At 73.2% G+C, this 56,994-nt stretch carries 49 protein-coding genes and 1 pseudogene (1 of these 50 only partly in view); 22 read left to right on the top strand and 28 right to left on the bottom strand.

The annotated features are described in order from the left end of the window. The 10 genes from ACZ4IF_RS22500 to fabG all read right to left on the bottom strand — a co-directional run. Window positions 1-3,207: amino acid adenylation domain-containing protein (locus ACZ4IF_RS22500; protein ID WP_467565356.1), on the bottom strand; the 3,207-nt coding region annotated here is incomplete at its 3' end. Between the two features lie 145 nt (window positions 3,208-3,352). After that, the gene (gene sbnB / locus ACZ4IF_RS22505; protein ID WP_467565358.1) at window positions 3,353-4,369 is read right to left on the bottom strand and encodes a 2,3-diaminopropionate biosynthesis protein SbnB; all 1,017 of its coding nucleotides are present in this window, start codon (window positions 4,367-4,369) and stop codon (window positions 3,353-3,355) included. Beyond that, on the bottom strand, window positions 4,363-5,379 hold the full coding sequence (gene sbnA, locus ACZ4IF_RS22510; RefSeq protein ID WP_467565360.1) for a 2,3-diaminopropionate biosynthesis protein SbnA: 1,017 nt from the start codon (window positions 5,377-5,379) through the stop codon (window positions 4,363-4,365). The genes sbnB and sbnA overlap by 7 nt, the downstream gene beginning before the upstream one ends. Window positions 5,380-5,575: 196 nt before the next feature. Then, window positions 5,576-7,000, bottom strand: coding sequence for a condensation domain-containing protein (locus ACZ4IF_RS22515; protein WP_467565362.1), 1,425 nt, complete (start codon window positions 6,998-7,000; stop codon window positions 5,576-5,578). Window positions 7,001-7,002: 2 nt separating this feature from the next. Next, window positions 7,003-7,263 carry an acyl carrier protein gene (locus ACZ4IF_RS22520; RefSeq protein WP_467565364.1) on the bottom strand — a complete coding sequence of 87 codons (261 nt, stop codon included), beginning with the start codon at window positions 7,261-7,263 and terminating at the stop codon, window positions 7,003-7,005. A 51-nt stretch (window positions 7,264-7,314) separates the two neighbouring features. Then, window positions 7,315-8,316: a beta-ketoacyl-ACP synthase III gene (locus ACZ4IF_RS22525; protein WP_095932635.1), complete on the bottom strand. Its 1,002-nt coding sequence runs from the start codon at window positions 8,314-8,316 to the stop codon at window positions 7,315-7,317. A gap of 7 nt (window positions 8,317-8,323) precedes the next feature. Further along, window positions 8,324-9,334, bottom strand: coding sequence for a TauD/TfdA family dioxygenase (locus ACZ4IF_RS22530; protein ID WP_467565366.1), 1,011 nt, complete (start codon window positions 9,332-9,334; stop codon window positions 8,324-8,326). A 16-nt stretch (window positions 9,335-9,350) separates the two neighbouring features. Next, on the bottom strand, window positions 9,351-10,286 hold the full coding sequence (locus tag ACZ4IF_RS22535) for a TauD/TfdA family dioxygenase (RefSeq protein WP_467565368.1): 936 nt from the start codon (window positions 10,284-10,286) through the stop codon (window positions 9,351-9,353). Next, window positions 10,283-11,092: a thioesterase II family protein gene (locus tag ACZ4IF_RS22540; protein WP_467565370.1), complete on the bottom strand. Its 810-nt coding sequence runs from the start codon at window positions 11,090-11,092 to the stop codon at window positions 10,283-10,285. The genes ACZ4IF_RS22535 and ACZ4IF_RS22540 overlap by 4 nt, the downstream gene beginning before the upstream one ends. Further along, window positions 11,089-11,841 (bottom strand): 3-oxoacyl-[acyl-carrier-protein] reductase, encoded by a 753-nt coding sequence (gene fabG, locus ACZ4IF_RS22545; protein ID WP_467565372.1) that lies wholly within the window; start codon window positions 11,839-11,841, stop codon window positions 11,089-11,091. The genes ACZ4IF_RS22540 and fabG overlap by 4 nt, the downstream gene beginning before the upstream one ends. 200 nt (window positions 11,842-12,041) lie before the next feature. Between fabG and ACZ4IF_RS22550 the strand changes: the two genes are divergently transcribed. Then, the gene (locus ACZ4IF_RS22550; protein WP_467565374.1) at window positions 12,042-12,806 is read left to right on the top strand and encodes a VOC family protein; all 765 of its coding nucleotides are present in this window, start codon (window positions 12,042-12,044) and stop codon (window positions 12,804-12,806) included. 285 nt (window positions 12,807-13,091) lie between these two features. Here ACZ4IF_RS22550 and ACZ4IF_RS22555 read toward each other — a convergent pair whose 3' ends face one another. Both ACZ4IF_RS22555 and ACZ4IF_RS22560 read right to left on the bottom strand, forming a co-directional pair. Then, complete coding sequence (locus tag ACZ4IF_RS22555; RefSeq protein WP_467566011.1) at window positions 13,092-13,829, bottom strand: MarR family winged helix-turn-helix transcriptional regulator; 738 nt, start codon at window positions 13,827-13,829, stop codon at window positions 13,092-13,094. A gap of 92 nt (window positions 13,830-13,921) precedes the next feature. Then, window positions 13,922-15,577 (bottom strand): FUSC family protein, encoded by a 1,656-nt coding sequence (locus tag ACZ4IF_RS22560; protein ID WP_467565376.1) that lies wholly within the window; start codon window positions 15,575-15,577, stop codon window positions 13,922-13,924. Window positions 15,578-15,755: 178 nt separating this feature from the next. On the opposite strand from ACZ4IF_RS22560, the gene ACZ4IF_RS22565 reads away from it, so the two are divergent. The 5 genes from ACZ4IF_RS22565 (at window position 15,756) to ACZ4IF_RS22585 (ending at window position 19,918) form a co-directional block, all read left to right on the top strand. Further along, on the top strand, window positions 15,756-16,307 hold the full coding sequence (locus tag ACZ4IF_RS22565) for a DUF5134 domain-containing protein (RefSeq protein WP_467565378.1): 552 nt from the start codon (window positions 15,756-15,758) through the stop codon (window positions 16,305-16,307). 150 nt (window positions 16,308-16,457) lie between these two features. Further along, on the top strand, window positions 16,458-17,393 hold the full coding sequence (locus tag ACZ4IF_RS22570) for a M56 family metallopeptidase (RefSeq protein ID WP_467565380.1): 936 nt from the start codon (window positions 16,458-16,460) through the stop codon (window positions 17,391-17,393). Between the two features lie 149 nt (window positions 17,394-17,542). Further along, the gene (locus ACZ4IF_RS22575) at window positions 17,543-18,292 is read left to right on the top strand and encodes a phosphatase PAP2 family protein (protein ID WP_467565382.1); all 750 of its coding nucleotides are present in this window, start codon (window positions 17,543-17,545) and stop codon (window positions 18,290-18,292) included. Between the two features lie 2 nt (window positions 18,293-18,294). Then, entirely contained in the window at window positions 18,295-18,984 is a 690-nt protein-coding gene (locus ACZ4IF_RS22580; protein ID WP_467566014.1) for an HAD family hydrolase, read from the top strand. Between the two features lie 151 nt (window positions 18,985-19,135). After that, window positions 19,136-19,918, top strand: a complete 783-nt coding sequence (locus tag ACZ4IF_RS22585) for a TetR/AcrR family transcriptional regulator (protein WP_467565384.1) — start codon at window positions 19,136-19,138, stop codon at window positions 19,916-19,918. Here the strand turns inward: ACZ4IF_RS22585 and ACZ4IF_RS22590 are convergent. Continuing rightward, window positions 19,906-21,408: an LVIVD repeat-containing protein gene (locus ACZ4IF_RS22590; RefSeq protein WP_467565386.1), complete on the bottom strand. Its 1,503-nt coding sequence runs from the start codon at window positions 21,406-21,408 to the stop codon at window positions 19,906-19,908. The two genes, ACZ4IF_RS22585 and ACZ4IF_RS22590, sit on opposite strands and share 13 nt — an antisense overlap. Window positions 21,409-21,580: 172 nt before the next feature. Between ACZ4IF_RS22590 and ACZ4IF_RS22595 the strand changes: the two genes are divergently transcribed. Next, window positions 21,581-22,285 carry a DUF305 domain-containing protein gene (locus tag ACZ4IF_RS22595; protein ID WP_467565388.1) on the top strand — a complete coding sequence of 235 codons (705 nt, stop codon included), beginning with the start codon at window positions 21,581-21,583 and terminating at the stop codon, window positions 22,283-22,285. Between the two features lie 34 nt (window positions 22,286-22,319). Here ACZ4IF_RS22595 and ACZ4IF_RS22600 read toward each other — a convergent pair whose 3' ends face one another. Further along, a complete protein-coding gene (locus ACZ4IF_RS22600) occupies window positions 22,320-22,895 on the bottom strand; it encodes a DUF6214 family protein (protein ID WP_467565390.1) in 576 nt (191 codons plus the stop codon). 159 nt (window positions 22,896-23,054) lie between these two features. Between ACZ4IF_RS22600 and ACZ4IF_RS22605 the strand changes: the two genes are divergently transcribed. Next, a complete protein-coding gene (locus ACZ4IF_RS22605) occupies window positions 23,055-24,404 on the top strand; it encodes an FAD-dependent oxidoreductase (RefSeq protein WP_467565392.1) in 1,350 nt (449 codons plus the stop codon). Window positions 24,405-24,573: 169 nt separating this feature from the next. Further along, window positions 24,574-25,938: a nucleobase:cation symporter-2 family protein gene (locus ACZ4IF_RS22610; protein ID WP_467565394.1), complete on the top strand. Its 1,365-nt coding sequence runs from the start codon at window positions 24,574-24,576 to the stop codon at window positions 25,936-25,938. Window positions 25,939-26,065: 127 nt separating this feature from the next. Here the strand turns inward: ACZ4IF_RS22610 and ACZ4IF_RS22615 are convergent, their stop codons facing one another. Next, complete coding sequence (locus ACZ4IF_RS22615; RefSeq protein ID WP_359490145.1) at window positions 26,066-26,422, bottom strand: ArsR/SmtB family transcription factor; 357 nt, start codon at window positions 26,420-26,422, stop codon at window positions 26,066-26,068. Between the two features lie 143 nt (window positions 26,423-26,565). Between ACZ4IF_RS22615 and ACZ4IF_RS22620 the strand changes: the two genes are divergently transcribed. The 3 genes from ACZ4IF_RS22620 (at window position 26,566) to ACZ4IF_RS22630 (ending at window position 30,309) form a co-directional block, all read left to right on the top strand. After that, window positions 26,566-27,645: an NADH:flavin oxidoreductase/NADH oxidase gene (locus ACZ4IF_RS22620; RefSeq protein WP_467565396.1), complete on the top strand. Its 1,080-nt coding sequence runs from the start codon at window positions 26,566-26,568 to the stop codon at window positions 27,643-27,645. 208 nt (window positions 27,646-27,853) lie between these two features. Then, the gene (locus tag ACZ4IF_RS22625; RefSeq protein WP_467565398.1) at window positions 27,854-28,195 is read left to right on the top strand and encodes a hypothetical protein; all 342 of its coding nucleotides are present in this window, start codon (window positions 27,854-27,856) and stop codon (window positions 28,193-28,195) included. Between the two features lie 302 nt (window positions 28,196-28,497). Then, window positions 28,498-30,309, top strand: a complete 1,812-nt coding sequence (locus ACZ4IF_RS22630; RefSeq protein WP_467565400.1) for a phosphatidylglycerol lysyltransferase domain-containing protein — start codon at window positions 28,498-28,500, stop codon at window positions 30,307-30,309. Window positions 30,310-30,351: 42 nt separating this feature from the next. On the opposite strand, the pseudogene ACZ4IF_RS22635 reads toward ACZ4IF_RS22630, so the two are convergent. The 3 genes and pseudogenes from ACZ4IF_RS22635 to ACZ4IF_RS22645 all read right to left on the bottom strand — a co-directional run. After that, window positions 30,352-30,905: pseudogene (locus ACZ4IF_RS22635) on the bottom strand (hypothetical protein); the annotation flags it as partial. A gap of 39 nt (window positions 30,906-30,944) precedes the next feature. Beyond that, window positions 30,945-31,124, bottom strand: a complete 180-nt coding sequence (locus ACZ4IF_RS22640) for a cation-transporting P-type ATPase (RefSeq protein WP_467565402.1) — start codon at window positions 31,122-31,124, stop codon at window positions 30,945-30,947. 61 nt (window positions 31,125-31,185) lie between these two features. Continuing rightward, window positions 31,186-31,578 (bottom strand): ArsR/SmtB family transcription factor, encoded by a 393-nt coding sequence (locus tag ACZ4IF_RS22645; protein ID WP_467565404.1) that lies wholly within the window; start codon window positions 31,576-31,578, stop codon window positions 31,186-31,188. 167 nt (window positions 31,579-31,745) lie between these two features. On the opposite strand from ACZ4IF_RS22645, the gene ACZ4IF_RS22650 reads away from it, so the two are divergent. Further along, on the top strand, window positions 31,746-33,836 hold the full coding sequence (locus ACZ4IF_RS22650) for a HEAT repeat domain-containing protein (RefSeq protein WP_467565406.1): 2,091 nt from the start codon (window positions 31,746-31,748) through the stop codon (window positions 33,834-33,836). A gap of 293 nt (window positions 33,837-34,129) precedes the next feature. Here ACZ4IF_RS22650 and ACZ4IF_RS22655 read toward each other — a convergent pair whose 3' ends face one another. Beyond that, the gene (locus tag ACZ4IF_RS22655) at window positions 34,130-34,708 is read right to left on the bottom strand and encodes an Rv1733c family protein (protein ID WP_467565408.1); all 579 of its coding nucleotides are present in this window, start codon (window positions 34,706-34,708) and stop codon (window positions 34,130-34,132) included. 215 nt (window positions 34,709-34,923) lie between these two features. Between ACZ4IF_RS22655 and ACZ4IF_RS22660 the strand changes: the two genes are divergently transcribed. The 4 genes from ACZ4IF_RS22660 to ACZ4IF_RS22675 all read left to right on the top strand — a co-directional run bounded on the left by ACZ4IF_RS22660 (window position 34,924) and on the right by ACZ4IF_RS22675 (window position 39,431). After that, window positions 34,924-36,066, top strand: a complete 1,143-nt coding sequence (locus ACZ4IF_RS22660; RefSeq protein WP_467565410.1) for a WD40/YVTN/BNR-like repeat-containing protein — start codon at window positions 34,924-34,926, stop codon at window positions 36,064-36,066. A 246-nt stretch (window positions 36,067-36,312) separates the two neighbouring features. Next, window positions 36,313-36,990, top strand: a complete 678-nt coding sequence (locus ACZ4IF_RS22665; RefSeq protein ID WP_359490127.1) for a uracil-DNA glycosylase — start codon at window positions 36,313-36,315, stop codon at window positions 36,988-36,990. Beyond that, window positions 36,987-37,997 carry an N-acetylglucosamine kinase gene (locus ACZ4IF_RS22670; protein WP_467565412.1) on the top strand — a complete coding sequence of 337 codons (1,011 nt, stop codon included), beginning with the start codon at window positions 36,987-36,989 and terminating at the stop codon, window positions 37,995-37,997. The genes ACZ4IF_RS22665 and ACZ4IF_RS22670 overlap by 4 nt, the downstream gene beginning before the upstream one ends. Before the next feature lie 513 nt (window positions 37,998-38,510). After that, the gene (locus ACZ4IF_RS22675) at window positions 38,511-39,431 is read left to right on the top strand and encodes a sirohydrochlorin chelatase (protein ID WP_467565414.1); all 921 of its coding nucleotides are present in this window, start codon (window positions 38,511-38,513) and stop codon (window positions 39,429-39,431) included. 239 nt (window positions 39,432-39,670) lie between these two features. Here the strand turns inward: ACZ4IF_RS22675 and ACZ4IF_RS22680 are convergent, their stop codons facing one another. The 3 genes from ACZ4IF_RS22680 to ACZ4IF_RS22690 form a co-directional block, all read right to left on the bottom strand. Beyond that, entirely contained in the window at window positions 39,671-40,717 is a 1,047-nt protein-coding gene (locus ACZ4IF_RS22680) for a lactonase family protein (protein WP_467565416.1), read from the bottom strand. Window positions 40,718-40,777: 60 nt separating this feature from the next. Then, the gene (locus tag ACZ4IF_RS22685; protein ID WP_467566017.1) at window positions 40,778-41,983 is read right to left on the bottom strand and encodes a nitric oxide synthase oxygenase; all 1,206 of its coding nucleotides are present in this window, start codon (window positions 41,981-41,983) and stop codon (window positions 40,778-40,780) included. An 836-nt stretch (window positions 41,984-42,819) separates the two neighbouring features. Further along, complete coding sequence (locus ACZ4IF_RS22690; protein WP_467566020.1) at window positions 42,820-44,307, bottom strand: FUSC family protein; 1,488 nt, start codon at window positions 44,305-44,307, stop codon at window positions 42,820-42,822. 256 nt (window positions 44,308-44,563) lie between these two features. Here ACZ4IF_RS22690 and ACZ4IF_RS22695 point away from each other — a divergent pair, with 256 nt between their 5' ends. Then, on the top strand, window positions 44,564-45,040 hold the full coding sequence (locus tag ACZ4IF_RS22695) for an Lrp/AsnC family transcriptional regulator (RefSeq protein ID WP_467565418.1): 477 nt from the start codon (window positions 44,564-44,566) through the stop codon (window positions 45,038-45,040). A gap of 121 nt (window positions 45,041-45,161) precedes the next feature. Further along, a complete protein-coding gene (locus ACZ4IF_RS22700) occupies window positions 45,162-45,854 on the top strand; it encodes an HAD family hydrolase (RefSeq protein ID WP_467565420.1) in 693 nt (230 codons plus the stop codon). 140 nt (window positions 45,855-45,994) lie between these two features. Here ACZ4IF_RS22700 and ACZ4IF_RS22705 read toward each other — a convergent pair whose 3' ends face one another. Genes ACZ4IF_RS22705 through ACZ4IF_RS22720 form a run of 4 tightly spaced genes read right to left on the bottom strand, consistent with a single transcriptional unit; the run spans window position 45,995 to window position 51,093 of the window. Continuing rightward, window positions 45,995-47,377 carry an XdhC family protein gene (locus ACZ4IF_RS22705; protein ID WP_467565422.1) on the bottom strand — a complete coding sequence of 461 codons (1,383 nt, stop codon included), beginning with the start codon at window positions 47,375-47,377 and terminating at the stop codon, window positions 45,995-45,997. Beyond that, window positions 47,370-49,493, bottom strand: coding sequence for a xanthine dehydrogenase family protein molybdopterin-binding subunit (locus ACZ4IF_RS22710; protein WP_467565424.1), 2,124 nt, complete (start codon window positions 49,491-49,493; stop codon window positions 47,370-47,372). The genes ACZ4IF_RS22705 and ACZ4IF_RS22710 overlap by 8 nt, the downstream gene beginning before the upstream one ends. Continuing rightward, a complete protein-coding gene (locus ACZ4IF_RS22715; RefSeq protein WP_467565426.1) occupies window positions 49,490-50,482 on the bottom strand; it encodes an FAD binding domain-containing protein in 993 nt (330 codons plus the stop codon). Before ACZ4IF_RS22715 ends, ACZ4IF_RS22710 begins: the two co-directional genes overlap by 4 nt. Then, a complete protein-coding gene (locus ACZ4IF_RS22720) occupies window positions 50,479-51,093 on the bottom strand; it encodes a (2Fe-2S)-binding protein (protein WP_359490110.1) in 615 nt (204 codons plus the stop codon). Before ACZ4IF_RS22720 ends, ACZ4IF_RS22715 begins: the two co-directional genes overlap by 4 nt. Window positions 51,094-51,439: 346 nt before the next feature. Between ACZ4IF_RS22720 and ACZ4IF_RS22725 the strand changes: the two genes are divergently transcribed. After that, complete coding sequence (locus ACZ4IF_RS22725) at window positions 51,440-52,126, top strand: TetR/AcrR family transcriptional regulator (RefSeq protein ID WP_467565428.1); 687 nt, start codon at window positions 51,440-51,442, stop codon at window positions 52,124-52,126. 141 nt (window positions 52,127-52,267) lie between these two features. Here the strand turns inward: ACZ4IF_RS22725 and ACZ4IF_RS22730 are convergent, their stop codons facing one another. Next, window positions 52,268-52,897 (bottom strand): dihydrofolate reductase family protein, encoded by a 630-nt coding sequence (locus ACZ4IF_RS22730; protein ID WP_467565430.1) that lies wholly within the window; start codon window positions 52,895-52,897, stop codon window positions 52,268-52,270. A 145-nt stretch (window positions 52,898-53,042) separates the two neighbouring features. Continuing rightward, window positions 53,043-54,008 carry an aldo/keto reductase gene (locus ACZ4IF_RS22735; RefSeq protein WP_467565432.1) on the bottom strand — a complete coding sequence of 322 codons (966 nt, stop codon included), beginning with the start codon at window positions 54,006-54,008 and terminating at the stop codon, window positions 53,043-53,045. 290 nt (window positions 54,009-54,298) lie between these two features. Here ACZ4IF_RS22735 and ACZ4IF_RS22740 point away from each other — a divergent pair, with 290 nt between their 5' ends. Then, window positions 54,299-54,979, top strand: a complete 681-nt coding sequence (locus tag ACZ4IF_RS22740) for a class I SAM-dependent DNA methyltransferase (protein ID WP_467565434.1) — start codon at window positions 54,299-54,301, stop codon at window positions 54,977-54,979. 64 nt (window positions 54,980-55,043) lie between these two features. Then, window positions 55,044-56,994, top strand: the 5' portion of a protein-coding gene (locus tag ACZ4IF_RS22745; RefSeq protein WP_467565436.1) for a SpoIIE family protein phosphatase. Its footprint extends 104 nt past the window's final position; the window shows 1,951 of its 2,055 coding nt (coding positions 1-1,951); the start codon lies at window positions 55,044-55,046; its stop codon lies beyond the right edge, outside the window.

The raw sequence follows: 56,994 nt of genomic DNA on the forward strand, positions 1-56,994 counted from the left end.
CTCCACCGCCACCACACCCGGCGACTCCACCGCACGCACAGCAACCAACTCCGGCACCGACACCCCCGGCACCACAACCCCCGTGTCATTCCACGCCTTCAGCAGTCGGCGTTCCTGGACGGAGGTGATGTCGACGGCGGACAGGGCGGTGTCCGCGTCGGCGGCCACGGCTTCGAGGAGCTGGATGAAGTGGTGGGCCAGACGCTCGACCGTCTCGCGGTCGAAGAGCGAGGTGGCGTATTCGAAGGCGCCGATGAGAGAGCCGTCGTGCTGTCGCCAGACGAAGAGGGTGAGGTCGGTCTTGGCGACCCGCCAGGCGCCCTGGAAGGCGTCCAACAGGACGTCGTCGGCGGCGACCGAGGTCGCTCCTTCGTCCTGGAGGTCGAAGGCGACCTGGTAGAGCGGGGTGCGTGAGAGGTCGCGGGTGGGCTGGAGCTCGTCCACGAGGCGTTCGAAGGGCAGCTCCTGATGGGCGAATCCGGCCATCACGGTGGTCCGGACCCGCTGGAGCAGCTCGGCGAACGTGGGGTCGCCGGTCAGGTCGCAGCGCATCACGAGCGAGTTGAGGAAGAAGCCGACCGTGTCCTGGGTCTCCGGACGGGTCCGGCCGGTGACTGGGCTGCCGATGCCGAAGTCGTCCTGCCCGCTGTAGCGGCCGAGCAGCGCGCCGAAGGCCGCGAGCAGCGTGACGTACGGAGTCGCGCCGTGCCGGCGTCCGATGCCGGTGAGGGTGTCGGCGAGGGAGGCCGGCACGGAGAACCTGACGCCGGAGCCGTGCGCGTCGCGCCGGGCGGGCCGGGGCCGGTCGGTGGGGAGCCTGAGTTCGGGCAGCCCCGCGAGGGCCTGCTTCCAGTGGTCGAGTTCGCGCGACGAGGACACCTCCGTGGCGTGGGACGCCTGCCAGGCCGCGAAGTCGGCGTACTGCACCTGGAGTTCACCGAGCTCGGGAGTACGGCCCTCGGTCGCCGCCGCGCACAGTTCGCGCAGTTCGCGGTCGAGCAGTACGGTCGACCAGCCGTCGGTGGCGATGTGGTGGGCCGTCACCAGCAGGACCGGGCCGCCCTTCGGCACGCGGACCATCAGGGCGCGCCACAACGGACCCTCCGCGAGGTCGAAGCCGCGAGCGAACTGCTCCGCGAACAGGCCCTCCAGGTGGGCCTCCGAGGCGTCCTCGACGCGCAGTTCGACGGTGCCCGGAGCGGCGATCACCTGGCGGGGCTCCTCGCCCCGGACCACGTACCGGGTGCGCAGGGACTCGTGGCGGGCCTCCAGCGCGTCGAGGGCGGACTGCGCGACGTCACGCGTGGTGCCGGCGGGCAGCCGCAGGAAGAACGGGGCCACCCATTCGGGGCTGCCCGGGTGCATGCGGTCCAGGAACCACAGCCGGTGCTGGCCGAAGGAGAGCGGCAGCGGCTCGTCGCGGCCGACGGGCGTCACACCGGGGACGGCGGGTCGCGCGTCCTCCAGCAGCCTCGCCTGCGCCTCGACGGTGAACGCGCCGAAGAGGCCGCGTAGTTGGATGTCGTCGCCGGATGCCCTGCGCAGCGCGTCGGCCAGCCGGGTCAGGACCAGGGAGGATCCGCCGAGCGAGAAGAAGTCGTCGTGGGCGCCGACCCGTTCGACCTGGAGGAGCTGTTCCCACACCTGCGCCACGAGGCGTTCGGCGGGGGTACGGGGGGCGACGCGCTCGGCGGAGTCCTTCGCCGGCTCCAGGGCCGGGTCGGGCAGGGCGGCACGGTCCACCTTGCCGCTGCTGGTGAGCGGGAAGGCGTCCAGCGGCACGAACAGCGAGGGGATCATCGGTTCGGGCAGCCTGCCGCGCAGGAGGGTGCGCAGTTCGTCGCGCGGGATGCGGCGGGCCGTGGTCAGGTAGGCGACGAGCCGCTTGCCGTCGCCCAGGGTGCGGGCGTCGACGACGGCTCCGCGGACGTCGGGGTGGGCGTTCAGCGCGGCCTCGACCTCGGCGGGTTCGATGCGGACGCCGTTGACCTTGACCTGGTGGTCGGCGCGGCCGAGGAAGTCGAGGGCGCCGTCGGCTCGCCAGCGCACCAGGTCGCCGGTGCGGTACATGCGGCCGCCGGCGGGGCCGTGCGGGTCGGGCAGGAAACGCTCGGCGGTCTGCGCGGGCCGGCCCGTGTAGCCGCGCGCCGTGCCGTCGCCGGCGGCGTACAGCTCGCCCACCACCCCGACGGGTACCGGATCGAACTCGACGTCGAGGACGTACACCCGCATGTGGTCCAGGGGCCGCCCGATGGGGACGGCCTCGCCGTGCCGCTCCGGGTCGTAGAGCTGGGCGGTGACGTCAATGGAGCACTCGGTGGGGCCGTAGGTGTTCCAGACGCGGGCGGCGCCCGGTTCGGCGAGCGCCCGGCACAGTTCGCCGTCGAGGGGTTCACCCGCAGAGCACACCAGCCGCAGGTCGGCGCAGTCCGTCCAGCGTGGCTCGGCGACGAGCAGCCGCAGCACGGACGGCACGCCCTGGAGGACGGTGATGTGCTCGTCGGCGACCGTCGCCACGAGCAGGGCGGGGTCGGCCTCGGCGCCGGGCGGTGCCATGACCACGGTGGCGCCGGCGGCGAGCGGGGTGAACAGTTCCCAGCCGGCGGCGTCGAAGGTGAGGACGGTCTTCTGGAGCACGCGGTCCGTGCTGGTCACTCCCTGGTGGTCGAGCGACCAGGCGACCCGGCCGGCGATGCCTCCGTGCTGCACGAGGACGCCTTTGGGACGTCCGGTCGAGCCCGAGGTGTAGGTGAGGTAGGCGGCGTGGTCGACGGAGACCTCGGTCTCGGGTGCCGTGTCGGGCAGTGCGGCCAGGGCGTCGGACTCCCGGTCGAGGTCCACGACTCCGCCGGGCAGGAGTTCCGCGAAGGTGTCGGCGTCGGTCCCGCTCGTCAGCACCGTGCGCGCACCGCTGTCCGCGACGACCCAGGCCGTGCGCTCCTGCGGGTGCCCCGTGTCCAGCGGCACGTAGGCGGCGCCCGCCTTCCACACGCCGAGCAGGGCGGCGACGAGGTCGTGGCCGCGCGGCAGGCAGACGACGACCCGGTCCTCGGCGCCGACGCCGCGGGACGCGAGGAGCCGCGCGATCCGGTTGGCGCGCCGGTCGAGCGCTTCGTAGCCCAGTGGCCCCTGGGCGCCGTCGACCGCGACGGCGAGGGGGGTCGACACGGCCTGGTGGGCGATGAGTCGGTGCAGCGGGACTGTCATCTCTTCTCTTCTCCAGGGAAGTGAGCGCGTGCGGCGGTGCGACGGCCCTCGGCGGCGCCGCCGGTGGTCCGGCGGACCCGGCCGCCCCGGTGGTGGTCCGGCGGTTCGCGGCGGCGTGGCCGGCGGTGTGCGGGAGGGCGGGTGGCTACGCGGCGGGCGGCGGCAGGAAGTCCGTGACGTCGGTGCCGAGGCCGCCGGCGCGGGCCCGGTCGCGTACGAAGCGGGCGAGCGCGAGGTCGAGGACACCGAGCCCGAACGGCGAGTACACGAGCCGTCTGCCGGGCCGCGGGTCGAGCGTCGCGGTGCCGCGCAGCAGAGCGCCGATGCTCGCGTCGATGAAGTCCCGCCCGCCGGACGCGATTTCGGCGAGGTGGACCGAGGTGTTCTCGCGGCACACGTGGTCGGGGTCGTCGACTACGTTGTGGGAGTCGAGGACGGCCGGGACGGTGATGTCGCGCAGCGAGAGGTGCAGCACCACCGTGCCGGGCGGGCAGGCGTCGAGGGAGGTGTGCGGGGTCGCGGCGGTGGTGGCGACGGACACCAGGTCGTGGGCGGCCAGGGCCTCGTCGAGGGTGTCGCAGTGGCGGACGGCGGCCGACGGCAGCAGCCGCGCGTTGTCCAGGGTGAACCGCCTGGCGCGCTCGGGGTCGGTGTCGTACACGGTGAGCCGGTCGAGGCCCGGGTGTTCGGCGGCGAGGAAGCGGAGCACCTCGCGGTTGATGACGCCGCAGCCGACGAGCGTGATCCCGGAGGGCCTGCGGCCGGCGAGCAGTGCGCGCGCGCCCACCGCGGCGGACGCGGCGGTGCGCCGGGCGGAGATCAGGGAGCCCTCGATGAGTGCCTCGGGCTGTCCGTTGCGCAACGAGTTGAGCAGGATCGCCGCGCTGGCGCGTTGCGCCCCGGAGGCGATGTTGCCGGGGAAGGACGCGATCCACTTCATTCCGGCGATGTCGTCGTCGCCGGTTTCGGTGCTGCCGCCGAGATAGGCGGGCAGTCCGATGATGCGGTCCCGGGGGCGGTCGGGGAAGCGGAGGAAGACGGAGTGCGGCAGGCTGGTGCGGCCCTCGTCGTGGCGCCGGTAGGCCTCGGCGACGAGGTCGACGACCTCCTTCTCGCGGCCTTCGAGGAGGCCCGCGACCGTCTGGTGGCCGATGATCAGCATGTTCCCACCGCCATGGTGTGCTCCGGTTCCTTCCACAGGTGGCTCACTTCGCCGAAGTGGCGGCGCACCCATTCGTCGTCGTAGATCGTGTCGAGGTAGCGGTCGCCGCGGTCCGGGAAGACCAGCACGCAGGTGCTGCCGGCGGGGATGCGGTCGGCGTACCGGCCCAGGGCCGCGGTGACGGCGCCGGACGAGCCGCCCGCGAGGATGGCCTCGCGCTGGGTCAGGGTCCGGCAGCCGACCACGCAGTCGAGGTCCGAGACGAGCACCACTTCGTCGGCTCGTTCCGGATCGAAGAGGGCCGGGCGGACGGCCGCGCCGTGCCCGGGGAGCAGCCTGGGCCCGGCCGGGCCGCCGAACAGCACGCTGCCGAGCGCGTCGACGCCGACCAGCGTCGTGGACAGACCGTGGTCACTGATGTAGTCCGCGCAGCCGGTGAGGGTGCCGCCGGTTCCGGTGGCGCAGAACAGGTAGTCGACCCGGCCGTCCAGCGCCTCGGCGATCTCCCGCATGGTCCGGGTGTGGGCCCGCGGGTTGAGCGGGTTGGCGTACTGGTTGGGCCAGTACGCGCCGGGCAGGGAGGCCACCAGTTCGCGCACCCGGGCGAGCCGGGCGGGGAGGTAGGCGCCGGTGTCGGGGTCGGGTTCGGTGACCATGTCGACCGTGACCTGGTAGGCCCGAAGGATCTTCAGGTTCTGCCGGGTGGTCTTGGGGTCGACGACGCAGATGAAGTCGATCCCGTAGTAGCGGCAGATCTGGGCGATGCCGATGGCCAGGTTGCCGGAGCTGGATTCCACGACCGTGGAGCGGCCGGGGATGAGTTCGCCGCCTCTGATCCGGCCCAGCAGCATGGACAGCGCGGACCTGTCCTTGACGCTGCCTCCGGGGTTGAACCCTTCGAGCTTGGCGAGGACCCGGGAGGGGAAACGGGGCAGAAGGCCGCCCAGTTCCACCAGATGTGTGTCGCCGACGGCGTCGAGGATGCCGTCGAGCACCGGTCGTGGCGTCATGGACGCGGACTCCTGCCGGATTCGTGGGCGGTCACGGGATGTGCCGGCGCGGCGGTCGCGGGGCGCGGCGCCGTGACCGCCGCGAGCCGCCCGGCCATGGCGGTCGCGGGGCGCGGGGACACGACGGTCACGCCGGTCGCGGCGGGCCGCGGGGACACGACGGTCACGGCGGTCGTGGGGCGTCGGGCCATGACGGTCACGGCGTGCCGCCGGAGCCCGCGCCGCCCAGGGCGAGCAGGGCCCGGCGCTCGGCGTCGTCGGTCAGCGGGATGCGGGAGACGCGCTGGTCGGGATCGTCCGCGGCCGCCTCGACGAACCGCAGGAAGACGTCGAACAGCCGCTCCACCGTGGCCCGTTCGAAGAGGTCCGTGTCGTAGCGCAGGGCCATCGTCAGCCCGTACACATCACGGGTGATCTCCAGCGAGAGGTCGCACTGGCCTTCCAGGTGCGGGATCTCCAGATACGTCGTCTCGATGCCCGCGACGGTCATCGGCTCGCCGGAGGCGGCGCCGCCCATGCCCGGTCCGAACCGGTCGGTGGCGACCATCGTCACCGAGATCCGGTAGAGCGGGCCCGTGGTGCCGGCGTCGCGGGCGACGAGCGGGTACGGGTAGGAGACGCGTGCGGTGGCCTGCCGGACCCGGTCGGCGGCCTGGGTCATGGCGTCCGCGAGGGTGGTGTCGCGGCCGAAACGGCCCCGGATGAGGACCGGGTTGACGAAGTAGCCGACGACCTGGGCCGCGGAGGAGCGGCGGGTCGACGCCGGGCAGGCGAGGAGGAAGTCCCGCTGGCCGCCCCAGCGGTGGAGCAGCGACTGGAAGGCGCCGAGCGTGAGGGCGAACGGGGAGACTCCGCGCTGCGCCGCGGTGCGCAGCACCTTGTCGGAGAGCCGGTCGGGCAGCCGGCGCAGCAGGCTCGCGCCGGTCTGTGAGGACACGGCGGGGCGGGGCCGGTCGGTGGGCAGTTCGGCGGCCTGCGCGCCGGCCGCCTCCTCCTGCCAGAACTCGGCCTGCCGCTTGCCCCGCGAGGAGTCGAGGAGCATCTGCTCGCGCTCGACGAAGTCGTCGTAGGCGACGGGCAGCGGTTCCCAGCCGGGATCGTCGCGGCCGGTCGCGAACGCCTCGTAGGCCTGGAGGAGGTCGCGCCACAGCAGCCACTGGGAGAAGGCGTCGGTGGCGATGTGGTGGGTGACGACGAGGGCGACGGCGTCGTCGCGGCGGCGCAGCAGGACGGCCCGGAAGGGGCCCTCGGCGCCGAGGCGGAAGGGGCGGCGGACCTCCGCCCGCACCAGTGCGTCGAGCTCCTCGTCCGTCGCGTCCGGTAGCTCACGGACCGTCAGTTCAGCGAGCGTACCGACCGCTTCGACGATGCGGCAGGGCTGTCCGTCGGTCTCGGCGTAGCGCGAGCGGAGCATCGGGTGACGGTCCGTCAGGGCGCGTACGGCGCGGGCGAGGATCTCCGGGTCCGGCGCGGGCGTCATGCGGGCCCCGCCGGCGAGGTTGTACGTCGCGCTGTCGGGGGCCAGGCGCTGGAGGAGCCACAGCCCCTCCTGGCCCACCGACAGCGGCAGCGGTGTGTCGAGGACGGTGTCCACCGTCGGCCCCCCGTGGTGGCGTTCCACCGTCAGACCTCGGCCTTCGCGGTCGCGAGGAAGACGACGACGTCTCGCACGCGCAGTAGTTCGGCGACCGTCTCGTCGGGCACGGACAGGCGGTAGGTCTTCTCCACGGCGGCCAGCAGGTCGACCCGGGTGAGCGAGTCCATGCCGAGCTCCTCGAAGCTGGAGTCCGCGTCGATGTCGCCCTCCAGGTCGGGGGCGGTGCGCTGGACCAGGGCGATGACCTCGGCGGTCAGGGCGTCGGTGGTCGTCTCGTGCGTCGTCATGTGTGGATCCGTCTCTTGAGTGGTGGGCTGGGAAGGATGGCGGTGCCCTGGTCAGGGCATGCGGACGACCTGTCCGGCGTAGGTGAGGCCGGCGCCGAAGCCGAGCAGCAGCACGTGGTCGCCGGGCGTGGAGCGGCCGCTGTCGTGGAGGCGGCTGAGTGCGAGGGGCACCGAGGCGGCGGAGGTGTTGCCGGTGTCGACGACGTCGTTGACGACGCGCTCGGGCGGCAGTTCCAGCTCCCGGGTGAGGGTCTTGATGATGCGGTTGTTGGCCTGGTGCGGTACGAACCAGTCGATGTCCCGCATGGTGATTCCGGCGGCGGCGCAGGCCCGGTGCGCGACGTCCGGCATGGTGGCCGTGGACCACTTGTAGACGAGCGGGCCGTTCATGGCGACGTACTCGCGTCCGTCGGGCCTCTCGGTGAGGCCGAGGACGTTGTGCCGGGCGCCGTCGCTGCCCCATACGGCGGGGCCGATCCCGGTGTGCTCGGAGCGCGAGACCACGGCGGCGCCGGCTCCGTCGCCGAAGATCACGAAGGTGTCGGGGTCGTCCGGGTCGATCCAGTCGCTGGTGCGCTCGGCGCCGACCACCAGGACGTGCCGTGCCTCGCCGAGCCGTACGGCGCCGGAGGCCATGGCCATCGAGTAGGTGAAGCCCGCGCACACCGCGTTGAGGTCGTAAGCGCCCGAGTTGGGCAGGCCGATGCGGCTGGCGACCTCCGGCGCGATGCCCGGCATGCGGCGCTTGCGGGTCGCGGTGGCCACGATGGTGAGGTCCACCTCGGTGGGGTCGATGTCGGCCATCACCAGAGCCTTCTCGCCGGCGGCGACGGACATGGTGACCAGGTCCTCGGCCTCGCTCGCGTGGTGCCGGGTCCTGATGCCGGTGCGCTGTTCGATCCACTGCGGGGAGACGGTGGTGCGCGGGGACAGCTCCTCGTTGGACAACAGCTTCGCGGGCCGGTAGGCGGCGATGCCGGTGATGCGGGATCCGTGGGTCGGCGGGGTCAGATAGGTCTCCAACGGAGCTCCCGCTGCCTCGGGTTGTGCCATGACGTCCTCAACTCCTCCCGTCCGACGGGGCGTCGGACGGCTCGGCCATGGCCACGGCGATCCGCCGGGGCCCGGTGAACGGCTCGCGCGCGTGCGCGGTGAGCATGTTGTCGACGATCAGCACGTCGTCGCGCTGCCAGTCGAAGCGGACGGAGTTGGCCCGGTAGACGGAGCGCAGATGGTCCGTCACGGCGTCCGGGATGGCTCCGCCGTCGCCGTAGTACGTGTTGGTGGGCAGGTCCTCGTCGGGGAAGATCGCCCGCAGGCCCGCTCCGACCTCCTCGGCCACGGTGGTGACGTGGAAGAAGGTGGCGTGGTTGAACCAGACACGCTCACCGGTGACGGGGTGGCGGTGCACGGCCGCACGGGCGGCGGTGGTGCGCAGTCCCCCGTCGGGCCGCCATTCGGCGACGATGTCGCGCTCCGCGCAGTAGGCGGTCACCGTGTCCCGGTCCGCGGTGGCGAACGCCTCCTGCCAGGGCACTCCGAAGCCGGTGTGGAAGTTGCGCACCACCTGCCAGCCGCGCCGCTCGAACTCGTCGCGCACATCGGGGTCGAGGGCGGCGAGCACGCGCCGTGTGTCGGCGAGCGGGGTGGCGCCCTGGGTGGTGGGCGGCTCGGCGCAGTGGAAGTAGAGGGTGCCGGGCCACACGGCCTGGTAGGAGTTCTCGTTGTGCAGGAAGATCTCCTCGGCCGCCGGGTAGTCGGTCGAGGTGTAGACCTGGCCCTTGATGGTGGAGCGGGGTGAGGAGCGCTCCGCGTAGGCCAGTGGCGGTGTGCCGGAGAAGGCACGGACCACGGCGTCGAAGCCGTCGACCCCGCCGACGGCGTAGCCGCGCAGCAGGACGGCTCCCTGTCGTGCGAGGCAGCGGCGCAGCTCGTCGCGGTGCGTGTCGATGTCGGCGAGGACGGCGGCGTCCTCGGAGCGGGCCCGGTACAGGTGGGGCGCCGTGCCGGTGCCGGCCCAGCCGGGCAGTACGCCGGTTGAGGCGCGGGTCACGTCGTGGGTGCTGGTCATGTCGTCCGTTCCCGGTTCAGTCGGACATCGCGACGAGGACGCGGCGGTCACCGGTGAACGGCCGTCGCCCGTGGGCCAGCAGCACGTTGTCGATGAGGAGCAGGTCGCCGCGGATCCAGTCGACGTCGACGGCGGCCTCCAGACCCCGGTCCCGGATCTGGGTGACGTACTCGGCGGGGATGGCACCGCCGTCGGCGAACTTCACCATCTGCGGCAGCTCGTCCTCGGGGAGGATCGCGGCGAGTTCGGCGGCGGTGTCGTCGCCGAGTCCGGCGGGGTGCCACTGGTCGGCCTGGTTGAACCAGACCTCGGCGCCGGTGACCGGGTGCCGGGTGGTGGAGGGGCGGACCGATTCGACGCGCAGGCTGCCGTCGCGCCGCCACGTCCATTCGGCGCCGGTGCCGGTGAGGAACTCCTCGACGTCGCCGCGTTCCTTGGTCTCGAAGGTGTCCTGCCAGCTCTTGCCGAGGCCGTACCCGTCGTGCAGGTTCTGCACGTAGCGCACGCCGCCCGCGAAGGCCTCACGCACCTCTTCGTCGAGCGCGGCCAGCCAGCGGGCGGCGTCGGTGACGGGGGTCGCGCCACCGCCGCCGGGTGTCACCTCGCAGTAGAAGGCGAGCCGGGTCGGCCAGGCGTGCGCGTAACTCATCTCGTTGTGCATCGAGATGGTGTACTCCTGCGGGTACTCCGTCGAGGTGTACACGTTGCCGCCGACCTTGGTGCGCGGCGAGTTGCCGTGGACATAGGCGAGCCGGTGCGGCAGCAGCCGGTCGAGCGCCGTGTCGAGCGTGTCGGGCGTGATGCCGAACCCGCGGAAGACCAGGGCCTTCTCGCGGACGAGGAGTTCGTCCAGGCCGGGGTCCAGGGTGTCGAGGCGGCGGAGCAGTTCGCCGGCACCGCCACCGTCCTCGGCCTTGATCTCCAGCGGTGCCCAGGTCTCGGTGTGGGTCATGGAGCTGTCCTCGCAGTCGTGGCGGCCGGTTGCGCGGCCTGGATGGCGGTTGCGGTGGGCGCCCCGGTCGGCCGGGCGAGCCGGGCGGCGATGTCCGCGGTCAGCTCGGCCTCCTGCGGGGCGAGGTAGAAGTGGTCGCCCGGGAACGACCGCAGGTCGAAGCCGCCCGTGGTCAACTCGGCCCAGGCCGCGACGCGTTCGACGTCGCAGCCGGGGTCGGCGGCACCGGCGTACGCGGTGACCGGGGCGCGCAGCACGGGCGGGTTCCCGGGCGCGTAGGTCTCGATGAGCCGGTAGTCGCTGCGCAGCACGGGCAGCAGCAGTTCGCGCAGTTCCGGTACGCCGTAGGGGTCGCCTCCGAGGCTGCCCAGGCGCCGTACGGAGGCCAGCAGCACATCGTCGGCGGCCCGGTGCAGCATGGTGCGGGTCGCCCGGTGCGGGGCATTGCGTGCGGACAGGAACACCTGGACGGGCCCCGGACCGGTCGCTTCGAGGCGGGCCGCGACCTCGTAGGCCACGGCGGCGCCCATGCTGTGCCCGAACAGCGCCAGCGGGACGTCCCGGTAGGCGTCCAGGGCCCGGGCGACCGCGTCGGCGAGCTCGTCCATGGACTCGACGCACGGCTCGGTCATCCGCTCCTGGCGTCCGGGGTAGCGCACAGCGAGCACCTCGACGTCGCCGGGCAGCCGGCCCGGCCAGCCGTGGAAGAGCTGTGCGTTGCCGCCCGCGTGCGGGAGGCACACCAGCCGCACCCGGGGCGGGCGGGCCGCGGGATAGCGGCGGAACCACAGGCCGTCGCCGGTCACAACGCCATGCCCCCGTCGACGCGGAGCACCTGGCCGGTGATGTACGCGGACTGCGGGGAGACCAGGAAGGAGGCGAGCGAGGCGACCTCGTCGGCCTGCCCGAAGCGGCCGAGCGGGATACGGGTCAGGGCTCCCTCGACGACCTTCTCCGGCAGGTCGGCGACCATCTCGGTCTCGATGAACCCGGGGGCGATGGCGTTGGCCCGGATCCCGTAGCGCCCGGCCTCCTTGGCCAGCGACTGGGTGAGGCCGACGATGCCCGCCTTGGAGGCCGCGTAGTTGGCCTGGCCCGCGTTGCCGGCGACTCCGGCGACCGAGGAGAGGGTGACGACGGCTCCCGCGCGCTCACGGATCATCGGACGGATCACGCAGCGCAGCAGGTGGTAGGTGCCGTTCAGGTTGGTCCCGACGACGGAGTGCCAGTCCTCGTCCCCCATGAGGGCGAGCGGCCGGTCGCGGGTGATGCCCGCGGACGTCACCACGGCGTCCGGTGTGCCGAGCTCGTCCTCCACGGCCGTCACGAACTGCTGCACGTCCTCCCGGACCCCCACGTCCACGCGCCGGGTCAGCGCCCGGCTCCCTTTGTCCTCGATCTCCTTCCGCACGAGCTGCGCCGCCGCCTCGTCCGACCGGTAGCAGATCGCGACGTCGAAGCCGTCCTGCGCCAGTCGCACGGCGACGGCACGGCCGATGCCCCGCGATCCACCGGTCACGACCGCCACCCGAGCCGCGCTGCCGTCCCGCCCCATGTCCGAGCCCCCTCGTCCGTTCGAATGAGTCGAGCGTGGGTTCGGTCGCTATATGGGGCCTATACGGTGTCCAGCACGGCCCGCGAGCAGCCGGTGGGGAGTCCGGGCGGCGCCCGGTGGCCGGGGTCCCGGTGCGGGCATAGCGTGCTGAAGGGGTCCGGCTGCGGAAGGACCGCCATGGGCGCTGCGGAAGGAACCTCATGAAGCTCGACAGGCCGGTGACCGGTGGTCCCTGCTGGACCGAGCTCGGAACCAGCGATCTGGAGGGGGCCAAGCGCTTCTACGCCGACCTGTTCGGATGGCGGCCGGAGACGGACCCCCGCCAGGAGGCGGGCGGTTACACCGTCGCGCACCTGGGCGACGCCGCGGTGGCGGCGATCTCGCCCCGGTATCAGGAGTCCCAGCCCGTCGCCTGGAACGTGTCCTTCGCCGTGGCGGACGCGGATGCGGCCGCCGAGGCGGTGCGGGCCGCGGGCGGCACGATCGTCCTCGGGCCGATGGACGTGTTCGACGTGGGCCGTTTCGCGGTCGCGGTCGATCCCGGCGGTGCCTTCTTCCAGCTGTGGCAGGCGCGTGCCTTCCCCGGCGCGGGACTGTTCAACGCGCCGGGCGCGCTGGGCTGGGTCGAACTGCTGACCCGCGCCCCGGGGCCGGTCACGGACTTCTACACGCGGGTCTTCGGGTGGACCGTCAACCCCTCGGAGCAGTACACGCAATGGGGCATCGCAGGCGACGACTTCGGCGGCATGCTGACGCTGGACGAGAAGTTCCCGCCGGAGGTGCCCTCGCACTGGCTGCCGTACTTCGCCGTCGAGGACGTGGACGCCACGGCGCACGCGGCCGTGGGGGCGGGCGGCAGCATGCTGATGGAGCCCACGACCGTGCCGGAGGGCCCGCGCATCGCGGTGCTGAAGGACCCGCAGGGGGCACCGTTCGGAATCCACACGGCGGGCGAGGAGGGCTAGGGGGTTTCGTTCGGATCGGCTCGGGTCCGCGGCGCCCGGCACGGCACCTCGCCGCATTGTCGGACCACCCGGGTACGCCCGGTACGCGGGTGATCCTCCGCCTTGCGATGCACCGCACCGGACGCCGCGGACCGATCCGAGCCGATCCGAACGAAACCCCCTAGGGACCACCACGACGGGAAGGCCCGAGGGGGGCGGCTCCCGCACCCGGAGGGCGGGCACGGCACCCGCTCTGCCCGCACCCCGGAGAGCGGGCATGGCTCCCGCTCTCTCCCCCGGACGGACTCAGGCCCGCGGCAGCCCGAGCCGGCCCTCCAGCTGGCCGAGCAACTCGCCGAGCAGTCCAGCCAGTTCACGTCGGCGATCGGGGTCGACGCCCGACAGGACCGAGGTCTCGTAGGCCAGTTGCTCGGGCAGGATGCCGTCGACGAGATCGCGCCCCTCGTCGGTCAGCCGCACATGTGCGACCCGGCGGTCACGGGTGTCCCCCCGGCGCTCGACCAGCCCGCGTTCGGTGAGCTGCTTGAGCCGCTTGGTGACGGCGGCGCCCGAGGAGAACGTCTCGCGGGCGATCTCGCTGGGTGTGAGTTCGTGTCCGGTGCGCCGCAGGGTTCCGAGGACGTCGAACTCGGGGCGGGTGAGCCCGGCCCGGCGCAGCGGCGCGTCCTCGGCCTGCTGGAGGAGCGCGGCACAGCGATTGACGCGGCCGATGACCTCCATGGGCCCGGTGTCGAGGTCGGGGCGCACGGTCCGCCACTGCCGGACGACGGCCGCGACGGTGTCCGCCGGGGCACCCGTGGGGGTTCGCCTCTCGGAGGGGGCGCCCGTCGAGGCTCCCGTGGAGCTTCTGCTGCCGGAGGGGGCGCTCCTGGAGGTTCTGCTGCCCGAGGGGGCGTCCTCACGGGCGGGACCGCCGCCGGAGGCCCGCGGCGCCGCGGGCCGCGCGCCGGGAGCACCCTCCTCGTCCGCCGGAGCGACGGGACCGGCGGGCGCGGCCGTGCCGTCCTCCCGGCCGACGGGCACTCCCCCGGCGGCCTCCCCCTCGGCGGGGGCGGCCTCCGAGTGGCCCCGCCCCCCGGGAGTGCCCTCCGCGTGCGCCCGCCCGTCCGCTGTCGTCATGCCTGTGCGCCCTCCAAGCAGTGCAGTCCCTGCCGTCGTACCGTCGCCGCGAGCGTACGGTGTCCGCGCTGCTCGGCCCGCACGACCCGCTCCTCCGGCAGGGCGCGCTGCCACCATTCGCCCGCCGCGGCGTCCGCGGCGGCACGCAGGGCGACCACGGCCGCGGACAGATCCCGTCGGGCCGACTCCAGGGCACCGGGCCCGGGGTGTTCCGCGGCCAGCAGCACGGCGGCGCGCTCCCGGGCGCCCTCGACGGCGGCGAGCGCGTGCTCGATGCGGTCGCCGGCCCTGCGGTTCGTCACCGCGATCGCGGCGACGAAGCCGACCAGCGCCCCCACGAGGGTGTCCACGACACGGTCGGTGATCAGCTCGCCGGGCTGCTGGACCCGCGCGAACTCGGTGATCAGCAGGGCCATCGGAGTCACGCAGATGCTGCCGAGCCAGTAGTTGCGGCCGATCAGCGCCTCGGCACCGAAGTTGAGGGCGAGGCAGCACAGCACGAGGGCCGCCTGGCCGAGGTGGGCGAGGGGGGCGATCGCCGCGAACGCGAGCACGCCGACGAGGTTGCCGACGACGCGCTGCACGCCCCGGTTCCAGGTCAGGGTGACGTTGGCCTGGTAGAGCGAGGCGGCGGTGACCAGCGCCCAGTAGGGGCGGCCGACGCCGAGGGCGAGCGAGACGTACCCGGCGAGCGCGCAGCCGAGCGCGGTGCGCAGGGCGATGGGCGCGAGCGGGCCGAGGCGGCGGAACAGCGGCGGTTCCCCGAAGGTCAGCGCGGCCTCGACACCGAGGAGCTCGTCGGCGGTCCCGGAGAGGTCGCCGGGACGCGGCACGGGGTGGTTGCCGCGCAGTTCGCGGGCCCAGTCGCGCAACCGCCCGGAGTCCGTGTCGGCGGGCGCGGCCAGCGCGACCTCGGCGCGCACGACGAGCCGTTCCAGGGAGCGGCGGGGTGCGGAGCGGGCTCCGGTGGACAGCAGGCACTGCCAGGCGCCGTGCACGGCGGCGGCCGCGGCGGTGCGGGCCCGTGCGCCGTCGGCGCCGGCCTCGCCTGCCTCGACGTACGCGGCGGCCACGTCCAGCGCGTGCGCGGTGGCCCGGCGCTCGGGGCCGTGCGGGCGGACGAGACCCGGGGCCATGCAGACGATCCAGGCCCACACGCCGGCCGCCGCGCCGAGCGCGAGATGGCCGGGCACCTGACCGAGGGACTGCGGCGCGAACAGGGCCGCCGAGGAGATGAAGGCGAGGACGACGTGCCCGGGCGGCCCGATGCGCGTGGCGTCGCAGAGCACCTTCTGCGCGGCGGCGAGCACGGCGCCGACGGTGACCAGCACGACGGCGTTCGTGGTGAGCGAGGCCGTGACGAGGGAGACGGCGAGACCGCCGAGCATGCCGAGCACCACCCAGGCGACGGCGCGGGCCCGCGCCGCGTAGGGGCGGTTGTGGGCGTACAGGGCGCACAGCGATCCGGCCATCGTGTACATGGCGAGGTCGAGGCGGCCGAGCACCAGGAGCGTCAGGTTGGGCAGGGCGACGGCCACGACGGCGCTCAGCGCGGGCTTGAACCAGATGTCGGACGGTCTGCCGAGACGCAGCACTCCGGTCAGCGGCAGGCGCCGTACGCGGGGGGTCCTGGGGGCGGTCGCACTACTCATGAACACAATATTAGCAGGTGTTTTACTTGTAAAACATATCCTCCGTCACACCCCTCACCAGCGCACACTCCCGCACGCTCCCCCGCGTACACCCTTGCGCTTGCTTGCGCACCGGACGCTCGGGGCATGTCCAGACCGACTGCCCGATGTCCGACATCGGAGAGAGGGGAGGTACACGGTGCACGGACCGGCTTCGCCCGGCTGGCTGCTCGTCGCGCTGTGCGCGGCAACCGGCGCCTACTGCCTGCTGCGCATGCGCAGCAGTGTCGAGGAACAGCGCCGGACCGCGGGCGGCGAGGCGCTCATGGGCTTCGGCATGGCCGCGATGGCGGTCCCGGCCGCCGTGGTCGCCCCGCCGCGCTGGGCCTGGCTCGTCTACACCGCCGTGTTCGGCGCCGCCGCCGTGCGCGCCCTGTGGACGGCCCGGTCGGACCCGCACCACCTGCACCATCTGATGGGCGCCCTGGCGATGGTCTACATGGCGGTCGCGATGGCCGTCTCCCCCGGCTCCCACGGCCACCACGGCGGCTCCGGCATCCCCCTGGTCACCGGCGTGCTCCTGCTGTACTTCACCGCGTACGTCCTGCGCTCCGGCGCCCGGCTGCTGCCCCTGGGGAGCACCACGGCCGGGAGCGCGCGCGCCCTCGGCTGGGGCGACCGGCCCGAACTGTCGCGGGCCTGCCGCCTGTCCATGGGGATCGCCATGCTGGCGATGCTGGTCACGCTCTGAGACCGGCCCGTCCGACGCCGCTCCCGGGACGGGTCCGTCGAGCGCGGGACCGGACGCGAGGCGTTAGAGCGCCGTACGAAACCGTGGCGTGCGTCACTTGCCCTCGCGGCCCGTATCCAGCGCCGACACCCCGCTCATAGGCTTCGGCCCATGATGGTCCCCGCGGCACTGTTGCTGCTCGGCGCCGTGGTCGCCGTGGTGGCTCCACGACTGCTCGCACGGGCCGACTGGCCGGACCGTGAACCGGTGGTCGCCCTGTGGGTCTGGCAGTGCGTGGTGGCGGCCGTCCTGCTGTGCTGTGCCCTGTCGATGACGCTCAGCGCGGCCGCCGCGTGGGTGGCGGTGCGGGGCCATGTGTTCGGTCCGGCTCCGCGCTCCGTCGTGGACGCGTACGCGCTGAGCACGGGCGGTGCGTGGGCCGCGACGACCGCCGTGGCACTCGCCTGCGGTGGCGTGTGGACCGGAGCGATGCTGGTCCGTGAGATTCTGCGGGCCCGTGCGCGGCGTCGGCGGAGCCGCGCCGAACTGCGCCTGCGCGCCCCGCTGTTGCCCGGCGAGGAGCCGAGCGCCGACCGCCTCGTGGTGCTCGAGGGCGAGCGCCCCGACGCCTGGTGGCTGCCCGGCGCCGCGCCCCAACTCGTCATCACCACGGCCGCGTTGCGCCGCCTCAAGGGGCGGCAGCTGGATGCCGTGCTCGCGCATGAACAGGGTCACGCACGGGCCCGGCACGACTGGCTGCTGCACTCCTCGGCGGCGCTGGCCACCGGCTTCCCCCAGGTGCCGGTGTTCGCCGCATTCCGCGACGAGATGCACCGGCTCGTCGAACTCGCCGCCGACGACGTGGCCTCGCGCCGCTTCGGCCGCCTCACCATCGCCCTGGCCCTGGTGGAACTCAACGAGGACCGGGGCGTGTTCGGCCCCTGCCCCACCCCGGAGGCGCACGTCCCGCAGCGCGTGAACCGCCTGCTCACTCCCCCCGACCGGCTCACGGCGGCCCGGCGCCTGCGACTGACGGCCACCGCCGCACTGGTCCCGGTGGTCCCGGTCCTGGTGGCGTTCGTGCCCGGACTGCGGGCGCTGGGCTAAGTCCTGTCCGACGCACCTCTGGGCCACCCGGCGGACAGCCCGGCGGGTTCCTTCCGACAGCCCAGGGTCTCCCTCGCACGCCAGGCGCGTCCGGTGCGTCGCGGGGCGGGTGTTGGCCCGGCGCCCCGGGCGTCGGCGAGGATCACTCCATGCACTCTCCGGCAGCCGCCCCTCCTCCGGACGCACCCGACCCTCGTGCCCCCGCCCCGCGCGGCCCGCGTCTCCACGGCGTCGCGCCGGCCGCCGTGATCCTGGCCGTGCTGTCCCTCGCGCTCGTCCTGCTGGTCGCGCTCGCCTGGCACCCGCTGACCGCCCTCGACGGCGACATCGCCCGCACCACGCACACCTGGGCCGTCGACGAACCCGGCCTCACCCGCGTGTTCCGGGTCCTGACGGACTGGGTGTGGGACCCGTGGACGATGCGCGCGCTGTGCGCCGTCGCGGTGATCTGGCTGGTGTGGAAGCACGGGGACTGGTGGCTCGCCCTGTGGGTGGCGGCCGCGTGCGCGCTGGGCACGGCGGTGCAGCAGACGCTGAAGTGGGCGGTCGGCCGCGAACGCCCCGTCTGGCGGGACCCCGTCGACCGGGCCCACTACGCGGCCTTCCCGTCCGGCCACGCCCTCACGGCCACGGTGGTGTGCGGGCTGCTGCTGTGGCTGCTGTACCGGTACGGCGCGGGCCGCGGGCTGCGGCGCACGGCGCTGGCCCTGGCCGCCGTCACCGTCGTGGGCGTCGGCTGGACCCGGATCTGGCTCGGTGTGCACTGGCCCTCCGACGTCCTGGGCGGCTGGCTGATCGGCGCGCTGGTGGTCGCTCTCGCCGTGGCCTCGTACGAGCGGTGGCGCGGCCCGGGCACTCTTGACCCCCGCGGGCGGGGCCACGAAGGATCTCCGCCATGAGGATCAAATGTGTGCTCTTCGACTTCTCCGGAACCCTCTTCCGCGCCGAATCGACCGATTCCTGGCTGCGCGCGGTGCTTCGCGACGTCGGACTCACCCTGCCCGACGACGAGTTGACCGCGGCGGCACAGGCCCTGGACGCGGTGGGCGCGATGCCGGGCGGCGGACGCCCGGGGCGCGTGCCCGAGGGCCTCGACGAGTTGTGGCGTACCCGCGACCGGAGCGCCGAACTGCACCGTGCCGCGTACACGGCGGTCTCCCGCCAGGTGCCCCTGCCCGGTCCCGGTCTGCACGACGCCCTGTACGAGCGGCACATGGTGCCGGACGCCTGGGATCCCTACCCGGACGCCGCCGAGGTGCTGGCCGCGCTGCGCGAGAGCGGGGTCGCGGTCGGTGTGGTCAGCAACATCGGCTGGGACCTGCGCCCCGTCTTCCGGGAGCACGGCCTCGACCCGTACGTCTGCACGTACGTGCTTTCGTACGAGCACGGCATCCAGAAGCCCGATCCACGGCTGTTCGGGGTCGCGTGCGACGCGCTGGGTGTCGCACCGGAGGACACCTTGATGGTGGGCGACGACCGGCGGGCCGACGGGGGCGCGGCGACCCTGGGTTGTGAGGTGTTCTTCGTCGATCATCTGCCGGTGGCCGGGCGCCCCGAGGGGCTGCGTCCCGTGCTCGGCCTGGTCGGCTGACCGCAACATCACCCGTTCGCCCGCCAGTCCGCCTCGGATGATCCCCCGTGTCACCCGAGGCAGACGGCAGGCCGGAGTGGACCCGCGAGGGGTCTGCTCCGGACGCGTTGAGTATAGTTGGCTGGCAGCCAGTCAACGCAGGAGTTACAGCATGTCCCCGCGCAGCGCCTCGGTCAATGAAGAGTTGCGGCGGCGTTCCCGGGAGCGGTTGCTGCAGGCAGCCGTGGAGTTGGTGAGTGAGCGCGGCTACGAGGCGACGACGCTCGGGGACATCGCGGACCGCGCGGGATCGGCGCGCGGCCTCGTGTCGTACTACTTCCCCGGGAAGCGCCAGCTCCTGCAGTCCGCCGTGCACCGGCTGATGCACCGCACGCTGGAGGAGCGGCTGGAGAGCGAGCCGCGCACCGAGGACGGACGGGAGCGGATGGCGCGGGCCATCGACGCGATCCTCGGCCTCACCCGTGACCAGCCCGTCCTGATGCGCCAGCACATGGCCGGCCTGTTGCAGGCCGAGGGCTTCGTGCAGTGTCCCGAGCAGCAGCGGCTCGCCCAACTGCTGCGGGACACGATGGCCGGGTACGGCTCACCGGACACCTCGACCGACTACCCGATGCTGCGGGCGCTGCTGATGGGCGCGGTGTACTCGGCCCTGGTGCCGGGTGTTCCGATGCCGATACCGACGCTGCGGGCCGAGTTGTTCAAGCGGTACCGGCTCGACTGGGAGATGGGTGTCCCGCCGGAGACCGAGGTGCCCGGCGGGACGTGTGAGACGGATCTGTCACGGTTCTTCGCGACCGGCCGGCAGCCCGAGGAGCAGGCCGCGGACCGGCCGGAGGACCCGGCCGGCGACCGCCCGGACCGCCTGACGGACGAACAGCCGGTGGGCCGTTCGGACCGGCAGGCGGACGCCCGGGCGGACGGTCAGTCGAAGTAGTCCGGCTGCGTCTGGACGTTGAGCTCGCCCAGCCGGACCCGCTTGGCCGGGTCCGTGCGCCGGTCGTCGAGCTTCAGGACGTCGAAGCCCTTGGCGATGTCGTTCGAGTAGATGTAGCCGTTGTAGTAGTACGCCGACCACGAGCCGCCGACCTGGAGCGTGTCGGTGGACAGCGGGCCGCGCTCGAAGTAGGCGATCTCCTTCGGGGCCGACGAGTCGGTGAAGTCCCAGACCGAGACGCCGCCCTGGTACCAGGCCTGGACCATGAGGTCCTTGCCCTTGACGGGGATCAGCGAGCCGTTGTGGGCCACGCAGTTCTCGGTGTCCGCCTGGTGACGGGGGATCTTGTAGTAGCTCCGGAAGACGAGCTTGCGCTTGTCGCCCTTGCCGACGATGTCGTAGATGCCGTCGGCTCCGCGGTTCGGGCCGATCGCCGCGTTGCAGGTGGCCGCGCCGCCGCCGCCCAGTTCGTCGGTGAACACGACCTTGTCGGCCTTCTGGTTGAAGGTCGCCGAGTGCCAGAACGCGAAGTTCACGTTGTCCTCGACCTGGTCGATGACCTTCGGGTGCGCCGGGTCCTTGATGGAGAACAGGATGCCGTCACCCATGCAGGCGCCCGCGGCGAGGTCCTTGGAGGGCAGGACCGTGATGTCGTGGCAGCCGGTGGTCTTGGAGACACCCGGGTTGGTGGGCCCGCCCGGGTTGCCGCCGCCGTCCGGCCCCTCGCCCGGGAACAGCACCGGGAAGTTGACGACCGCCGCCTTCTCGGGAGCGTGCCGCGGCACCTTGATGACCGAGATGCCGTCGTGCGGCGGCTGGCAGTCGGGGAAGGTGGCGCTCGGCGAGTACGAGGAGACGTAGATGTAGACGTTCTTGCCGTCGGGCACGAGCGAGTGGGTGTGCGAACCGCACGCGGTCTCGACGGCGGCGACGTACTTGGGGTTCGCCTTGTCGCTGATGTCGAAGACCTTCATGCCCTCCCACGACGACTTCTCGGTCGCGGGCTGCGTCGTGCTGTTGCAGGAGTTGTCGCTGCGCGAGGAGTCGGTGGACAGGAAGAGCAGGTTGCCGGAGACGGACACGTCGTTCTGCGAGCCGGGGCAGAGCACCTGCGCGACGGTCCGGGGCGCCTTCGGGTTGCTGATGTCGAAGATGCGGAAGCCGTCGTAGTTGCCGGCGAACGCGTACTTGCCCTGGAAGGCGAGGTCCGAATTGAGGCCGGTGAAGGCCTCCTTGGGGACGTTGGCGAGATGTTGGATGTTGTCGGAGTGGACGATCTCGTCCTGGCCGGGTATCTCCCCGCTCGCCACCGCGGCCCTCGCATCGGCGGCGTCGCTACGGGAGACCTTCTCCCGTGCCGCGGGACCGTCCCCGGGATCGGGGGTGGCGGCCGCCGGCCCGGCTGTGAGCAGCGCGGCCAGGAGTCCCACCGCGGCGGCGGCAACTCCCAGACGTCTGTGCCGCGTTCGGGGATCGTTCAACAGGGTCACTGTTTCCTCCCTTGTGCCGTTCAAGGTCGAACGGATCACGGACCTCTGAAGTATCGTCCGACCCATGCAGAGATCAACAGACGGCAACGTACTCGTAATGAATGTTTTTGATCAGCCGCGTTCGGAAGCGTGCTAGGACGGACATCAACACCCCTGATGTATCCATCGCTTCATGACTCTTCATGAGCCGCAGGAGGTCGCCGTGTTCGCTCGCCGTACGTCCAGCGCGTCCCCGAGACCCACGCCGCGTGTGCTGCTGGCCGCGGCGTCGCTGACCGTGGCCGCACTCGCGCTCACCGGCTGCGACTCGGACTCCGGCGCCAAGTCCGCAGCATCGCCGGGCCCCTCGGTCATCGCACCGGGCAAGCCCGGGGAGGCGGCCGAGACACTGTCCGCCGAAGAGGCCGCGAAGCAGCGGAGCGACGACGACTCCCCCAACTCGGCCGACTTCACCTATGCCCGGATGATGATCGTCCACCACACCCAGGCGCTGGAGATGACCGAACTCGCCCCCAAGCAGGCGGAGTCCGGCAAGGTGAAGCGGCTCGCCGCACGGATCGCCGCCGCGCAGGGCCCGGAGATCTCCACCATGAACAGCTGGCTCAAGACGCACGGCGGCAAGCGGGCGGTCACGGAGCACGAGCACGCGACGATGCCCGGCATGGCGACGGAGGCCCAGCTCAAGGCGTTGCGCGCGGCGAAGGGGAAGGCGTTCGACGAGCTCTTCCTGAAGCTGATGATCACGCATCACGACGGGGCGGTCACCATGGCCACGGACGTGAAGTCCGAGGGCAACAACATCCAGATCGAGGAGATGGCCGACGACGTGATCGCGCAGCAGACCAGCGAGATGAGCAAGATGCGCGCACTTCAGTGAACGGGCCCCGGCGGGCGTCGCTCGATCCGCGTGCTCAGCGCCGTGCGTGACGAGCGGTCAGGAAGCCGGCCTCCCGCGCCCTCGCGATGAGCCGCAGCGCCTTGCGCCGGCTGTGACCGGTGGCGCACATGACCGCCAGCACCGGGTCCTGGCCGTCCTGCTGGGCGGCGCGGTACTCCTCCGCCGCCAGCCTGCGGCCCTCGGTGCCACGCGGCCAGGCACGCCGGGCCCGGCGCGTCGGCCCCGACCGCCCGCCCTCGTCCTCGTCGCCGTGCGCGCCGGCCCCCTCGTCGCCGTGCGCGCCCGCACGCTGCCCCACGGGCCGGGCCGCGGCACCGCACGCCTCGAAGAGCGGCGCCTCGATCCAGTCGGAGAGCACCGCGAGATCGTCCAGGGAGAGCGGCGGCTGGGCCCGTACGTCCTCGATCGTCACCCCGGCCCCGGACAGCACGGCGAGGACCTCGACCTGGGCACCGTCGGCGAAGACCAGCCGGACGTCGAACCACGAGGTGGCGGTCCGGTGGTCACGCACCTGCCAGGCGGGCCACACCGACGCCACGCCGTCCGCACGGCAGCGGCCGTTCAGATCGAGAAAGGATGCTTCCAGCACATGCGGAACGTAACCGCATGATCACATGCGATTCGAACGGACACGCACGGACGCGACACGCGCCGCACCCTGTCAGCCGAGCATCGGCGGTGCGATCCTGGAACCGTCAGCGATCTCCTGTCAGCGTTCTTCCAGAACCCTCGGTTAAGGAGTTCCGCCGTGCTGCATGTCGCCGTCGTCGGCTCGGGGCCCAGCGGGGTCTACACCGCCCAGAGCCTCCTCCAGCAGAGCCAGGTGCCCGATGTCCGGGTGGACGTCCTGGACCGGCTGCCGTGCCCCTACGGCCTGGTGCGCTACGGGGTGGCCCCCGACCACGAGAAGATCAAATCGCTCCAGAACAACCTGCGGGCCGTCCTGGAGGACGAGCGGGTGCGGTTCCTGGGCGGCGTCCAGGTCGGTCCGGACGGGGTGCCGGTCGCCCGTCTGCGGGACCTCTACCACGCGGTCGTCTACTGCGTGGGCGCCGCCACCGACCGTCATCTCGGCGTGCCCGGCGAGGACCTGCCCGGCAGCTGGTCGGCCACCGAGTTCGTCTCCTGGTACAGCGCGCACCCCGACGCCGCCGCGGAGGAGTTCGTGCTCGGTGTGCGCTCGGCCGTGGTCATCGGCGTCGGGAACGTGGCCGTGGACGTGGCCCGGATCCTGGCCCGCGGCGCGGCCGAGCTGAGCCCCACGGACATGCCTCAGGCGGCGCTCGCCGCACTGGCCGCCAGCAAGGTGACGGAGATCAGCATGGTGGGACGGCGCGGCCCCTCCCAGGCCCGCTTCACCACCAAGGAACTGCGTGAGCTGGGATCCCTGCCCGACACCGAAATCGTCGTACATCCGTACGAGTTGGAGCTCGACCCGGCCTACCTGGATCCGTCGGGCCTGCCGGCCGCGCAGCGGCGCAACGTGGAGGTGCTGCGGGGCTGGGCCGACGCGCCGGCGCAGGGCCGCCCGCGACGGATCCGGCCGCGGTTCTTCCTGCGCCCCGTCGAACTGCTCGCCGACGGCGGGCGGGTGGGAGCGGTGCGCTTCGAGCGGACCGTGCCGGACGGGCAGGGCGGTGTGACGGGCACGGGGCGGTTCGAGGACATCGAGGCCCAGCTGGTGCTGCGTTCGGTCGGCTATCGCGGAGTGCCTCTCGACGGGCTCCCCTTCGACGCCGGACAGGGCACGGTGCCGCACCGGGCGGGCCGGATCCTGCGGGACGACGCGATCGCTCCGGGCGAGTACGTGGCGGGCTGGATCAAGCGCGGCCCCACGGGCGTCATCGGGACCAACCGGCCGTGCGCCAAGGAGACGGTGACCTCACTGCTGGAGGACGCGGACACCCTCGTGCGGCGCGACGTCGCAGGGGATCCCCTCGCGGCGCTGCGGGCGGAGGGCGTACGGCCGGTCGAGTGGGCCGGGTGGCAGGCGATCGAGCGGGCCGAGGCGGAACTCGGCGCCTCGCTCGGCCGGGGCGTGGTGAAGCTGCCCGATTGGACGTCACTGCTGGCGGCGGCGCGTGCGGCGGGTTCGTGACGGGTGCGTCGGCGCGTACGGCGGGGCGCGGTGGAGTCGCCACGGCTTCCGTGGGCATGACACACATCGGCAACAGCCCGGAAATCAACAAACTGTTCAAGCCGCTTACGGTCGGGGGCTGTTCACCCGTCTTCACCTCCACCCGCTTCCCGCCGCTCCTGGAGTGCCCATGGCCACCACCGCTGCTCCCGTGCATCCCGTCGACGAGGTTCCACCCGTACGCCAACTCGCGGCCTTCGGGCTCCAGCACGTGCTCGCGATGTACGCGGGCGCGGTGGCCGTCCCGCTGATCGTCGGTGGCGCGCTCAAGCTGTCGCCCGCGGATCTGGCGTATCTGATCACCGCCGACCTGCTGGTGTGCGGCATCGCCACACTCATCCAGTGCGTGGGCTTCTGGCGCTTCGGGGTACGCCTGCCGATCATGCAGGGGTGCACCTTCGCCGCGGTGTCGCCGATGGTGCTGATCGGGACGACCGGCGGCGGACTGCGCGCGATCTACGGGTCGGTGATCGTGGCGGGTCTCGCCATAGTCCTGCTCGCCCCGGTCTTCGGCAGACTGCTGCGGTTCTTCCCTCCCCTGGTCACGGGCACGGTCATCCTCATCATCGGCGTCTCCTTGCTGCCGGTCGCCGGGAACTGGGCGGCCGGCGGAGTGGGCGCGGAGGACTTCGGCGCGCCGAGGAACCTGGCGCTCGCGGGCTTCGTCCTGGCCGTGGTGCTGGCCGTGCAACGGTTCGCGCCGGCCTTCCTCGGCCGCATCGCGGTACTGATCGGCATCGCCGTGGGCCTCGCGGTCGCCATCCCCTTCGGATTCACGGACTTCGACGGGGTCGGGGACGCCGACTGGGTCGGGATCAGCACGCCGTTCCACTTCGGCACGCCGACGTTCCACGTCTCCGCGATCGTGTCGATGCTGGTCGTCGCCCTCGTCACGATGACCGAGACCACCGGTGACTTCATCGCGGTGGGCCAGATGACCGACCGTCCCGTCGAGCCGCGCACGCTCGCCGACGGCCTGCGCGCGGACGGCCTGTCGACCGTCCTGGGCGGTGTGTTCAACACCTTCCCCTACACGGCGTTCGCGCAGAACGTCGGCCTGGTCGGGATGACGCGCGTGCGCAGCCGCTGGGTGGTCGCCGCCGCGGGCGGCATCCTCGTGCTGCTGGGCCTGCTTCCCAAGCTGGGCGCGATCGTCGCCGCGATCCCGGCGCCCGTGCTGGGCGGCGCGGGCCTGGTGATGTTCGGAACGGTCGCCGCGAGCGGCCTGCGCACCCTCGCCGAGGTGGACTTCAAGGGCAACAACAACCTGACGGTGGTGGCCGTCTCGGTCGCCGTGGGCATGCTGCCGGTCGGAGTGCCGACGGTGTACGAGAAGTTCCCGGACTGGTTCCAGACGGTGATGAACAGCGGGATCAGCGCGGGGTGCCTGACCGCGATCGCCCTGAACCTGCTCTTCAACCACCTGCCGGGCACGGCGGATTCGGCCGGGGACACCGCCGGGCCCACGCCTCCTTCGGTGACGGCGGAGGCGTAGCGGCCGACACCGGCGGACGACGGCCGGCCGGCCGACGGGTGGACGATGGGGGACGCGGGGCCGCAGCCGTCAAGGCCACCCGGGATCCCGGCGTCTCAGCCGTCCGGCCACCTGGGATCTCGGCGCCTCAGCCGCCGAGCCGGTCGGCCTGACGGGCCGCTGCCGCGAGGACGCTGTCGAGGAGCCCGGGAAAGAGGTCGTCCAGATCGTCCCGGCGCAGGCCGTTCATCTTCGCCGTGCCCCGGTAGACCTGCCGGATCACCCCGCTCTCGCGCAGTACACGGAAGTGGTGCGTGGTGGTGGACTTGGTGACCGGCAGGTCGAAATGCGAACAGGAGAGCTCGTCGCCGTCGGCGGCGAGCTCTCGCACGACCTGGAGCCGCATGGAATCGGAGAGGGCGTGCAGCACCGACTCCAGGCGGATCTCCTCGAGTGCGGGGTGCGGCAGGTCGCGGCTGCCGTTGGTACGGGCGGCGGTCGTCACGGCGGCTCCACTTCGTCCGGGAACTTCCTCCGGGGCTGTCGCCCTTGAGGAATTGTACGAGATCTCTCGTAGTTTGACATCTCCCGTACTACGATGCCTATCGTACGAGCCGTACACCGGTCCCGTGACGAATGGAGTCCGCTGTGAGCGCTCTCTTCGAGCCGTACGTCCTGCGCGAGCTCACCATCCCCAACCGGGTGTGGATGCCGCCCATGTGCCAGTACTCCGCCGCACCCGAAGGAGCCGCCGCGGGCGTCCCCCACGACTGGCACTTCGCCCACTACGCGGCGCGGGCCACCGGCGGCACCGGGCTCATCATCGTCGAGGCGACCGCCGTCTCCCCCGAGGGCCGGATCTCGCCGTACGACCTCGGCATCTGGAACGACGCGCAGGTCGAGGCGTTCCGCCGCATCACCGGCTTCCTGTCCGCGCAAGGCACCGTGCCGGCGATCCAGCTCGCCCATGCCGGGCGCAAGGCGGCCACCGAGCGCCCATGGAAGGGCGGCGCGCCCCTCGCCCCCGGCACCCTCGCCTGGCAGCCGCTCGCCCCCAGCCCACTCCCCTTCGACGAAGGCCACCCGGTCCCGGCCGAGCTGACCGTCCACGAGATCCAGGAGATCGTCGGACAGTTCGCCGACGCGGCCCGCCGCGCCCTCGACGCCGGTTTCGAGGTCGTCGAGATCCACGGCGCCCACGGCTACCTGCTGAACGAGTTCCTGTCCCCGCACTCCAACCACCGCACGGACGCGTACGGCGGCTCGTACGAGAACCGCACCCGCTTCGCCCTCGACGTCGTGGACGCCGTGCGCGAGGTCTGGCCCGAGAGCAAGCCCCTGTTCTTCCGCATCTCCGCCACCGACTGGCTGGAGGCGGACGGCTGGAGCACCGACGACACCGTCCGCTTCGCCGCCCAGCTGCACGAGCACGGCGTGGACCTGCTCGACGTGTCGACCGGCGGCAACGCCTCCGGCGTCCGCATCCCCGTCGAGCCCGGCTACCAGGTCCCCTTCGCCGCCCGCGTGAAGAACGAGACCTCCCTGCCCGTCGCCGCCGTCGGTCTCATCACCGAGATCGAGCAGGCCGAGAAGATCCTCACCAATGGGGAGGCCGACGCGGTGCTGCTGGGCCGCGAGCTGCTGCGCAACCCGTCCTTCGCGCGGCTCGCCGCACGGGAGCTGGGGGGCGAGGTGCACGTGCCGGACCAGTACCACCGGTCCGTGTAGGCCCCGCCTTGGGGTGCGGCCGGCGCCGGCCGCACCCGCGTCCGGCCGGGCATCGATGGACCTGTGACCCAGGACACCCACCCAGGACGGGAACTGAGGACCGCTCCCCACCGGTCGATGAGAGGGAAGACGTCACCCCAGGATCGATCGGACCCTACGTGAAGTAGGGTCCCGGTGGTGAACCGGCTCATACGCGACGGGGGACCCCTTGAAGGAACGCCACGACGGGCGCGCGGGCCGCGGGCCGATGTCCGTGCTGGCCCTGCTGGTACCGAGTCTCGGGATCGCCGCGGTGGGCGTGTACCACCTGTGCGGGTTCGATCTGCACGCCCTCCACGGGCGCCCGCACCTGGACGACGGGCTGACCATGGCGGGTGTCATCCTGGCCGTGGTCACGGCCGGCGCCGCCATGGGTGACCTCCTGTGGTGGGCGACGACACGCAACCGCCCCGCCGGTGAGAGCGCCGAGCCGTGCCCGCCCCGGGCCCTGAGCCACCCGCGGCCGGGCCGCTCCGATTGGCTGCGGGCACCGGAGAGGACGAAGAAGTAGCGGCACCGGAGGGACCGGGGGCCGCGACCGGGCGGGGACGCGCGAGGGGCTGTCCGGAACCCGGCCACGGTCCGGCGAGGCGACGGGGCGACGGGGCGACGGGGCGACGGGGCGACGGGGCGACGGGGCGACGGGGCGACGGGGCGACGGGGCGATTCTCACCGCCTCCTTACCTCTTCACCTCTCCATGACCGATCTTTTCCCTACACCATGTAGGGCTCCCGGCCGCAGCCCCCACTGCGCTCCCCCGGCCACAGTCCCCACCGGTTCGCCCCGGCCTCTCCCCAAGGTGTTGCTCCACGGTGTCCGTACAACAGTCAGTGCTCGTCCCGGAACGACGGAACACGAGGTCACGCCCGGCCCACCCGCCGGAGCAGCGGGCCGCCGCCGCACGACCGCGGGCGGCGACCCTCGCCGTCTGCTACCTGCGCCTGCTCGCGGCGCTCAATCTGGTCGCGGTGGTGTCGCTGACCTTCCGCCAGGAGGTGATCGAGCACAACGCAGGCCAGTACTTCACCCCGTACCTCGCCACCGCGGGACTGGTCTCGGCGGCGCTGGCCCTGTTCCTCGCCGTGGTGATGCGGCGCCGCAAACGGGCGGCGTGGATCTTCAACATGCTGCTGGCCGGCCCGCTCTTCGTGCTCTACGCCGCCGCACTGACCCAGGACCGGTACCAGCGGCACGGCTTCAACTGGCTCTCCACCCTGCTCACCGGACTCTTCGTCGTCGCCCTGCTGGTGGGACGCAAGGAGTTCCACGCCGTCGGCGACCGTTCCAACCCCAGGCTGGCGGTGGCCGTCGGCACCGGCGGCCTGCTCGTCGGCGCCGCCCTCGGCACTCTGCTGGTGAGCGCCACCAACCGGGTCACCGGGACACCCCTCAGCGATCGCGTCGCGTACACCCTGCTGCGCGGCGTCAGCGTCGGACCGCTCGCCGACCGCTTCGACAGCGTCGCGGCGCCCCGCTGGGTGGACGTCATGATCAACGTCATGATGGCCGTGACCTTCCTCCTCGTGCTCTACGCCTGCTTCCGCTCGCCGCGCGGCCGTGAACTCCTCGGCGCGCCCGACGAGGACCGCCTGCGGGAGTTGCTCGTCAGGCACGGCGAACGGGACTCACTGGGGTACTTCGCGCTGCGCCGCGACAAGTCGGTCGTGTGGTCGCCGACCGGCAAGGCGGCGATCGCCTACCGGGTCGTCGGCGGCGTGACGCTGGCCTCCGGTGACCCGATCGGGGATCCCGAGGCCTGGCCCGGCGCGATCGACGCCTGGCTGCGCGAGGCGCGCCGTCACGCGTGGACGCCCGCGGTGATGGGGGCGAGCGAGGAAGCCGGCACCATCTACGCCCGGCACGGTCTTGACGCCCTGGAACTCGGCGACGAAGCGATCGTGGACCGCGCCGACTTCACCCTGGAAGGGCGCGCGATGCGGGGCGTCCGGCAGGCGCACAACCGCGTCCGTCGCGCCGGCCACACCGTGCGCATCCGCCGGCACGCCGAGATCCCCCGGGCCGAGATGGCCGCCTTGACCGACCTGGCGGACCGGTGGCGCGACGGCGAGACCGAGCGCGGGTTCTCCATGGCACTCGGCCGGCTGGGCGACCCGGCCGACGGCCGCTGCGTCATGCTGGAGTGCCACGACGGCGACGGCGAGCCCAGGGCCGTACTGAGCTTCGTGCCGTGGGGAGAGCGGGGGCTGTCGCTGGACCTGATGCGCCGCGACCGCAACTCCGAGAACGGGCTCATGGAGTTCATGGTCATCGAACTCCTGCTGCGTGCCGAGGAGATCGGCGTCAACAGGGTGTCCCTGAACTTCGCCATGTTCCGGTCCGTCTTCGAGCGCGGCGGCCGGCTGGGCGCCGGACCCGTGCTGCGGCTGTGGTGTTCGCTGCTGACGTTCCTCTCGCGCTGGTGGCAGCTCGAATCCCTCTACCGTGCCAACGCCAAGTACCGGCCCGTCTGGGAACCGCGCTACCTGCTGTTCGAGAAGAGCAGCGACCTTCCACGCATCGGCGTCGCCGCCGCCCGCGCGGAAGGCTTTCTCGCCCCGCCCGCCCTGCCGCGGCCCGGTTTCGGTGCGCTGCGCCGGACGCCTCCGGCGCCGGACGGGGCGTAGCCGGACCGTCGGCGGCCCGGGCCGCTTCCGGCACCGCCTGCCGACACCGGCCCAGCGCAGGACGTCCGGTGCGTCCCGCCCGTCCCCGTCGACCGCGCGGTGGGCGGCGGGCCGGTCCTGGGTGAGGGTGCCCGTCTTGCCCAGGCGCAACACGTCCACCGCGCCGAGGTCGTGCAGTGCGGGCAGCCGCTTGACGATCACCTGGTGGGTGCGGGCGAGCGCCGAAGTGCCGTGCGCCAGACAGGACGTGACGACGACGGGCAGCATCTCGGGGGTGAGCCCGACCGCCACCGCGACGGCGAAGGGCGGGGTCTCCACGCCTCGCCCGCGCAGCGCCGCGTTCGCCATGAGCACCAGCGGCGGCGTGAGCAGCATGAGCAGCATGAGCAGCATGAGCAGCATGAGCAGCATGAGCAGCAGCACCATATGAGCCGTATGAGCCGTATGAGCCGTATGAGCACCCAGGAGATACCGCGCACGGAGCGCTCGAAGGCGCTGGGCGGACGGGGAGCGGGAGCGGCGGCCGAGCCGTTCCAGGCCGAGGCGAGGCGGGTCCTCGCCCCGGTCGCGAGCACGACCGCGGTCCCGCCGCCGGAGACCGCGCGCGGTGAAGGGGGCGCGCGTCCGCGGACGAACTAGCGCGGCCAGGACGTCGCGCGCCCGTCAGGAGCCTCGTTCGCTCCCCAGCGGGCCAGCCGCTCCTGCGGCTCGGCCTCGGTCGGCCCCCGCGGGCCGGTGTCCAGGTGTCGCAGCAGCTGGAGCGAGGTCATCGCGGCGGGGTTGTCCGACGCGTACGCCTCCGTGGCGGACGGCACGCCGGCTCGCGCGCGGTCCTGCCGCGTCGACGTCGCGGTCGTGCCGGGTGCCAAGACGGTCTCAGGCGCCGACGCCGCGGATGCGTCGCAGCGCCCCGCGCGCGGTGCGACCGCCGGCGGCGGTGCGATCGGCCGGGGCGGCGCGGTCGGTCAACTGGCCCACCACGAGGCGCACGACGGTCACGACGTCCGGGTCGTCGACGAAGTGGACCTGCCGCCGGTCCGCGCGCCGGGACCGTACGAGACCGGCCAATTTCAGCTTGGTCAGATGCTGGCTCACCGCGGGCAGCGCGCCGCCGACCCGCTCGGCGAGGCCGGTCACGTCGCTCTCGCCCTGCGCCGGCGCCCAGACGATGTGCAGCCGCGCCGGCGACGCGAGCAGCCCGAACGCCGCGGCCGCCTCCGCCGGCACCTCGGCGGACGGGTCCTCGAAGCCCCCGACCTCTGCCGCCACCGCCGTGTCCTCCCGTCCGACCGACCGTCGGCCCGCCCGTGCGAATCGCCCCGGTCCAGGACTCCGGCCATGGCGCCTACGGCCGTCGCCCGGCACGCTTCCGGACGTCACTGTCAGTGCCGTGGTGCACACTCTCGATCAGTTGCCGGATGCCTGGGGAGGACGCCGTGTTCAGGGGGATCGACGAGGTCGGCTGGGCTTCGATGGAGCATGCGTACGGAAGCGCCGAGGACGTGCCGGCGCTGTTGCGCGGGCTCGCCGCGGTGAACCCCGAGGAGCGCGAGCGGGCGCTCGACGGGATGTACGGTGCGGTGCACCACCAGGGCGACGTGTACGACTCGACGCTGGCCTGCATCCCCTTCCTGTTCGAGCTCGTCGGTCACGCGGAAGTCCCCGACCGCGGCGGCATCGTGGAACTGCTCGTCAGCATCGGCGGAGGGGACGACGATGCCGACGATGCCGAGGACGCCGTGGAGGATGTCACCACGCCGGTCCGCGGCGAGGACGGCGAGGACGGCGAGGACGGCGAGGACGGCGAGGACGGCGAGGACGGCGACGACAATCGGGCCATGGCCCGTGCGGCGATACGGGCGGGCGCCGCGGCCTTCGTCGGCCTGGTCGCGGACGAGGACCCGGAGGTACGGCGCGCGGTGCCGGCCGCGCTCGTCCGCTTCCTCGGCGAACCGGAATACGTGCTCGGCCTGTTGACGGAGCGGCTCGACGCCGAGGAGGAGGGCGGCGTCCGGCTGGCCCTCGCCGAGGGCATCGGACTGCTCGCGCGACTGCACGCCGGGGTCGGCGCACCGGCGGTGGACCGCCTGACCGCGCTGTGCGCCGCCCCGCACGACCCGGGGCTGCGGCTCGCCGCGCTCGGCCAGCTCGCGGGGTGCGCACCCGACCGCCTCCCCGCCGACCTGGTGCCCACCGTCATCGCCCTGCTCCGCGCCCGGTCGCGCTGCGCCCGCGGGTCGGAGGAGCCCGGGCGGACCGGCACCGACACGCTCGTCGGACATCTGCGCCGCATGCGGCCCGCGGACGAGGAGGGCTCGCAGCTGCTGCGCACGCTCCACACGGCACTCGGTTCCCGCACCGCCGACCGGATCGCCCTGCTCGAAGGGCAGTTGACCGGCGAGGACGCGGCCGACCGGTGCAACGCGGTGTGGATGTCCGCGGGACTGTTCCGCGAGTGGCGCGCCACGTACGAGGAACCGATCGCCCTGATCGGTGAGCAACTCGCCTCGGACGAGGAGCGTCTGCGCCACGCCGCGGTGTCGGTCCTGGAGTCCCTCTTCACCCTCGCGGCGCCCGCCGCCGACCGGCTCGCCGCTCTGGTGGAGTCGGACCCGCACGCCTGGGGCTCCGGCACGCCGACCCTGGGCCGCCCGCTGAAGGCCCTGGCCAGGGCCGGGGATCCCCGGGCCGTTCCCGCCCTGGCCCAGGTGCTGACCCAGCCGGTCGTCCCGAACGAGGTCGGTCGCGCGATCGAGTACCTGGGCCCGGCCGCCGCGCCCCTCGCCCCGCTGCTGCGGCAGCGCCTCGGCGAGGTGCCCCTGGACTCACGGGAGACGTACGGCCGGGCCGCGCCGCTGCTGTCCGCGCTCGGCAGGCTGCGGCACGACGCCGCGGTGCCGGAAGTGCTCCGGCTGCTGCACGGCGCGCCCGGCACGCTGTCGCTGCGGGACTCGCTCGTGAGCGCGCTCGCCGGGACGCTCGGGACGTTCGGGGCCGGCGCGCGGACGGCGACGCCGGTGCTGCGCGAGCTGCTGGACGGTCCGAGCGCCGTCCCGGCGGCCGCCGCGCTCTGGGCGGTCGAGGGGGACCTGACCGCGGTGCTTCCGCCGCTGATACGGGGGCTCGCGGAGGAGGGCACGGGCCGCGCGCGGCCGGCGGCGGACGCCCTCGGCCGCGTGGGGCCGGCCGCCGCCGCCGCGCTTCCGGAGCTGCGGCGGCTCGCGGAGTCGGCCGAGGTCTGGGAGCGGACGGCCGCCGCCTGCGCGCTCTGGGACATCGCCGGCGATCCGGCGCCCGTGCTGCGGGTGTTCCGCACCGCCTGGCACGAGAACGCGTACACGCGCGGCACGATAGCCGCGTGTCTCGTCCGGATGGGCGGCGCGGCGGAGCCCGTCCACGATCTGGTCCACGCGGAGCTGGCCGCTCCGCGGCGGCACCGGGCGCGGTCCGGCGGCTACGGCAGCCACGACATCCTGGAGGACGAACGACTGCTGCGGGACTGCCGCACGGTGCTGGACGCGGCATAGCGCCGACGGGCCCCCGGAGGGCCCCTGCGGCGTGCGGCGCCGAGAGAGCGGCCGACATCCGAGGAGCCACCCGCGAGCCCGAGGGAACCGATCCCGGAGCCCCGGGGAGCGACCCTCGACATCGAGCGGAGCGGCCCGCAGCCGTCGACGGAGCGGCCCTCTGCACCGAGGCGGACCCCCACCGTGCCCGACCAGCGGCCCACACCGCCGAGGGGACCGCTGACGACGCCCGGGGGCGGCTCACGGCGTCCGAGGCGCAGTGCGCGAGGTCGGCGGGGACGCTCGTCCGGGGCTCAGCTCGCCGTCCGGCCCCATCTGGGTCCTATCCGTGCCCACTCCTGGTCCCACTGGTCCATGCGGCGCCTTTCGAGACGACCCCGTATCAGCCGGCCGCCGACGAAAGGCACGGCCGCCGCGCTCACGCCCACGAGGACACCGACCATGGCGGACCGGGACTGTGCCTGCGAGGCGGTGGCGGGTTTGGTGACGAGGCGCCCCTGCCGGTCGGTCCACACGGTGACCGGGGTGCCCGCCTCCGTCCCGGCGTAGACCCTCGCCTGGCCGGTGTGGGCGGAGCCGTCGGGCCCGGTCCAGCGGACCTTCGCCCAGACGAGGCCGCTCGCGGACTCCGTGGCCCCGGAACCGACCGCGTTCTCGGTGACCTGGGCCGCGACGGACCGCCACTGGGCGCGTTCCACGGCGAGGCCCCGCTCGACGGTCCGCGCGGTCAGCAGACCGGTGAAGACGCCGCTGAGCACGATGAGCACCCAGGCGGCGAGCATGATCCAGGCCTCCAGGGCGTCGCTGCGGCGCCGCAACGGATTGCGTCGCCACCGCCACAGCCAGACCTTCGGACCTCGGAATGCCGCCATCGATGGCATCCTCCTCACAGCCGCACGGAAACGCCCCGTCCCCCTCCCATACGCGCTCGGCCCTCTGGACGCTCAGGCCGGGTCGGTCGACTCGTCCGTCCCTGGAATCACGGTACGCCGCATGTGTGCCGGGGGGCAGCTCGAAGGGATTGCCGCCAGCGACCCGACACGGCGTCCGCGACCTGGGCGGACGACGAGTTCAGGGGTGACTGTCAGTGGCGGGGTGCAGACTGGCCGGTGTCTGGGACAACGACGTCGCGGAGGTGGTCGGCATGGCCGACGTTCTGCTCACGGTAGGCACGCGCAAGGGGCTGTTCATCGGACGACGGCGCGGCAGCGCCTGGGAGTTCGACGACAGTCCGTACTTCAACGCACAGGCGGTGTACTCGGTCGCGATCGACACCCGCGGCGAGCGTCCCCGGCTGCTGGTCGGCGGGGACAGCGCGCACTGGGGGCCGTCCGTGTTCCACTCGGACGACCTGGGCCGGACATGGACCGAGCCGGCGCAGCCCGCCGTCAAGTTCCCCAAGGACACGGGTGCCTCGCTGGAGCGGGTCTGGCAGTTGCACCCGGCGGCCGCCGAGCCGGACGTGGTGTACGCGGGCACCGAGCCCGCCGCGCTGTACCGCTCCGAGGACCGTGGCGAGTCCTTCGAGCTCGTCCGTCCGCTGTGGGAGCACCCCACCCGCTCGAAGTGGGTGCCCGGCGGCGGTGGCGAGGGGCTGCACACCATCCTCACCGACGCCCGTGATCCGCGCGCCGTGACGGTCGCCGTCTCCACGGCGGGCGTCTTCCGCACCGAGGACGGCGGCGCGAGCTGGGCCCCTTCCAACTCCGGTGTCTCCGCGGTGTTCCTCCCGGACCCGAACCCGGAGTTCGGCCAGTGCGTGCACAAGGTCGCGCGGGACGCCGCGAACCCCGACCGGCTGTATCTCCAGAACCACTGGGGCGTGTACCGCAGTGACGACGCGGGCGCGCACTGGACGGACATCGGCGACGCTCTGCCGTCCACGTTCGGGTTCGCCGTCGCCGCGCATCCACACCGCGGCGACACGGCGTACAACTTCCCGATCACCGCCGACTCGGACCGCGTCCCCGCCGACCGGCGCTGTCGCGTCTTCCGCACGTCGGACGCGGGCAAGAGCTGGGAGCCGCTGACCGCCGGCCTGCCCGCCGAGGACCACTACGGCACGGTGCTGCGCGACGCGCTGTGCACGGACGACGCCGACCCGGCCGGCGTGTACTTCGGCAACCGCAACGGCGAGGTGTTCGCCTCGGCCGACGACGGCGACAGCTGGAGGCAACTGGCCTCGCATCTGCCGGACGTGCTGTGCGTACGCGCGGCTGTCATCGGCTGAGGCGATCGGGGGAGAGACGCCGGTGGGTATCCCGGGAGGGACAACAGCGAAGTGCCGTGCGGAGGGAGGCCTCCGGGCCGGTCCCGGGGTGCCCGTCGCGACGGAGGGTGAACCGGAACGGAGCGGGCCAGGAAGTCGCGAACCCTGCCCCGGGAGCGCTCGGTTCGTCGACGGATCGGTCAGGCCCGGTCGCCGCGGGCCCACCGGTTTGATCTCCGCCGTGTGTACGGCAGTAGGGTGACGCCCGTGGCACCACGACCGTTGCATGAAATCGTCGAACCGGGCTGGGCGAAAGCCCTCGAACCCGTGACGGGACAGATCGCCGGGATGGGCGACTTCCTGCGCACGGAGATCGCCGCCGGACGCACCTACCTCCCGTCGGGGGCGAACGTCCTGCGGGCCTTCCAGCAGCCCTTCGACGAGGTTCGCGTCCTCATCGTCGGGCAGGACCCCTACCCCACTCCGGGGCACGCGGTGGGGCTGTCGTTCTCGGTGGCCCCGGACGTGCGTCCGCTGCCGGGCAGCCTGATCAACATCTTCCGCGAGCTCAACAGCGACCTGGGCCTGCCCCAGCCGTCCAACGGCGACCTCACCCCCTGGACCCGGCAGGGCGTGCTCCTGCTCAACAGGGCACTCACCACGGCCCCGCGCACCCCGGCCGCACACCGCGGCAAGGGCTGGGAGGAGGTCACCGAGCAGGCGATACGGGCGCTCGCCGCGCGGGGGCGGCCTCTCGTGTCGATCCTGTGGGGCCGCGACGCCAGGAATCTGCGCCCGCTCCTCGGCGACCTGCCCGCGGTGGAGTCCGCGCACCCCTCCCCCATGTCGGCGGACCGCGGCTTCTTCGGTTCCCGGCCCTTCAGCCGGGCCAACGACCTGTTGGCCCGGCAGGGGGCCCAGCCGGTGGACTGGCGCCTGCCGTGACGGCCGGCGCCGCACCGGCACCGACCGCCGTACTCGCCGTCGACTCGGGCGGCTCGGGACTGCGCGCGGTGCTGGCCGCACATGGTCGGGACCCCGGCGCTCCCCCCGAACGACTCGGCGCGCCCCTGACCTCCCGGGAGCCGGTCCGGACGGGACCGCGCGGCATCGACGCGGCTCATCTGGCCGGACAACTGGTGCCGATGGCACGCCGGTTGATGGCGGTGGCGGGCGCCGACGGAATCGCGGCCGTCGCCGTCGGGGCCGCCGGACTCGCCACGCTCGGTGACGAGTTGCGCGCCGACCTTCCGTCCGCGCTGGAGCGTGAACTGGGCGTGCGGCGGCTCGCGTTGGTCGCCGACGCGGTGACGGCGTACACCGGCGCCCTCGGCCTGCGTGCGGGTGCCGTTATCGCCGCGGGCACCGGACTGATCGCGGTCGGCACCGATCTGACCCGCTGGCGACGAGCCGACGGATGGGGCCATCTGCTCGGGGACTGCGGCGGCGGAGCCTGGATCGGTCGCGCCGGCCTGGAGGCGGCCGTACGGGCCTTCGACGGCCGCCGGGGCGGTTCCGCGGCCCTGCTGGAGCGGGCGGAGGAGATGTTCGGGCCGGTGCCGGGGCTGCCGGCCCGGCTGTACCCGCGCACGGACCGGCCCGCCGCGCTCGCGTCCTTCGCCCCCGAGGTCGCGGCCTGCGCCGCGGCCGATCCGGTGGCGGCCGAGATCCTGCGCTCAGCGGCGGCACACATGGCCGAGTCCGCGGCGGCGGTCTGCCCGGACGGCGGCGAGGCCCGGGTCGCCCTGACCGGTGGCCTGTTCAAGATGGGTGAGCCACTGCTCGGGCCGCTGCGCGAGGAGTTGGCACGACAGCTGCCGCACGCCCGGCAGGTACCGGCCGCGGGCGACCCGCTGGACGGCGCCGTGCGTATCGCCGCCGACCTGGCCGACGACCGGCTCACGCTGCCCAGGGACGAGCGGATGCTGTACGTGGTGACCGAAGAGCCCTAGCGGGACGCCCGCCACGGACCGCAGGGCGACGCACAGCCGGAAAGACACACAGCCTCAAAGAGACGTCGACGGACCCACGGCCGGAAACAGACTTCGACGGATGGACTGCCGGAAACGGACGCGGACGGATGAACTCCTGGAAACGGACGGCCGGAGCCGGACGGCCGGCCGCATCCGACATCGATTCACGGCCCGGCGCGGCACGCGCACCCGACAGGCGCCGGTCCGCGGCGAGCGCGCGAGTCGGCCGGGCCGCGTCATCCCGTCGGGCGCTCTCCCTGGTCAGCGCCTGGCGGCTGAATTCCATGCCCGACATGGGGGATTGTTCGGCTGTGTCGGACACCTGAAGGTGACACGTGTGCCGAACACTCCCGCATCTCACTCGACTCACAAGTGGGTTGGTACCGATCAGTTCCGATCCGTACGTAACTCATCAGACAAAAGCGGACGGATACCGCTCACCTGCACCCTCCCCGAACAGGGGAGCCCAAGAAGCCAGTAACATGCGGCGCCATGAGCTCCCCCACTGGGCCCGCGTCCGGCCTGCCAGTACGAATGCCGCGACCCCGCCAGCCCGGCCGGCACCGCCGTCCGGAACCCCTGGCGGCTCCTGAGGGCGCGCCCGCGCTCGTCCTCGCGGTGCCGGGCACCCCCAGCGCCGCCACGCGCAGCCTCGCCGAGGAGGTCGTGAGCATCGCGCGCTCCGAGCTCCCCGGCCTCGACGCCCGTATCGGGTACCTGGACGGGGACGACGAATTCCCCACGCTGCAGTCCGTGCTGACCCACGCCGCCGAGGAGCGCACCGCGCGCTTCGAGCAGGCCCGCGCCGCCGGTGCGGACGTGGCCGAGCCCGACGGGCCGGTCGCCGTCGTGGTGCCGCTGCTCGCCGGTCCGGACAACGCGCTGCTCCGCCGCGTCCGCCAGGCCGTCATGGAGAGCCGTGTCGCGGCCGACCTGACGGATGTCCTCGGCCCGCACCCCCTGCTCGCCGAGGCGCTGCACGTACGCCTGTCCGAGGCCGGTCTGGCCCGCGCCGACCGCGCCCGGCTGTTCACCGTCGCGACCGCCGCGGACGGCATCATCCTGGCCTCCGTCGGCGGCGAGGAGGCCGTGCAGGCGGCCGGGATCACCGGCATGCTGCTCGCTGCCCGGCTCGCCGTCCCGGTGATGGCGGCGGCGCTCGACGTGGAGGGCGCGATCGCGGCCACCGCCGAGCAGCTGCGCGGTTCGGGTTCGCAGCAGCTGGCCCTCGCGCCGTACCTGATCGGGCCGGAGCTCGACGCGGGTCTGCTCGACGCGGCCGCCAAGGAGGCGGGCTGCGCCGCCGCCGAGGCGCTCGGCCCGTACCCGGCGATCGGCAAGCTGGCGCTGGCCAAGTACACGACTGCGCTGGGCATCGCCCCGCAGCAGCCGCAGGGCACTCCGACCCACTAGCCGTCCGGCACACCAGCACCCCGAAGGGGCCCGCTCCGTTCCTGGAGCGGGCCCCTTCGCATGGGCGGTCGTTCATGACACGCGGCCGGTCAGGTCTGGACAGGTGCCCCGGACGCCATGAGCCGAAGTCCCCGGGCGTCACGCGAGGGAGGCTCGGACGTCACGGGCGGGAGGACCTGGGCGTCCTGGGAGCCCGGGACGGGTTCGTCCAGGCCCGTGGCCGGGCCGGGGAGCGCAGGTCAGTCGAAGACGACGCAGGACGCGGCCGGTGCCGCGACCGAGCCGCCCCGTCGCGGCATGCCGGTGTCCGGGTCGACCACGAACCAGGTCACGTCACCGGAGCGCTCGTTCGCGCAGTACAGGAACCGGCCGGTGGGGTCGAGGGCCAGCGCTCGCGGCCACACGCCGCCGCAGGGCACCGTCGCCACGAGTCGCAGCCCCTCGCCGACCGCGTCCGGGGCGAGCACGGAGACGACGTCCTGACCCCGCGTCGCGGTCCACACGAACCGGCCGTCGGGCGACACGACGATCCCCGAGGGGTACGCGTCACCGCTCGGGACGCCGGACAGCACCGGAGTCTCGCCGACCGGCCGCAACCCGCCGTCCGCGGCGTCCCAGCGGCAGACGGTGACGGTGGGTGCGAGTTCGTTGAGGACGTACGCGTGTTCGCCTCGCGGGTGGAAGGCCAGGTGGCGGGGGCCCGAGCCGGGCCGGAGGGCGATCTCGCGGTGGAGGGTGAGCCTTCCGCCGTCCAGGGCGCACACGCGTACGGAGTCCGTGCCGAGGTCGACGCTCACCACCCATCGGCCGCTCGGGTCGGGCTGCACCTGGTGGGCGTGCGGGCCCTGCTGACGCGGGGTGTGCGGGCCGGAGCCGGTGTGCTGGAGCACTCCGGAGGCGCCGGCCGCCAGCCCGCCGACGGGGTCGACCGGCACGGCCGTGACGCTGCCGGAGCCGTAGTTGGCGGTCAGGACGTGTCCGGAGAACACGCTGAGGTGCGTGGGACCGCTGCCGCCGACCGGCACGGGCGGTCCCGTCAGCTCCGGCTTGTCCTCGTGGACCCGGTAGGCGGCCACGCCCCCGTCAGCCGTCTCGCTCACCGCGTACAGCATGTCGCCCGCGGGCGACAGCGCGAGGTAGGAGGGATCGGGGACGCCGTCGACCGCGCTCAGGACGGTCAGGGCGCCGCTGTCCGGGTCCACGGCCGTCGTGAGGACGCCGAGCCCTCCCGCCGCCGTGAACGAGCCGATGAACGCCCGCTGTCGCCGCCTGCCGCCGTCTGCCACTGCCGTCCCCTCTCGGTCCCGCGTAGTCCGGGGCGACGGTAGCAGCAGCGGCGCTGCGGTCTAGACCAGGGGCGTGCCCTTGGCCCGCTCCAAGGCCTCGGGATGGTGCACGTAGGCGGGGCGGCGTTCGAGGGTCTCGTAGGTGCGGTGGAAGACCGGGGTGGCGCTCCCGGAGATCGGCGGCACGATCCACGACCAGTCCGCGCCCACCCGCCGCCCCCGGCGCTCCTCGCGCCCCAGGTGGGTGAGGAAGCGCCGGGACTCGGTGTGGTGGTCGGTGACCGTGACGCCCGCCAGGTCGAAGGAGTGCAGCACGGACCGGTTCAGTTCGACGAGCGCGCGGTCCTTCCACAGGGAGCGGTCGGTGCGGGTGTCCAGGCCGAGGCGGTCCGCGATGCGCGGCAGCAGGTCGTAGCGGTCGGTGTCGGCGAGGTTGCGGGCACCGATCTCGGTGCCCATGTACCAGCCGTTGAAGGGCGCGGCCGGGTAGCAGATGCCGCCGATCTCCAGGCACATGTTGGCGAGGGCCGGCACTGCGTGCCAGCGCAGTCCGAGCGTGCGCCACCAGTCGTGCTCGGGATGGGCGAGCTCCACTTCGAGCACCGCGTCGTCCGGCAGGGCGAACCAGCGGGGTTTGTCGTCGGTCCCCTCGATCACCAACGGCAGTACGTCGAAGGCGGTGCCGGGGCCGCCGGGCCAGCCGAGCCGCCGGGCGAACGCGGTGAGTCCGGCGTTGCGCGGGTCGCCGGTGACGCTGCCGTCCGGGCGCGTGTAGCCCGCGTACCGGACGAGCTGCTCGTTCCAGATCCTCGGGCCGGGCCGCCCCGGTGCGTCGGGCGCGAACACCGTGATCAGCGCCCGTATGCGGCCGTCTCGGGTGGCCTCCCGCAGATGGTCCGCGGCCCCGTCGGCGACGTCCTGCGCGCCGTGCACGTCCCTGCGGTCCCGCACGTGGAGGGAGTGCCAGTAGAGCCGCCCTATGCAGCGGTTGGCGTTGCGCCAGGCCACGCGCGCGCCGAAGACGAGTTCCTCCGTGGTGTGCCGGTACGTCCCCGTGTCCGCCAACTCGGCCCGTACGGCGGCGATCCTCCGGGCCGGATCACCGAGGCGTCGCTCGACGTGATGGAGGGTGAGGAACTCGACGGCGGCCCGGAGCAGTGCGTGCGGGCCGGGCGCCGGGACCGGTCCGTGCGCGGACGGTGCGGGGGCGGAGGCCGACGGCAGGGGGCCGGTCGCGGACGATACGGAGCCGTACGGGGACGGCAGGTAGCCGGTCGGGTTCCGCGGCGGGGCGGCGGCAGGGCAGTCGGGCGGTGCGGTCGCGTCGTGAGCGGACGAGGCGCTCCCGCCGTGCGCGTCGTGGCCCGCCGGACGGGCCCTGTCACGCGTGGCGGGCTCGGTCTGCGAGGTCGCGGTGGTCCGCATCGGCGTGGTTCGCGTCGGCAGGGCGCGTGGTCCCGGTTCCGGCTGCCGGGCCGGCCCGTTCGGACCCGGTGTCGTCGCGGGGCGGGACGAGGCGCCGCCCGGCGGGCCGACGGGCGTCAGCCGCCCCCGGAGCCCCGGTACGGGACCGTCGGCGTCCCGACGGGCGCGTGTCCCGGCCCCGCCCCGCGCCTCCGGGGCGAGCGGGGCGCCGTCGTCGGACCGACGACTGCCCGGCAGCTGCGGCACCCGGGGGTCGGCGCCCTCCGGCCGACGGCCGCCCAGGTCCGGATCCGGCCATCCGGCCGCGTCCGTGCCGTCGTGCCGGCGACCGGCGTCCAGCCGGTCCAGCCGGTCCAGCCGGTCCAGCCAGCCGCCCGGACCGTCGGCGGCCGGGGCCGCATGCCCCGCGTCCGGATCGTCGGCGCAGCGGCCTTCGTGCGCGCTTCTGCAAGGGACGTCCCGCATTGGTGCCACCCCCCAGGGGCTCCGCCCGCGGAGCCCTCCCGCACGGTCCGCGGGTTCCGTGCGTCTGATAGCCGCGGGGTTACCCGGCCAACGGGGTGATCCACCCTCTGCATGGCCGGTAAAAGTGACGCGTTCCGGGGCACGCCGTCCACCGGGCGACGGCGGACCCGAGCCACTGGACGTCCGCCACCCGGCCCGGACGCCGGAAGGGCTCAGGCACCCATGAGCCGGGAACCGCGCAGCGGCGCGGCGAGCGCCAGGAGCGCGCGCTCAAGACCGTGGAGGTGGGCGAGGGCCTGCTCGGCTCCGGGGTGGTGCCCCGGGGCTGCCGGACGGGCCGTCGTCGGACGCCCCGGCACGGCGCCGACCAGGGTCTCCATCGCGGTCTCGACCCGCCCGCACGCCGCCGTGAGACGGGCGTCGTGCGAGGCGTCAGGGTCGGCGGCCACGGCCGCGAGCCCCCGCACCTCGCGGGCGCAGTCGTCGAGCAGCGCGAGGATCTGACGGGCCCGCTCCTTGCGCGCACGCATCGGGTTGAGCGGATGCACCAGGGGCGCGAGCGCCAGACGTACGCGCCCCAGGAGTGCTTCGAGCTCCCCCGCGCGCGGCGCCGGGTCGGCCCGGTCGTCGCCCGCCAGCCGGTCGGCCGCCGCGGCGGTACAGCCGTGCACCGCGTGCAGGGCCCGCTCGACCCACCGGTCGGTGACGGCGTGCGTCGTGATGGGCAGGACCAGCGCGACGGCGAGCGCCGCACCCAGGGCGCCCGCTCCGGTCTCGGCCAGCCGGAGACCGAGGAGTCCGGGGTGCAGCACCCCGAGGAGCCCGTACAGCAGTCCGGCCATCACGGTGACGAAGAACATCATCCAGCTGTACGAGGGTGCCGCCGTGTAGAAGATCCCGAAGACGCAGACGGCGACGAGCGCGGCGGTGGGTGCCGGGGCGCCGTGCAGCGGTACGGCGATCAGCAGGCCGGCGACGATGCCGGTGACCGTGCCGACGACGCGCCGGAAACCACGGACGAGCGTCTCACCGCGCGAGGCGGTGTTGACGAAGATCCACCAGGCGGTGCCCACGGCCCAGTACCAGCGGTCGTGGGAGATCAACTGGCCCGCGGTGAGCGCGAACGCGCAGGCGGCGGTCGCCTGGAAGGCCTGGCGCGTGGCGGGGCGTGCGAGTCCGCGCCCGTCCAGCGGCGCGGGCGCGGCGGGCAGCGGGGTGCGCCGCTCGACGCACCAGGCGCCGAAACGCACGGTGGACGACGCGGTGAGCGCCAGCGCCACGGCGCCGAACAGCTGGGGAAGCTGGCCGGGAACGGCGTGCAGGAACTGCGTGGTGAAGAACATCATGAACGCGAAGATGCCGAGGGCGTGGCCGCGCGGACCCCAGCGGCGGGCGTACACACCGGCGAAGATCACGGCGAGCCAGGTCGCGTCGCGCAGCGCCGGTGTCCCGTGCAGGGCGGTCGCCAGCGCGAGGACCGGGAAGCCGGCCAGCGGCAGCAGGGCGGTGGTGACGGCCTGGCCACGCACGGTCGGGTCGCCCACCGTGAACAGTGCGAGAAGCGCGGCGAGACCGCCCGTGATGGACGCGGGCAGGGAGAGCCCGGCCAGTTCGCACACGGTCACCGCGAGACCGATGCCGAGGACGGCCCGCAGGGAGACCCGCAGCCGGAACAGCCCCGGGTCCGGAGCCATGAACATCTTCTTCACCGTCGGCGGCCCGCCCCCACTTCGCATCGACACCTTCCGCGCACGGGTCCGTACGGGCCTCGGCCCTCAGGACATGGGAATGGCGCCGCGGGTCCGGTCCGGCGTCCTTGCCGTCCGGCGCTGCGCAGCGCCATGAATACAGACAAGGTAAGCAACAGCCGGGAACTGGCTCAACAGGCGGACCCCAGGGAGGGCCATTGGTACAGTCGAGGGAGATCACGTAGGACAACAGGAAGACCAACGGACCATGGCCGTGGACGAACTCGACACCCGCATCCTGCGGCTGCTGCTCGAACAACCGCGCACCAGCGTGCGCGAGTACGCCCGCATCCTCGGCATCGCCCGCGGCACGCTCCAGGCGCGCCTCGACCGGCTGGAGCGCGACGGCGTGATCACCGGAGCGGCCCCGTCGCTCTCCCCCGCCGCCCTCGGACACCCGGTCCTGGCCTTCGTGCACATCGAGGTCACGCAGGGCCACCTCGACGAGGTCGGCGACGCCCTGGCCGCCGTGCCGGAGATCGTCGAGGCGTTCTCGATCACCGGCGGCGGCGATCTGCTCACCCGTGTGGTGGCCCGGGACAACGCACATCTGGAGGACGTGATCCAGGCCCTGATCAGCCTGCCGGGCGTCGTCCGCACCCGCACCGAGGTGGCGCTGCGCGAGCGCGTCCCGCACCGGCTGTTGCCCCTCGTGGAGTCGATCGGGCGCGGTACGCGGAGCTGACCACCGGACGACCGGGAGCCGACCACCGGCCGGCCGTGGGCCGGGGCCGCGCTCGTTCGCCGGCCGGGCCCCGGTGGAGCCGAGCGGATCCGCCCGCCGTGCACTTGGCATCCTTGTCCGCATGAGCACCCTCGGCACCACGGCGGTCATCTTCGATCTCGACGGAACGCTCGTGGACAGCGAGCCGAACTACTTCGAGGCGGGCCGCCGGACCCTCGCCGAGCAGGGCGTCACGGACTTCACCTGGGCCGACCACGAGCAGTACGTCGGCATCAGCACCCAGGAGACGCTCATCCTCTGGAAGGAGCGCTACGGTCTGGCGACCCCGCTCGACACGCTGCTCACCGACAAGAACCGCCGCTACCTGGAGCTGGCCCGCGCCTCGACGCAGGTGTACCCGGAGATGCGGAAGTTCGTGGAACTGCTGGCCGCCGAGGACGTCCCGATGGCGGTGGCCTCCGGTTCCTCGCCGGAGGCCATCGAAGCGATCCTGGCGGGCACGGGCCTCGCCCCGTACATGCCGACCGTGGTCTCGGCCGACGAGGTCGCGCACGGCAAGCCCGCCCCCGACGTCTTCCTGGAAGCGGCTCGCCGCCTGGGCGCCGCACCGGCCGACTGCGTGGTCCTGGAGGACGCCGCGCCGGGCGTCGCCGCCGCGCACGCCGCCGGGATGCGGTGCATCGCGGTCCCCTACGTCGTCGCGCAGGCCGACGACCCGGCCTTCGCGACGGCCGGACTGCTGCTGCGCGGCGGCCAGTCCGAGTTCACGGCGCGCGGCGCGTACGACTGGCTCGCTCCGCGTACGGCCGGCTGACGACCGACCGGCGTGGCCGACGGGCCGACCGACCGACGTGGCCGACCGACCGACGGGCCGACCGACGGGCCGACGGGCCGACGGGCCGACGGGCCGACGGGCCAGGCGATCCGGCCCGATCTCGTCCCGCCGTCGGCCGGTCAGGAAGCCCGGACCACCGGTGCGGTCACCCGGTCGTGGTGGATCGGCAGCCCGTTGCCGGTGAGCGGGACGCCCGATCCGCCACGCCGCGACGCGACGATCTCGGCGGCGATGGACAGGGCCGTCTCCTCAGGGGTGCGGGCGCCGAGGTCGAGACCGATGGGCGAGCGCAGCCGCGCGAGTTCCGGGTCGGTGAGGCCCACCTCGCGCAGGCGCCGCTCGCGGTCCTCGTGGGTGCGGCGTGACCCCATGGCGCCGATGTACGCGACGGGCAGGCGCAGTGCCGTCTCCAGCAGGGGGATGTCGAACTTGGCGTCGTGGGTGAGGACGCACAGGACCGTGCGCTGGTCGGTCGCGGTGTTCCGCAGATAGCGGTGCGGCCAGTCGACCACGACCTCGTCGGCCTCGGGGAAGCGGCCCCGGGTCGCGAAGACGGGGCGGGCGTCGCACACGGTCACGTGGTGGCCGAGGAACTTGCCCGCCCGGACGAGTGCCGCCGCGAAGTCCACGGCACCGAAGACGATCATCCGCGGCGGGGGCACGCTGGACTCCACGAACAACGTCACTCCGCCAGGGCAGTTCGCCCCGTCCTCGGAGATCTCGACGGTGCCGGTGCGTCCCGCGTCGAGCATGGCCCGGGCCTCGGCCGCCGCGGTCGCTTCCAGCGCGGCACCGACGCCCCCTTCCCGTGGCCACGAGGCCCCGGCGACACCCTCCCGCTCCGGCCCGGGCGTCAGTGCGTCCCGGTTCGGCCCGGCCCGCACCGCGTCCCGGATCGGCTCGGCCTCCGTCGCGTCCGGCTTCGGCTCGGCCCCCGTCGCGGAGCGCGACGGCCCCCTTCCCACCGCGTCCCGCTCCGACTCGGTCACCGGGGCGGAGCCCGACGGCCCGGCCGCCGCGGCGGGGCCGGACCGTTTCGAGCCGTCCGTCAGGGCTCCCGCGTACGACCCGTCGGCGTGCACGAGCAGCGCACCGCCCAGGAGGTCGGCCGGCCCCCTGGTCACCCGGGCGAGCGCCACCGCCTCGCCCCGCGCGGCGGCGGCCAGCCAGGCCGCGAGGGCCGGTGTGTCCGCGCGTACCGGCATGACGAGGACGTCGAGCACCCCGCCGCAGGTCAGGCCTACCGCGAAGGCGTCCTCGTCGCTGTAGCCGAAGCGTTCGAGGACCACCCGCCCGTCCTGGAGGGCCTCGACGCACAGGTCGTACACCGCCCCCTCGACACAGCCGCCGGAGACGGACCCGATGGCGGTGCCGTCGCCGTCCACGGCGAGGGCGGCGCCGGGACCGCGCGGCGCGCTGCCGCCGACCGCCACGACCGTGGCGACGGCGAAGTCCCGGCCCTCCTCGACCCACCGGTGCAGCTCGTCGGCGAGGTCAAGCACCGTGCGCTCCCCCGGCGGCGTTCAGGACGCGGTCCGGCCGGATCGGCAGGTTCCGGTGGCGCACGCCGGTCGCGTGCCAGACCGCGTTGGCGACGGCCGCCGCCGCACCCACGACGCCGATCTCGCCGATGCCCTTGATCCCGACCGGGTCGTCCGGGTCCGGGTCGTCCACCCAGTCCGCCTCGATGGCCGGCACGTCGGCGTGCGCGGCGAAGTGGTAGCCGGCCAGGTCGGCGCCGACGTGACCGCCGGAGGCCTGGTCCCGGGTCGCCTCCTCGTGGAGGGCCATGGACAGGCCCCAGGTCATGCCGCCGACGAACTGCCCGCGCGCGGTCAGCGGATTGACGATCCGGCCCGCCGCGAAGATCCCCAGCATGCGGCGTACCCGCACCTCGCCCGTGCCGACGTCCACGGCGACCTCGGCGAACTGCGCCCCGAAGGCGTGCCGTTCCTTCTCCGTGAGCGCGCCGACCGCGGCGGAGGTGTCGGACCGCTCGGTGATCCCCTCCGGCGGAAGGGCCACGCCCGGGACGAGCCGTTCCCGCAGGGCGCGCGCGGCGACGGTGATCGCCCAGGCCCAGGAGCGCGTCCCCATCGAGCCGCCGGCCATGATCGCGGCGCCGAAGTCGCTGTCCGCGATGCGCATCCGGATGCGCCCGGGTGTCGTCTCCAGCGCGTCGGCCGCGATCTGCGTCAGCGCCGTCCGTGCGCCGGTGCCGATGTCGGCGGCGGTGATCCGCACGGTGAACGTGCCGTCGGCCTCCGCCGTCACCGCGGCCGTGGAAGGCGCGGAGAGCGTGGGGAAGGCAGCGGCTGCCGTGCCGGTGCCGAGCATCCAGCGTCCGTCGCGGCGGACGCCGGGACGTGGGTCGCGGTCCGCCCAGCCGAACCGGCGGGCGCCCTCCTCGAAGCAGGCGAGGAGGTTGCGGCTGCTGAACGGCAGCCCGGTCAAGGGGCCCACGGACGGCTCGTTGCGCACCCGCAGCGCGATCGGGTCGACGCCGCACTTCTCGGCGAGCTCGTCGAGCGCCGACTCCAGCGCGAACGAGCCGGGGGCCTCGCCCGGGGCCCGCATCCACGTCGGTGTGGGCACATCGAGCCGTACGACCCGGCTGGCCGTGTGGTGAGCGTTCGCGTCGTACAGCGGATGCCCGAAGTCCGCGGCCCGCTCCACGAATTCATGGACGGTCGAGGTCAGGCACTCCGACACGTGGTCGACGGCGCGCAGCCGGCCGTCGTGGTCGGCGCCGAGCCTGACCCGCTGCACCGTGGGGCTGCGGTAGCCGACGAGCGAGAACATCTGCCGGCGGGTCAGCGTGACGCGGACGGGTCGGTGCAGGACCGTCGCGGCCATCGCCGCCGAGACCTGGTGCGGGCGGGTTCCCTTGGAGCCGAAGCCGCCGCCGACGTGCTCGGAGCGCACCCGCACCGATTCCGGGTCGAGCGAGAAGAGCTTCGCGAGCTCGTCGGCCACGAACCGGCTGCCCTGGTTGGAGTCGACGACCTCCAGGCGGCCGCCGTCCCAGCGGGCGGTCGCCGCGTGCGGCTCCATGGGGCTGTGATGCTCCTCGGGAGTGGTGTACTCCGCGTCCACCACGACGGCCGAGGAGGCGAGTTCGGCCTCCAGGTCGCCCTTGCTCTCCTCGGCGCCCTCAGGGGTGTACATGCCGGGGTGTCCGGCGAAGAAGGCCACGTCGTGCGGTTCGGCGTCGTACCGCACCGTGAGGGCCTCCGCCGCCTCCCGGGCCTGCTCGGGCGTCTCGGCGACGACCAGGGCGACCGGCCAGCCGACGTACGGCACACGGTCGTGCTGGAAGAGCTGGAGCACCGGGTCGGGCGGTCCGAAGACGCCCATGTAACCGGCTTCGAGCCGTGGGGCGTTGCCGTGGTGCAGCACGGCGAGGACGCCGGGCATGCCGAGCACGGGCGCCTCCTCGACCGAGCGGACCCGCCCGCGTGCCACGGTCGCCAACACGAGCCAGCCGTGGGCCAGTTCGGGATGCGGGACCTCTCCGGCGTAGCGTGCGGCACCCGTGACCTTGGCGAGGCCCTCCACTCGGGTGTGCGCGGTGCCGACGGCCCGGCTCGCCGCGGCGGTCGGGGTGGTCGTGGTCATCGGGCGGCCTCCTCGGCGAGTTCGGTCAGCACGGCCACGACGAGATTGCGCATCAGGGTCACCTTGTAGCCGTTGTGGGGCAGGGGACGGGCGGCCGCCAGTTCGGCGTCCGCGGCGGCGGCGAACGCCTCCGCGCTCACCGGACCCCCGGTCAGAAGCCGTTCGGCCTTCGTGGCCCGCCAGGGCCGTGACGCCACGGCGCCGAAGGCGAGCCGCACATCCCGGACGACCTCGCCCCGGACGTCGAGGGCCGCGGCGACCGAGCCGATCGCGAACGCGTACGAGGCGCGCTCGCGCACCTTCCGGTACCGCGAGGTGGCGGCGACGGGGGCGGCGGGCAGGGTGACGGCCGTGATCAGCGCGCCGGCCGGCAGGGCCGTCTCCAGATGCGGGGTGTCACCGACGGGCAGATAGAGATCGGAGAGGGGCAACTCGCCCGGCCCGTCGGCCGTTTCGTAGGCGACGACGGCGTCGAGGGCGGTGAGGGCCACCGCCATGTCGGACGGGTGTGTGGCCACGCAGTGCTCGGAGGTCCCGAGAACGGCGTGGTTGTGGTGTTCGCCCTCGATGGCGGGACAACCGCTGCCGGGAGCCCGCTTGTTGCACGGCTTGGTCAGATCGGTGAAGTAACCGCAACGGGTGCGCTGGAGCAGGTTCCCACCGACCGTGGCCATGTTGCGCAGCTGCCCGGAGGCTCCGGCGAGCACCGCCTGCGCCAACGCCGGGTAGTTCCGGCGCACTTCGGGGTGGGCGGCGAGTTCGCTGTTGGTGACGGTGGCGCCGATGCGCAGCCCGTCCTCGGGCGAGAACTCGATTCGACCGAGGGGCAGTTCACGTACGTCGATGAGCCGGCTGGGCCGTTCCACGCCGGCCTTCATCAGGTCGACGAGGTTGGTGCCGCCGCCCAGGAAGCGGGCCTCGGGGTCGCCGCCGAGCAACGCGACGGCGCCCTGGACGTCGTGGGCGCGGTCGTATCCGAACTCCTTCATGCCGCGACCTCCTCGGCGTCGGAACCGGTCCCGGACCCCTGCGCCCCGGAGCGCGCCGGTCCGGAGCCCGGCTCCGCCGGGACGTGGGCCTCGGCAGCCCGTGCGACCGCCTGGACGATCGACACGTAGGCGCCGCAGCGGCACAGGTTCCCGCTCATCCGCTCCCGGATCTCCTCGGCGGTGAGCGGTGGCGGGCCCGCTTCGGAGCGGACGTCGTCGGTCACCGCGCTCGGCCAGCCCGCCGCGTGCTCCTCGATCACCGCGATCGCCGAGCAGATCTGGCCGGGGGTGCAGTAGCCGCACTGGTAGCCGTCGAGGTCGAGGAACGCCTGCTGGACCGGATGCAGCCGCTCACCGTCGGCCACGCCCTCGATGGTGGTGATCTCGTGGCCCTCGGCGGCGACCGCCAGTTGCAGGCAGGACACGGCCCTGCGACCGTCGACGAGCACCGTGCAGGCACCGCACTGTCCCTGGTCACAACCCTTCTTGGTACCGGTGAGGTCGAGCTGTTCGCGCAGTGCGTCGAGCAGGGTGGTGCGGTGGTCGACGGGCAGCGTGTACTTCTCGCCGTTGATGTTCAGAGTGATGGCGCTGGACGTCGATGGGGCCATGATCAGCCTTCTTTCGCGTGGGTCGTGCGCGTCGAAGTCGAACGGGGGCGGTCCGTGGCGGCTCGTCATCCCGCCGGGTGCGCCAGAATGCCTGTCGGCGATCGGTTCCGGCCATCCACACGGAGCGGGTCAGCCACTAGAGTGAGCTCCAAGCGGACACCTGTCCGCTACCCGTAAAAGCTAACGGACAGCTGTCCGCTTAGCAAGGTCGACCGGTCGCCGACCACGGTCGGCCACACCATGACTCCGGAGGGAGTCCGGCCGAGGTTCCGGGAGATCCCCGGCACAGGGCCCGGGCGGAGTCCGGCCGACATCCCGGAAGGCCGACATCCCGGAAGGAGGACGAGTGCGCCCCGAGAAGGACACGCCGACCCGTTCGAGCACGCCACTGCGCTCGGACGCGCAGCGGAATCGCGAGCGCATCCTCGAAGTGGCCCTGGCCGAGCTGACCCGTTCGGCGGACGCCCCCCTGAGCGCGATCGCGAAGAAGGCGGGCGTCGGGCAGGGGACCTTCTACCGCAACTTCCCCAACCGCGAGGCCCTCGTCCTGGAGGTCTACCGCTACGAGGTGCAGCAGGTCGCCGACGCGGCGGCCAAGCTCCTCGAAACCCACCCGCCGGACCAGGCGCTGCGGGAGTGGATGGACCGCCTCGCCCAGTACGCGATGGCCAAGGCGGGCCTGGCCGACGCGCTGCGGACGGCCACCAGCGTGGCGCGCGGCACCCTGACACGCCTGGGGCACGGACCCGTGGCCCAGGCCGTCACGCTCCTGCTGAAGGCCAACGAGGAGGCCGGCACCGTCCGCCCGGGAGTGACTCCCGACGACTTCATCCTCGCCATCGCGGGGCTGTGGCAGATCGACCCGCACGGGGACTGGCAGCCGCGCGCCGAGCGTCTCCTCGACCTGGTCATGGACGGCCTGCGCGCGGGCGCCCCCGGCACGGGCGCGGTGCCACCGCCCGCCTCCTCCGCACCGGCCTCGTCCTCGCCCGACACGGCCCCGCAGCAGTCGGGCACCGCCGGAGACGAATGAGCCGGACGGTGGCGCGACCGCCGACGGCGGCCTGCCTCCACCGACCGGCCTCGGGCGACGGGACCGATTTCCGCCACCGGTGCCCGCCACCGGTGCCCGTCGAGGGTGTCCGGCGGCGGACGCCGGCCCGGGGGCGCCTCCTCAGCGACGTACCAGTACGGCGTGCGTCACGGCCGGCGAGCTCACCAGCTCGGAAACCCGGTAGCCGTCGACCCCGTCACCCAGATTGTCCAACAGGCGCTCGCCGCTGCCGAGGAGCTTCGGGAAGACGGCCAGATGCAGCTCGTCGATCAGCCCCGCCCGCAGGTACTGCTGTACGGTCGCCGCTCCCCCGCCGATCCGCACGTCCTTGCCCGCCGCCGCCTCGAACGCCCGTGCCAGCACCGTCTCGACGGGCTCGTCCGTGAAGTGGAACGTGGTGCCGCCCTCCATCGGGACCGAGGGCCGAAGGTGGTGGGTGTGGACGAACACGTCGTTGTGGTACGGCGGATTGGCACCCCACCAGCCCTTCCACGACTCGTCCTGCCACGGTCCGCGGTGGGGGCCGAACATGTTGCGTCCCATGATGGTGGCGCCGATATTCTCCTCGGAGCGGGCCACATAGTCGACGTCGAGCCCCGTCTTGCCGTCCGCGTGGTCCCGCATCGCGGCGAACATCCAGTCGTGCATCTCTTCGACGCCCTCGCCCAGCGGGTGTTCCAACCTCTGGTTGGGACCTGCGGCGTAGCCGTCCAGCGAGACCGTGATGTTGTGTACGCGCAGCTTGGGCATGACCGTTCTCCTCGGGTCGGTGGATTGCCGCTCTCACCCATGCGTCGAACGGGACACGTCCGGATCGACAGCCGCTCCCGGAAATTTCCGCACTCGCCTTGCGGGGGTGAAAGGCACGCCGGCCGGGAGGCAGGAGGCGCTCCGCTCAGGAGTAGAAGTTGCGCTGCCAGCGGTGCCCGGCCAGCACGGCGAGCCGGTCGGCGGTCAGGGCCCGCCCGTCGCTCAGGGCGGTGTTGCGTTCCACGTTGCGCACGCTGCGCATCCCTGGGATGACCGTGGAGACGGCAGGCTCGCTCAGGACGAACCGCAGCGCGGTCTCGGCGATCTCGTCGGGTTCGATGCCGAGGTCCGCGACGATCGCGGCCACCCGGCGTTCGACCTGGGCGGGACGGTCGCCGCGGAAGTAGTGGTTGCGCCAGTCGGCCTCGGGGAAGGTCGTGCCGGCGGTGATCGCGCCGGTCAGGCCGCCCTCGTCGAGCGCCACCCGCACGATGACGCCGACGCCGTGCTCGGCGCACGCCGGCAGCAGTGCGTCCGCGGGTGCCTGGTCGAAGACGTTGTAGATGACCTGGACACTGTCCACCGTGCCGCTGCGCACGAGCGCGAGGGCGTTGTCGGGCTGGTGGTCGTTGATGGAGACGCCGAACAGACGGATCTTCCCCTCCTGCTTCAGCCGGTCGATCGTCTCCAGCCAGTCGCCCCGGCCGACCCACTCGTCGCTCCAGACGTGGAACTGCAGGACGTCGTAGTGGTCGAGGCCGGCCACCCGCAGACTGGTCTCCAGGCTGTCGCGGATGTGCGCGCCCGGGAAGGTCTCGGCCGGGTCCAGCCCGTCGGGGGCCGGCCATGTGCCGTTCTTCGGGGGCACCTTGGTCGCGACGAGAACCTCGTCGGCGCCGCGCTCACGCACCACCCGGCCGACGATCCGTTCGCTCTCGCCGTAGCCGCGAGCGGTGTCGACGAAGTTGACCCCCAGATCGACGGCGCGGTGCAGGGCACGTACCGACTCGTCCTCCGACGCTCCCACCCAGCTGGACTCACCGATCCCCCACGCTCCGAAACCGATCTCGGACACGGACAGTCCACTGCGGCCGAGCTCCCGGTAACGCACAATCACCCTCCACGTCAGTACCCCGCCGGCGACCCGGACGGGCTGCGCGCCCCGCCGGAAATCACGTTGACCATAGGCGAGTTGAGCGATTCGGTCAGGTGAGTTTCACTTGGGTCCGCCGCGGGCGGGCGTCGGCCGAGGCGCGCGCGGGCGTGCCCTTCTTCCGGCGCTCCTCGGCGGCGGTCAGGTCGACTCCGAGGTCCTCGCCCCCCTCCGGGGACCCGGCCGCGCAAAGTCACCCCCGACCTACTCGTGGGATAATCCGATATGCCCGATGAAAGGTTACTTTCGTGGCCAACAGCGACCATGGGACCGCATACGAGAGCATCTGGCTCGACCGCAGCGGGCAGGCCGAGGCGTTCGACGCCATCGGCGACCGCTACGACGAGGCATTCCCCCACAAGGACGGCCAGCTCTCCGCCGGCAAGTGGCTGATCGAGCAGCTGCCGGCCCGGTCCCGGGTCCTGGACCTCGGTTGCGGCACCGGAGTGCCGACGTCTCGCCAGCTGGCGGACGCCGGGTTCGAGGTCGTGGGCATCGACCTGTCCGGCGGGATGGTCGAGCTGGCCCGGAGCTATGTGCCGGCGGCGATGTTCCACCGGATGGACATCGCCGACCTGAGACCGGGCGGTCCTCGGGACCTCGGCCGGTTCGACGCCGTCGCGGCCTTCTTCTCCCTCCTCATGCTGCCGCGCGCGGAGATACCCCTCGCACTGGCGACGATCCGCCATCTGCTGGTTCCCGGCGGGCTGTTCGTCCTGTCGATGGTCGAGGCCGACGTGGACGACTTCTCGATCCCCTTCCTCGGCAACACGATCCGGGTCTCCGGCTATCTGCGCGAGGACCTGCTCAAGGTCATCGAGGCGGCGGGCTTCGACGTCGTCGAGGAGTCCTCCTACACCTACGCCCCGGCCGTCTCCGACGTCCCGCCCGAGGAACAGGTGTTCCTCTGCTGCCGTCGGTCGGACTGAGCACGACGATCCATCACCGCGGACCGCGACACCCCCGCGGCACCCACTGGACGGAACGAGAGCCGTGACGGAGCAGCCCACACCTCGCGAAGGCTCGGGCGATGCGCCCAGGCGGTCCGGCGCCCCGCTGCCCCGGGCCGAGGGCCCCGGCACGCCCGAGCCGTCCCCGGGCCGGCGAGCAGAGCACTCCTCCCCCTCGTCCCCGCCCGCCCCCTCGTCCTCGTCCGACGGGAAGCGGCCCGCGCCCTCCGGCACGGCGCGGCCCTCCTCCCCGGACGGCGCTCGGCCCCAGCCCTCCGGCGCGGAACGGTCCGCGGTCCCCGGTGAGGGCCGGTCCGCGGCACGGGACCACGCGCCCGCGGACGCCCCCTCCCACGAGGCGGTCCCGGACGGCGCCGGCCCGCAGACCGACCGGCTGCGCTACCTCGACGTGGCGACCCGGCGCATCGCCCGGGGGATGGACCTGGACGAGACCCTGCGCGAATTACGCCGGGCGGCCGTTCCGTCCTTCGCCGACGCGATCTTCATCCATCTGCACGATCCGCTGCCGGTCGGACAGGAGAAGTCCGCCGCACCCGTCGTCCTCCAGCTGCACAGCCTCGACCGGGCGCCGGAGACATCGGGTACCGGAAGCGCCACCGCATCGCCACCGGCGGTGCGCCCCCTGCACGCGAACGTGGCCGAGCGGGTGCACGTGACGGTCACCGGCCGTCTCGCGGAGTTGCTGCTCGCCGGTCGTCCGGCGTTCGGCGACGCCCCGGGCATCGGAGCCGCGGTGGCCGAACTGCTCGGCCCGGTGACGGGTGAGCCGGGCACTCTGCCACCGGGACGCAGGCTGATCATCGCTCCCCTGCACGGCCGTCATGACGTCATGGGCACCGTCGTCCTGCTGCGCAGGCCCGAGCACCCCGCCTTCACCACGGACGACCTGCTCGTCGCCTCGCAACTGGCGACGCACACCGCGATCGGCGTCCAGAAGGCCGTGATGTACCGGCACGAGGCCGCCGTGGCGGACACCTTGCAGCGCACCATGCTCCCGTCGTCGCTGCCCGAACCCACCGGTGTCCGGCTCGCCAGCCGCTATCTGCCCGCCTCTCGGACGGCCCAGGTCGGCGGCGACTGGTACGACGCGATCCCGGTCACCGGCAACCGGATCGCCCTGGTCGTCGGCGATGTCATGGGCCACTCCATGACATCGGCCGCGATCATGGGCCAGCTGCGCACCACCGTGCAGACTCTCGCCGGGCTCGACCTGCCCCCGGACGAGGTCCTGCACCACCTGGACGAACAGGCCCGGCGCCTGGGCAGCGACCACATCGCGACCTGCCTCTACGCGATCTACGACCCGATCTCGCACCGGCTGCTCATGGCGAACGCGGGCCACCCTCCCGCCGTGCTGCTGCACCCGGACGGACGGACCGAGATGCTGCGCGTTCCACCGGGCCCTCCCATCGGCGTCGGCGACGTCCTGTTCGACTCCGTGGAGGTGCCCGCGCCCACCGGAGCCACACTGCTGCTGTACACCGACGGGCTGGTCGAGACCCGGGACACGGACGTGGGCACCGGCGTCGAGGCGCTGCGCAGGCGGCTGGAGACCACCGTCGACGGACGCCCCGCACTCTCGCTGGAACTGCTGTGCGACCTGGTGCTGGGCAGCTTGGGTCCCGGCGCACGGGACGACGACATCGCGCTGCTGGCCGCCCGGTTCGAGGGATTCCCGCCGGACAGCGTCGCGTACTGGTTTCTGGACCCTCGGCCGAGAACCGCGGGACAGGCACGCCGTCTGGCCCGCAGGGCCCTGCACCGCTGGGGCCTGGAGTCTCTGCTGGACACGACCGAGCTCATGGTCAGCGAAGTCGTCACCAACGCCGTGCGCTTCGCCTCGCGTCCCATCTCCCTGCGGCTGCTGCGCACCGACGTGCTGCGCTGCGAGGTGACCGACGACTCGCCCGAGGTGCCCCGGATGCGGCATGCCGCCCCGGGCGACGAGGGGGGCCGCGGCCTGTTCCTGGTCA

Source organism: Streptomyces sp. NPDC025784 (assembly GCF_055558435.1).

Coding starts and splice junctions, on each gene's coding strand:
- sbnB (WP_467565358.1), bottom strand. CDS start 4,369: ATGCTGATCATCGGCCACCAGACGGTCGCGGGCCTCCTCGAAGGCCGC.
- ACZ4IF_RS22700 (WP_467565420.1), top strand. CDS start 45,162: ATGAGCACCCTCGGCACCACGGCGGTCATCTTCGATCTCGACGGAACG.
- ACZ4IF_RS22730 (WP_467565430.1), bottom strand. CDS start 52,897: ATGCCCAAGCTGCGCGTACACAACATCACGGTCTCGCTGGACGGCTAC.
- ACZ4IF_RS22695 (WP_467565418.1), top strand. CDS start 44,564: ATGGCCGTGGACGAACTCGACACCCGCATCCTGCGGCTGCTGCTCGAA.
- ACZ4IF_RS22570 (WP_467565380.1), top strand. CDS start 16,458: ATGATGGTCCCCGCGGCACTGTTGCTGCTCGGCGCCGTGGTCGCCGTG.
- ACZ4IF_RS22535 (WP_467565368.1), bottom strand. CDS start 10,286: ATGACCCACACCGAGACCTGGGCACCGCTGGAGATCAAGGCCGAGGAC.
- ACZ4IF_RS22715 (WP_467565426.1), bottom strand. CDS start 50,482: ATGAAGGAGTTCGGATACGACCGCGCCCACGACGTCCAGGGCGCCGTC.
- ACZ4IF_RS22585 (WP_467565384.1), top strand. CDS start 19,136: ATGTCCCCGCGCAGCGCCTCGGTCAATGAAGAGTTGCGGCGGCGTTCC.
- ACZ4IF_RS22710 (WP_467565424.1), bottom strand. CDS start 49,493: ATGACCACGACCACCCCGACCGCCGCGGCGAGCCGGGCCGTCGGCACC.
- ACZ4IF_RS22550 (WP_467565374.1), top strand. CDS start 12,042: ATGAAGCTCGACAGGCCGGTGACCGGTGGTCCCTGCTGGACCGAGCTC.
- ACZ4IF_RS22595 (WP_467565388.1), top strand. CDS start 21,581: ATGACTCTTCATGAGCCGCAGGAGGTCGCCGTGTTCGCTCGCCGTACG.
- ACZ4IF_RS22560 (WP_467565376.1), bottom strand. CDS start 15,577: ATGAGTAGTGCGACCGCCCCCAGGACCCCCCGCGTACGGCGCCTGCCG.
- sbnA (WP_467565360.1), bottom strand. CDS start 5,379: ATGACGCCACGACCGGTGCTCGACGGCATCCTCGACGCCGTCGGCGAC.
- ACZ4IF_RS22720 (WP_359490110.1), bottom strand. CDS start 51,093: ATGGCCCCATCGACGTCCAGCGCCATCACTCTGAACATCAACGGCGAG.
- ACZ4IF_RS22530 (WP_467565366.1), bottom strand. CDS start 9,334: ATGACCAGCACCCACGACGTGACCCGCGCCTCAACCGGCGTACTGCCC.
- ACZ4IF_RS22610 (WP_467565394.1), top strand. CDS start 24,574: ATGGCCACCACCGCTGCTCCCGTGCATCCCGTCGACGAGGTTCCACCC.
- ACZ4IF_RS22575 (WP_467565382.1), top strand. CDS start 17,543: ATGCACTCTCCGGCAGCCGCCCCTCCTCCGGACGCACCCGACCCTCGT.
- ACZ4IF_RS22690 (WP_467566020.1), bottom strand. CDS start 44,307: ATGTTCATGGCTCCGGACCCGGGGCTGTTCCGGCTGCGGGTCTCCCTG.
- ACZ4IF_RS22525 (WP_095932635.1), bottom strand. CDS start 8,316: ATGGCACAACCCGAGGCAGCGGGAGCTCCGTTGGAGACCTATCTGACC.
- ACZ4IF_RS22675 (WP_467565414.1), top strand. CDS start 38,511: ATGAGCTCCCCCACTGGGCCCGCGTCCGGCCTGCCAGTACGAATGCCG.
- fabG (WP_467565372.1), bottom strand. CDS start 11,841: ATGGGGCGGGACGGCAGCGCGGCTCGGGTGGCGGTCGTGACCGGTGGA.
- ACZ4IF_RS22655 (WP_467565408.1), bottom strand. CDS start 34,708: ATGGCGGCATTCCGAGGTCCGAAGGTCTGGCTGTGGCGGTGGCGACGC.
- ACZ4IF_RS22520 (WP_467565364.1), bottom strand. CDS start 7,263: ATGACGACGCACGAGACGACCACCGACGCCCTGACCGCCGAGGTCATC.